General features: G+C 55.6%; 50 protein-coding genes, 5 tRNA genes, 1 pseudogene and 1 riboswitch (2 of these 57 running past the window's edge). Of the genes and pseudogenes, 35 read left to right on the forward strand and 21 right to left on the reverse strand.

Annotated elements, in window-relative coordinates; all coding sequences use genetic code 11:
• From xylA to ACMGGU_RS22345, 4 genes are all read left to right on the forward strand, one after another.
• Nucleotides 1-14: the end of a xylose isomerase gene (gene xylA / locus ACMGGU_RS22330; protein WP_086374966.1), read on the forward strand. The gene continues 1,309 nt to the left of window position 1, outside the view; 14 of the gene's 1,323 nt are visible here — the last part of the coding sequence; the start codon falls outside the window, past its left edge; the stop codon is at nt 12-14.
• 61 nt (nt 15-75) lie between these two features.
• The gene (gene xylB, locus ACMGGU_RS22335; RefSeq protein WP_420300938.1) at nt 76-1,530 is read left to right on the forward strand and encodes a xylulokinase; all 1,455 of its coding nucleotides are present in this window, start codon (nt 76-78) and stop codon (nt 1,528-1,530) included.
• 103 nt (nt 1,531-1,633) lie between these two features.
• On the forward strand, nt 1,634-2,173 hold the full coding sequence (locus ACMGGU_RS22340; RefSeq protein ID WP_196352836.1) for an isochorismatase family protein: 540 nt from the start codon (nt 1,634-1,636) through the stop codon (nt 2,171-2,173).
• Nucleotides 2,173-3,093 carry a GlxA family transcriptional regulator gene (locus ACMGGU_RS22345; protein WP_420300939.1) on the forward strand — a complete coding sequence of 307 codons (921 nt, stop codon included), beginning with the start codon at nt 2,173-2,175 and terminating at the stop codon, nt 3,091-3,093. Before ACMGGU_RS22340 ends, ACMGGU_RS22345 begins: the two co-directional genes overlap by 1 nt.
• Here the strand turns inward: ACMGGU_RS22345 and ACMGGU_RS22350 are convergent.
• The gene (locus ACMGGU_RS22350) at nt 3,086-4,081 is read right to left on the reverse strand and encodes an acyltransferase (protein WP_420300940.1); all 996 of its coding nucleotides are present in this window, start codon (nt 4,079-4,081) and stop codon (nt 3,086-3,088) included. The two genes, ACMGGU_RS22345 and ACMGGU_RS22350, sit on opposite strands and share 8 nt — an antisense overlap.
• Nucleotides 4,082-4,264: 183 nt before the next feature.
• On the opposite strand from ACMGGU_RS22350, the gene ACMGGU_RS22355 reads away from it, so the two are divergent.
• From ACMGGU_RS22355 to ACMGGU_RS22370, 4 genes are all read left to right on the forward strand, one after another.
• Complete coding sequence (locus ACMGGU_RS22355; RefSeq protein WP_045907868.1) at nt 4,265-4,570, forward strand: YsaB family lipoprotein; 306 nt, start codon at nt 4,265-4,267, stop codon at nt 4,568-4,570.
• Nucleotides 4,571-4,730: 160 nt separating this feature from the next.
• Entirely contained in the window at nt 4,731-5,642 is a 912-nt protein-coding gene (gene glyQ / locus ACMGGU_RS22360) for a glycine--tRNA ligase subunit alpha (protein WP_003860141.1), read from the forward strand.
• Between the two features lie 9 nt (nt 5,643-5,651).
• A complete protein-coding gene (glyS, locus tag ACMGGU_RS22365; RefSeq protein WP_045907867.1) occupies nt 5,652-7,721 on the forward strand; it encodes a glycine--tRNA ligase subunit beta in 2,070 nt (689 codons plus the stop codon).
• A 228-nt stretch (nt 7,722-7,949) separates the two neighbouring features.
• Nucleotides 7,950-9,569, forward strand: a complete 1,620-nt coding sequence (locus ACMGGU_RS22370; RefSeq protein WP_334755368.1) for an ABC-F family ATP-binding cassette domain-containing protein — start codon at nt 7,950-7,952, stop codon at nt 9,567-9,569.
• 39 nt (nt 9,570-9,608) lie between these two features.
• Here ACMGGU_RS22370 and ACMGGU_RS22375 read toward each other — a convergent pair whose 3' ends face one another.
• A complete protein-coding gene (locus ACMGGU_RS22375; protein ID WP_008502755.1) occupies nt 9,609-9,896 on the reverse strand; it encodes an HTH-type transcriptional regulator in 288 nt (95 codons plus the stop codon).
• Between the two features lie 331 nt (nt 9,897-10,227).
• On the opposite strand from ACMGGU_RS22375, the gene ACMGGU_RS22380 reads away from it, so the two are divergent.
• Complete coding sequence (locus ACMGGU_RS22380; RefSeq protein ID WP_024909075.1) at nt 10,228-10,938, forward strand: DUF3053 domain-containing protein; 711 nt, start codon at nt 10,228-10,230, stop codon at nt 10,936-10,938.
• Between the two features lie 246 nt (nt 10,939-11,184).
• Entirely contained in the window at nt 11,185-11,397 is a 213-nt protein-coding gene (cspE, locus tag ACMGGU_RS22385; RefSeq protein ID WP_003860775.1) for an RNA chaperone/antiterminator CspA, read from the forward strand.
• Between the two features lie 58 nt (nt 11,398-11,455).
• On the opposite strand, the gene ghrB is transcribed toward cspE, so the two are convergent.
• From ghrB to ACMGGU_RS22415, 6 genes are all read right to left on the reverse strand, one after another.
• Complete coding sequence (ghrB, locus tag ACMGGU_RS22390; RefSeq protein WP_069720483.1) at nt 11,456-12,430, reverse strand: glyoxylate/hydroxypyruvate reductase GhrB; 975 nt, start codon at nt 12,428-12,430, stop codon at nt 11,456-11,458.
• 28 nt (nt 12,431-12,458) lie between these two features.
• Complete coding sequence (locus tag ACMGGU_RS22395; protein ID WP_045907864.1) at nt 12,459-13,739, reverse strand: MFS transporter; 1,281 nt, start codon at nt 13,737-13,739, stop codon at nt 12,459-12,461.
• Between the two features lie 116 nt (nt 13,740-13,855).
• Complete coding sequence (locus ACMGGU_RS22400) at nt 13,856-14,794, reverse strand: sugar kinase (protein ID WP_126534947.1); 939 nt, start codon at nt 14,792-14,794, stop codon at nt 13,856-13,858.
• Between the two features lie 3 nt (nt 14,795-14,797).
• Entirely contained in the window at nt 14,798-15,547 is a 750-nt protein-coding gene (locus ACMGGU_RS22405) for a sugar phosphate isomerase/epimerase family protein (protein ID WP_420300941.1), read from the reverse strand.
• A 103-nt stretch (nt 15,548-15,650) separates the two neighbouring features.
• Nucleotides 15,651-16,667 (reverse strand): LacI family DNA-binding transcriptional regulator, encoded by a 1,017-nt coding sequence (locus ACMGGU_RS22410; protein WP_126534945.1) that lies wholly within the window; start codon nt 16,665-16,667, stop codon nt 15,651-15,653.
• 179 nt (nt 16,668-16,846) lie between these two features.
• Nucleotides 16,847-17,509, reverse strand: coding sequence for an OmpA family lipoprotein (locus ACMGGU_RS22415; RefSeq protein ID WP_024909080.1), 663 nt, complete (start codon nt 17,507-17,509; stop codon nt 16,847-16,849).
• 211 nt (nt 17,510-17,720) lie between these two features.
• Between ACMGGU_RS22415 and ACMGGU_RS22420 the strand changes: the two genes are divergently transcribed.
• Nucleotides 17,721-20,000, forward strand: coding sequence for a molybdopterin guanine dinucleotide-containing S/N-oxide reductase (locus ACMGGU_RS22420; protein WP_420300989.1), 2,280 nt, complete (start codon nt 17,721-17,723; stop codon nt 19,998-20,000).
• Here the strand turns inward: ACMGGU_RS22420 and ACMGGU_RS22425 are convergent.
• Nucleotides 19,963-20,409, reverse strand: coding sequence for an N-acetyltransferase (locus ACMGGU_RS22425; RefSeq protein WP_063622838.1), 447 nt, complete (start codon nt 20,407-20,409; stop codon nt 19,963-19,965). The genes ACMGGU_RS22420 and ACMGGU_RS22425 overlap by 38 nt on opposite strands.
• A complete protein-coding gene (gene tag / locus ACMGGU_RS22430) occupies nt 20,387-20,968 on the reverse strand; it encodes a DNA-3-methyladenine glycosylase I (protein ID WP_111967681.1) in 582 nt (193 codons plus the stop codon). Before tag ends, ACMGGU_RS22425 begins: the two co-directional genes overlap by 23 nt.
• Nucleotides 20,969-21,121: 153 nt before the next feature.
• Here tag and ACMGGU_RS22435 point away from each other — a divergent pair.
• The 9 genes and pseudogenes from ACMGGU_RS22435 to dppF all read left to right on the forward strand — a co-directional run bounded on the left by ACMGGU_RS22435 (nt 21,122) and on the right by dppF (nt 31,717).
• Nucleotides 21,122-21,819 (forward strand): annotated as a pseudogene (locus ACMGGU_RS22435) (autotransporter domain-containing protein).
• 238 nt (nt 21,820-22,057) lie between these two features.
• Nucleotides 22,058-23,260 carry an MFS transporter gene (locus ACMGGU_RS22440; RefSeq protein ID WP_420300942.1) on the forward strand — a complete coding sequence of 401 codons (1,203 nt, stop codon included), beginning with the start codon at nt 22,058-22,060 and terminating at the stop codon, nt 23,258-23,260.
• A gap of 256 nt (nt 23,261-23,516) precedes the next feature.
• A complete protein-coding gene (gene eptB, locus ACMGGU_RS22445) occupies nt 23,517-25,208 on the forward strand; it encodes a kdo(2)-lipid A phosphoethanolamine 7''-transferase (RefSeq protein ID WP_048226604.1) in 1,692 nt (563 codons plus the stop codon).
• A 91-nt stretch (nt 25,209-25,299) separates the two neighbouring features.
• A tRNA-Pro gene (locus tag ACMGGU_RS22450) sits at nt 25,300-25,376 on the forward strand.
• A 620-nt stretch (nt 25,377-25,996) separates the two neighbouring features.
• Nucleotides 25,997-27,604 (forward strand): dipeptide ABC transporter periplasmic-binding protein DppA, encoded by a 1,608-nt coding sequence (gene dppA / locus ACMGGU_RS22455; RefSeq protein ID WP_045907856.1) that lies wholly within the window; start codon nt 25,997-25,999, stop codon nt 27,602-27,604.
• Nucleotides 27,605-27,781: 177 nt separating this feature from the next.
• Nucleotides 27,782-28,801, forward strand: coding sequence for a dipeptide ABC transporter permease DppB (gene dppB, locus ACMGGU_RS22460; protein WP_008502770.1), 1,020 nt, complete (start codon nt 27,782-27,784; stop codon nt 28,799-28,801).
• 9 nt (nt 28,802-28,810) lie between these two features.
• Complete coding sequence (gene dppC, locus ACMGGU_RS22465; protein ID WP_048028029.1) at nt 28,811-29,713, forward strand: dipeptide ABC transporter permease DppC; 903 nt, start codon at nt 28,811-28,813, stop codon at nt 29,711-29,713.
• A gap of 10 nt (nt 29,714-29,723) precedes the next feature.
• Complete coding sequence (gene dppD, locus ACMGGU_RS22470) at nt 29,724-30,707, forward strand: dipeptide ABC transporter ATP-binding protein (RefSeq protein ID WP_047746334.1); 984 nt, start codon at nt 29,724-29,726, stop codon at nt 30,705-30,707.
• On the forward strand, nt 30,704-31,717 hold the full coding sequence (gene dppF, locus ACMGGU_RS22475; RefSeq protein WP_032644494.1) for a dipeptide ABC transporter ATP-binding subunit DppF: 1,014 nt from the start codon (nt 30,704-30,706) through the stop codon (nt 31,715-31,717). The genes dppD and dppF overlap by 4 nt, the downstream gene beginning before the upstream one ends.
• Nucleotides 31,718-31,760: 43 nt before the next feature.
• On the opposite strand, the gene coaA is transcribed toward dppF, so the two are convergent.
• Entirely contained in the window at nt 31,761-32,711 is a 951-nt protein-coding gene (gene coaA, locus ACMGGU_RS22480; RefSeq protein WP_021242480.1) for a type I pantothenate kinase, read from the reverse strand.
• Nucleotides 32,712-33,028: 317 nt separating this feature from the next.
• Between coaA and ACMGGU_RS22485 the strand changes: the two genes are divergently transcribed.
• From ACMGGU_RS22485 to rpoC, 13 genes are all read left to right on the forward strand, one after another.
• A tRNA-Thr gene (locus ACMGGU_RS22485) sits at nt 33,029-33,104 on the forward strand.
• An 8-nt stretch (nt 33,105-33,112) separates the two neighbouring features.
• A tRNA-Tyr gene (locus ACMGGU_RS22490) sits at nt 33,113-33,197 on the forward strand.
• 117 nt (nt 33,198-33,314) lie between these two features.
• A tRNA-Gly gene (locus tag ACMGGU_RS22495) sits at nt 33,315-33,389 on the forward strand.
• 6 nt (nt 33,390-33,395) lie between these two features.
• Nucleotides 33,396-33,471: transfer RNA gene (locus tag ACMGGU_RS22500), tRNA-Thr, on the forward strand.
• A gap of 118 nt (nt 33,472-33,589) precedes the next feature.
• On the forward strand, nt 33,590-34,774 hold the full coding sequence (gene tuf, locus ACMGGU_RS22505; protein ID WP_014830236.1) for an elongation factor Tu: 1,185 nt from the start codon (nt 33,590-33,592) through the stop codon (nt 34,772-34,774).
• Between the two features lie 229 nt (nt 34,775-35,003).
• The gene (secE, locus tag ACMGGU_RS22510; protein ID WP_003862342.1) at nt 35,004-35,387 is read left to right on the forward strand and encodes a preprotein translocase subunit SecE; all 384 of its coding nucleotides are present in this window, start codon (nt 35,004-35,006) and stop codon (nt 35,385-35,387) included.
• A 1-nt stretch (nt 35,388) separates the two neighbouring features.
• A complete protein-coding gene (nusG, locus tag ACMGGU_RS22515) occupies nt 35,389-35,934 on the forward strand; it encodes a transcription termination/antitermination protein NusG (protein WP_003862341.1) in 546 nt (181 codons plus the stop codon).
• Nucleotides 35,935-36,089: 155 nt separating this feature from the next.
• The gene (rplK, locus tag ACMGGU_RS22520) at nt 36,090-36,518 is read left to right on the forward strand and encodes a 50S ribosomal protein L11 (protein ID WP_008503452.1); all 429 of its coding nucleotides are present in this window, start codon (nt 36,090-36,092) and stop codon (nt 36,516-36,518) included.
• 3 nt (nt 36,519-36,521) lie between these two features.
• The gene (gene rplA, locus ACMGGU_RS22525) at nt 36,522-37,226 is read left to right on the forward strand and encodes a 50S ribosomal protein L1 (RefSeq protein WP_006810530.1); all 705 of its coding nucleotides are present in this window, start codon (nt 36,522-36,524) and stop codon (nt 37,224-37,226) included.
• A gap of 291 nt (nt 37,227-37,517) precedes the next feature.
• Entirely contained in the window at nt 37,518-38,015 is a 498-nt protein-coding gene (gene rplJ, locus ACMGGU_RS22530; protein WP_003862338.1) for a 50S ribosomal protein L10, read from the forward strand.
• 66 nt (nt 38,016-38,081) lie between these two features.
• Entirely contained in the window at nt 38,082-38,447 is a 366-nt protein-coding gene (rplL, locus tag ACMGGU_RS22535) for a 50S ribosomal protein L7/L12 (protein ID WP_002445276.1), read from the forward strand.
• 319 nt (nt 38,448-38,766) lie between these two features.
• Nucleotides 38,767-42,795, forward strand: coding sequence for a DNA-directed RNA polymerase subunit beta (gene rpoB, locus ACMGGU_RS22540; RefSeq protein WP_045909524.1), 4,029 nt, complete (start codon nt 38,767-38,769; stop codon nt 42,793-42,795).
• 76 nt (nt 42,796-42,871) lie between these two features.
• On the forward strand, nt 42,872-47,095 hold the full coding sequence (rpoC, locus tag ACMGGU_RS22545) for a DNA-directed RNA polymerase subunit beta' (protein ID WP_045909523.1): 4,224 nt from the start codon (nt 42,872-42,874) through the stop codon (nt 47,093-47,095).
• A gap of 57 nt (nt 47,096-47,152) precedes the next feature.
• Here the strand turns inward: rpoC and ACMGGU_RS22550 are convergent, their stop codons facing one another.
• From ACMGGU_RS22550 to ACMGGU_RS22595, 10 genes are all read right to left on the reverse strand, one after another.
• Nucleotides 47,153-47,470 (reverse strand): PTS lactose/cellobiose transporter subunit IIA, encoded by a 318-nt coding sequence (locus ACMGGU_RS22550; protein ID WP_008503455.1) that lies wholly within the window; start codon nt 47,468-47,470, stop codon nt 47,153-47,155.
• Entirely contained in the window at nt 47,470-47,778 is a 309-nt protein-coding gene (locus ACMGGU_RS22555) for a PTS sugar transporter subunit IIB (RefSeq protein ID WP_008503456.1), read from the reverse strand. Before ACMGGU_RS22555 ends, ACMGGU_RS22550 begins: the two co-directional genes overlap by 1 nt.
• 180 nt (nt 47,779-47,958) lie before the next feature.
• Entirely contained in the window at nt 47,959-49,500 is a 1,542-nt protein-coding gene (locus ACMGGU_RS22560) for a sensor domain-containing diguanylate cyclase (RefSeq protein WP_048030764.1), read from the reverse strand.
• A gap of 336 nt (nt 49,501-49,836) precedes the next feature.
• Nucleotides 49,837-50,964 (reverse strand): 2-iminoacetate synthase ThiH, encoded by a 1,128-nt coding sequence (gene thiH / locus ACMGGU_RS22565; protein ID WP_395299718.1) that lies wholly within the window; start codon nt 50,962-50,964, stop codon nt 49,837-49,839.
• Nucleotides 50,961-51,731 (reverse strand): thiazole synthase, encoded by a 771-nt coding sequence (thiG, locus tag ACMGGU_RS22570; protein WP_048226928.1) that lies wholly within the window; start codon nt 51,729-51,731, stop codon nt 50,961-50,963. Before thiG ends, thiH begins: the two co-directional genes overlap by 4 nt.
• 1 nt (nt 51,732) lies before the next feature.
• On the reverse strand, nt 51,733-51,933 hold the full coding sequence (thiS, locus tag ACMGGU_RS22575) for a sulfur carrier protein ThiS (protein ID WP_032644502.1): 201 nt from the start codon (nt 51,931-51,933) through the stop codon (nt 51,733-51,735).
• Nucleotides 51,917-52,672: a HesA/MoeB/ThiF family protein gene (locus ACMGGU_RS22580; protein ID WP_420300943.1), complete on the reverse strand. Its 756-nt coding sequence runs from the start codon at nt 52,670-52,672 to the stop codon at nt 51,917-51,919. Before ACMGGU_RS22580 ends, thiS begins: the two co-directional genes overlap by 17 nt.
• A complete protein-coding gene (gene thiE / locus ACMGGU_RS22585; RefSeq protein WP_395299719.1) occupies nt 52,665-53,300 on the reverse strand; it encodes a thiamine phosphate synthase in 636 nt (211 codons plus the stop codon). Before thiE ends, ACMGGU_RS22580 begins: the two co-directional genes overlap by 8 nt.
• Nucleotides 53,300-55,195: a phosphomethylpyrimidine synthase ThiC gene (gene thiC / locus ACMGGU_RS22590; RefSeq protein WP_420300944.1), complete on the reverse strand. Its 1,896-nt coding sequence runs from the start codon at nt 55,193-55,195 to the stop codon at nt 53,300-53,302. Before thiC ends, thiE begins: the two co-directional genes overlap by 1 nt.
• A gap of 80 nt (nt 55,196-55,275) precedes the next feature.
• Nucleotides 55,276-55,384: riboswitch (TPP riboswitch) on the reverse strand.
• A 54-nt stretch (nt 55,385-55,438) separates the two neighbouring features.
• Entirely contained in the window at nt 55,439-55,924 is a 486-nt protein-coding gene (locus ACMGGU_RS22595; protein WP_045909516.1) for an Rsd/AlgQ family anti-sigma factor, read from the reverse strand.
• Nucleotides 55,925-56,019: 95 nt separating this feature from the next.
• Here ACMGGU_RS22595 and nudC point away from each other — a divergent pair, with 95 nt between their 5' ends.
• A complete protein-coding gene (nudC, locus tag ACMGGU_RS22600) occupies nt 56,020-56,793 on the forward strand; it encodes an NAD(+) diphosphatase (protein ID WP_048226934.1) in 774 nt (257 codons plus the stop codon).
• A 38-nt stretch (nt 56,794-56,831) separates the two neighbouring features.
• A protein-coding gene (hemE, locus tag ACMGGU_RS22605; RefSeq protein ID WP_395299720.1) for a uroporphyrinogen decarboxylase crosses the window boundary here: on the forward strand, nt 56,832-57,068 show its 5' portion. The gene runs 828 nt beyond the window's last position; the window shows 237 of its 1,065 coding nt (coding positions 1-237); it begins with the start codon at nt 56,832-56,834; its stop codon lies beyond the right edge, outside the window.

A 57,068-nucleotide genomic window follows, 5' to 3' on the forward strand; every position in this document is an offset into this window, starting at 1 on the left:
TGTTCGATAAATAACAGCACGTAGGCCCGGTAAGCGTTAGCGCCACCGGGCATTTCTGTTAAAGGAGTCACCGTAATGTATATCGGGATCGATCTTGGCACATCGGGTGTGAAAGCCATCCTGTTAAGCGAACAGGGCGAGGTGTTAGCAACGCAGACGGAAAAGCTGCAGGTTTCACGTCCGCATCCGCTGTGGTCGGAACAGGATCCGGAGCAGTGGTGGCAGGCAACGGATCGTGCAATCAAGGCGTTAGGTGAACAGCATTCTCTGCGTGACGTGAAAGCGCTGGGGATTGCCGGGCAAATGCACGGTGCAACCTTGCTGGACAGCGAACATCGCGTGTTGCGTCCTGCGATCCTCTGGAATGACGGCCGTTGTGCGGAAGAGTGCGCGCTTCTTGAGGCGCGTGTACCCACGTCTCGTGAGATTACCGGCAACCTGATGATGCCCGGCTTTACCGCGCCCAAGCTGCTGTGGGTGCAGCGACACGAGCCGGAGATTTTCCGGCAGGTGGCGAAAGTCCTGCTACCGAAAGACTATCTGCGCTTTCGTATGACGGGCGATTTTGCTTCCGACATGTCCGATGCCGCCGGCACGATGTGGCTCGACGTGGCGAAACGTGACTGGAGCGAGGCGATGCTGGATGCCTGCCACCTGACCCGTGAACATATGCCCGCGCTGTTCGAAGGCAGCGAGGTAACAGGCACATTGCTGCCGGACGTTGCGGAACGCTGGAATATGCCTGCCGTACCGGCGGTTGCCGGGGGCGGTGACAACGCTGCGGGTGCCGTGGGCGTCGGCATGGTTGAGGCAGGGCAGGCGATGCTGTCTCTGGGAACGTCTGGCGTCTATTTTGCCGTCAGCGACGGCTATCGCAGTAATCCCGAAAGCGCGGTGCACAGTTTCTGTCATGCACTTCCGGGAAAATGGCATTTGATGTCGGTGATGCTGAGCGCGGCGTCCTGCCTGGACTGGGCGGCGAAACTCACCGGCATGACCGACGTGCCTGCGCTCATTGCGGCAGCACAGCAGGCAGATGACGCTGCGGGTGCCGTCTGGTTTTTACCGTATCTTTCTGGAGAACGTACGCCGCACAACAACCCGGAAGCGAAAGGGGTATTCTTTGGCTTAACCCATCAGCATGGCCCGGCAGAACTGGCGCGTGCGGTTCTGGAAGGGGTGGGGTATGCGCTGGCCGACGGGATGGACGTGGTCCATGACTGCGGCCTGAAACCCGCAAGCGTCACCCTGATTGGCGGCGGTGCGCGAAGCCCTTACTGGCGACAAATGCTGTCGGATATCAGCGGGTTGCAGCTGGATTTCCGTACGGGAGGGGATGTTGGCCCCGCGCTCGGCGCCGCGCGTCTGGCGCAGATAGCCATTCATCCGGAACAACCGCTTTCGCAACTGCTGCCGCAGCTTACCCTTGAGCAGGCGCATTTCCCTGACGCGGCAAACCATGCGCGGTACGCGGAAAGGCGCGCGGTATTCCGTAAAATCTATCAGCAGCTGCTGCCGCTGATGTCGTAAACACGCTTGTCCGACCGCGGCACGAGGATGTCCTTTTTTGGTCTGTGCGTGCCTTAATTTCCTTGCCAGTATGGTGTCACACCCACTGGCGAGGAGATCCACCATGTCACGCATTGCACTCATCAATATTGATACTCAGCAGTCGTTCCATCATCGCAATTACTGGCAGGAGGACGACATTCCTGCCTTTCAGCAGGCGATGCTGGGGCTGATTGAAGGCTGCCAGGCGCGCGGTATTCCGGTCGTTGATATTTTCCATGTGGATGAAGACGGCCCATTTACGCTGGAAAGCGGCTATGTCAAACCGATGGCCTTTTTGCGTCATCAGCCGGATGTGGTTTTCCAGAAACACGTCCATAATGCCTTTACGGATACCGGGCTCGATCGCTGGCTGCGTGAACGTGATATCAACCAGTTGATTATCTGCGGCATTCGCACTGAGCAATGCTGCGAAACCACCGCCCGGGTGGCATCCGATCTGGGTTATGCTGTGACCTTTGTTAGCGAGGCCACGCTGACGTTCCCCATGACGTACAGGGGCATTACCCTGAGTGCAGCGGAAATTCGCCACCGTACCGAAACGGTACTGTCCGGGCGTTTTGCCGACATTAAAACGGTAGCGGAGACGCTGGAGTCACTGTAATGCCCATCGACGTCTGGTTCGTCATGTTGCCCGGGGTGCTGTCATTAGATATGACGGGCCCGGCAGAGACCTTTGTGCTGGCTGGCGACGCGTTTCGTCTGCATTACATTGGGCCGCAACCGGACGTTCCGACGTCGATAGGCCTGACAATGAGCGGCATCCAGCCGCTACCGGAAAGGCTTCCTGAGGGGAGCCTGCTGGTATTACCCGGCGTGAGCGACTCCCGCGCTCAGTTTTCGACACCACAGGCGTTACGGATACAGCACTGGCTGATGCGCCTGCAGCCGATTATTCAGCGCCGGGATATCACGGTGATGTGCGTCTGTTCTGGCGCGCTGCTGGCGGCGAAATCGGGCCTGCTGAACAACCGGCAGTGTACAACCCACCATGACGTTATCAGTCGTTTACGCACCGCAGCCCCCACAGCGACGATTAAAGAAAACCGCATCTTTGTGCAGGATGAGAACATCTGGACCAGCGCGGGGATCACGTCTGGCATCGATCTGGCGCTGCATATGATTAACCGCCTGTGCGGTCCCGAAAAGGCGCTGGCCGTGGCGCGCGAGATGGTGGTCTGGTTCCGCCGTTCCGGTGACGATCCCCAGCTCTCTCCGTGGCTGCGCTACCGCAATCATCTTCATCCGGCGATTCATCGGGCGCAGGATGCGCTCACCGCCGAGCCACAAAAAAAGTGGAGCTTGCCTGATATCGCCGCGCTGGCGCACGTCAGCCCGCGCCATCTCACCCGGCTTTTTCAGTCACATTTAGGGATTAACGTTCGCGATTATCTGGAGCAGCTGCGTCTGGCGGTGGCGGAGCAGTGGCTATTGCAGGGGCGCGGCGTGGAGCAGGCTTCACTGGCGGCAGGGTTTTCCTCCCCGCGCCAGTATCATCGCGCCCGGCAGCGAAGCATTAGCTGACGAAGCGGCGAGTGTCGATTTTTTGCAGCAGCATCGACAGCAGCAGGCTGATCGCCAGGGTCGCGGCAAAAATCCAGACGATATCCAGCACCGGCCAGCTTTTAAGCTCAACGCCTCTTGTCCGAAGCGCGTGGATCACCAGCGCGTGAAAACCGTAAATCCCGAGAGAGTGTCGTGAAATGACGCTCAGTACAGGAAGGGGACGCGTATTCAGGGTATTTTTAACGAGCATGAACAGCGATACGGCACAGATAAAGACCATCGGCCCGCAGTACAGGTACCAGGTATCGGCAAAATTGCCGCGCCACTGCAGTTCATGCAGCGTCCCGCGTGAAATCACCGCCACGCCAGCGATAAACAGTGCCCCGCAGAGCCAGTTCAGACCACGTTTTTGCGTGTCCATCATCCCGATGGCGCGCCCCAGCATGCCGTAAAGCACGTAATAGAAGGTATCGCCGTTGATATAGAGGTTCACTGGCAGCCACTCAAATCCGTCGATTTTCTGCGAGACCGTATTTGGGTTGGCGACAATGCCAATCACCACCATCAGGGCCAGAAGCATTTTTCCGCTGACGTTTTTCACCTGAATGAGGGGGGAGACCAGATAGATCACGATAATCGCGAAGAAGAACCACAGGTGGTAGAACACCGGCTTTTGCAGCACGTATTTTAGCGATAGTCCGGCGTTTATTGAGGTGAACAGCGTGATATAGAGCAAGGCAACGGCGCTGTAGAACCCCAGGCAGGCTGCGATGCGGATGAAGTGCCTTGGCTGCGCGCTGCGCTCGCCAAAAAAGAGAAAGCCGGAAATCATAAAGAACAGCGGCACGCTGACGCGCGACGCAGAGTTGAGAATATTGGCGATATCCCAGTTAACGGGGCTGATGCTGTGCGCATTCGTGACGTACCAGGTCGTCGTGTGGATCATGACCACCATCAGACAGGCTATTCCTCGCAGGTTATCAATCCAGTTAATTTTTGACTGCATCAGTTCCTCGTATTCCCTGTAAATTGAGTGTGACTCCCATTGTCCAAATGTCTTCGTTTGGAAAATTCTGAGTTTTATTCCGCAGGCTTGTCGGGAGGCCACGAGATTCGCAGAATGCCGGACCATAATCTATAAAAGCGTTGATACTAAAAATAACAGCCACTGACCAGGGCGGTAATAAAAATGATGATGAAGCGTGTGGCGTCACTCTTTCTGCTGTTCATACTGGCGGGATGCAGTGCGCCACAGGAAGCACCTGTGCAAAAAGCGCAGCAGGGTAAAATGAGCCCGGAACGTTCACTGAATATGGAAGCGCTCTGTAAAGATCGGGCCGCTCGCCGCTATAACTCGGACGTGCAGAAAATTGACGTTACCGGTTTTGAACGTTTTCAGGGCAGCTATGAGCTGCGGGGCCATACGTCGCGTAAAGAGGGCTTTGTCTGCTCGTTTGATGCGGACGGTCAGTTTTTACACCTCTCCATGCGCTAGCCTGCTCGGATAATCAACAGCCAGACGCCGTCAGCGTTCTGGCCGGAAGGCTTATTTCCCAATTTTCCCTAAACAACCCCGTTTCGTACTGTATATCTTGCAGCCAGCGGGTATACTGGTCCCTTCCATTTAAAACCACACGTATCCAGCACGAAATACTATGCAAAAGTTTGATACCAAGACCTTCCAGGGCCTGATCCTGACCTTACAGGATTACTGGGCTCGTCAGGGCTGTACCATTGTTCAACCTTTGGACATGGAAGTCGGCGCCGGCACTTCACACCCGATGACCAGCCTGCGCGCGTTGGGGCCAGAGCCAATGGCGACCGCGTATGTGCAGCCTTCCCGTCGTCCGACCGATGGTCGTTACGGTGAAAACCCGAACCGTCTGCAGCATTACTATCAGTTCCAGGTGGTGATTAAGCCATCACCCGACAATATTCAGGAACTGTACCTCGGGTCGCTGAAAGAGCTGGGTATGGATCCAACCATCCACGACATCCGTTTCGTGGAAGATAACTGGGAAAACCCAACGCTGGGTGCCTGGGGGCTGGGTTGGGAAGTGTGGCTGAACGGCATGGAAGTGACCCAGTTCACCTACTTCCAGCAGGTGGGCGGTCTGGAATGTAAGCCGATCACCGGTGAGATCACCTACGGTCTGGAACGTCTGGCCATGTACATTCAGGGCGTAGACAGCGTTTACGACCTGGTCTGGAGCGACGGCCCGCTGGGTAAAACCACCTACGGCGACGTGTTCCATCAGAACGAAGTGGAGCAATCCACCTATAACTTCGAATACGCGGACGTGGACTTCCTGTTCACCTGCTTCGAGCAGTATGAGAAAGAAGCGCAGCAGCTGCTGGCGCTGGAGACTCCGCTGCCGCTGCCTGCCTACGAGCGTATTCTGAAGGCCGCCCACAGCTTCAACCTGCTGGACGCCCGCAAAGCCATCTCCGTGACTGAACGTCAGCGCTACATTCTGCGTATTCGTACCCTGACCAAAGCCGTTGCAGAAGCTTACTACGCGTCCCGTGAAGCCCTTGGCTTCCCGATGTGCAACCGAAACAAATAAGAGGCGGCCATGTCTGAGAAAACTTTCCTGGTGGAAATCGGCACCGAAGAGCTGCCACCAAAAGCCCTGCGCAGCCTGGCTGAATCTTTTGCTGCGAACGTGACTGCCGAGCTGGATAACGCTGGCCTGGCACACGGTAAAATTGAGTGGTTTGCCGCGCCGCGCCGTCTGGCGCTGAAAGTGGCAAATCTGGCGGCGTCCCAGCCAGATCGCGAAGTCGAAAAACGTGGTCCGGCGATTGCCCAGGCCTTTGACGCGGAAGGCAAGCCGAGCAAAGCGGCGGAAGGCTGGGCGCGCGGCTGCGGCATCACCGTCGATCAGGCCGAGCGTCTGACCACGGATAAAGGCGAGTGGCTGCTGTACCGTGCGCACGTGAAGGGCGAAAGCGCGGAAGCGCTGCTGCCGGACATGATTGCCACGTCTCTGGCGAAGCTGCCTATTCCGAAGCTGATGCGCTGGGGCGCGTCTGACGTGCACTTTGTGCGTCCGGTTCACACCGTGACCCTGCTGCTGGGCGACACCGTTATTCCGGCCACCATTCTGGGCGTGGCGTCCGATCGCGTGATCCGCGGCCACCGCTTTATGGGCGAGCCAGAGTTCACCATCGACAATGCCGACCAGTATCCGCAGATCCTGCTGGAGCGCGGCAAGGTCATTGCTGACTACGAACAGCGTAAAGCCAAAATCAAAGCGGACGCGGAAGACGCGGCGCGCAAGATTGGCGGTAAAGCCGATCTGAGCGACAGCCTGCTGGAAGAAGTGACCTCGCTGGTGGAATGGCCAGTTGTGCTGACCGCGAAGTTTGAAGAGAAATTCCTGGCCGTTCCGGCTGAAGCGCTGGTTTACACCATGAAGGGTGACCAGAAGTACTTCCCGGTCTATGCCAACGACGGCAAACTGCTGCCAAACTTCATCTTCGTGGCGAACATCGAATCGAAAGATCCGATCCAGATTATCTCTGGTAACGAGAAGGTCGTTCGTCCGCGTCTGGCGGATGCCGAGTTCTTCTTCAATACCGACCGTAAAAAGCGTCTAGAAGATCATCTTCCACGCCTGCAGACCGTGTTGTTCCAGCAGCAACTGGGTACGCTGCGCGACAAGACCGACCGTATCGCGGAGCTGTCCGGCTGGATTGCCCGTGAAATCGGTGCAGACGTTAATCACGCAACGCGTGCTGGCCTGCTGTCTAAATGCGACCTGATGACCAACATGGTGTTCGAATTTACCGACACCCAGGGCGTGATGGGTATGCATTACGCGCGTCACGATGGCGAAGCGGAAGACGTGGCCGTGGCCCTGAACGAGCAGTATCAGCCGCGCTTTGCGGGTGACGAACTGCCGTCTAACCCGGTTGCGTGCGCGGTGGCGATTGCCGATAAGATGGACACCCTGGCGGGTATCTTCGGTATCGGTCAGCATCCGAAAGGCGACAAAGACCCGTTTGCGCTGCGTCGTGCTGCGCTCGGCGTGCTGCGTATCATCGTTGAGAAGAACCTGAACCTGGATCTGCAGACCCTGACCGAAGAAGCGGTGCGTCTGTACGGCGACAAGCTGACCAACGCGAACGTGGTGGATGACGTGATCGACTTTATGCTCGGTCGTTTCCGCGCCTGGTATCAGGATGAAGGTTACACCGTCGACACCATTCAGGCGGTGCTGGCGCGTCGTCCGACCCGTCCGGCTGATTTCGATGCGCGTATGAAGGCGGTTTCCCACTTCCGTACGCTGGAAGCGGCCTCTGCTCTGGCGGCGGCCAACAAGCGTGTCTCCAACATTCTGGCGAAATCCGACGAGACGCTGAACGAGCGTGTGAACGCCGCGACGCTGAAAGAACCGGAAGAGATCGCCCTGGCGATGCAGGTTGTGGTGCTGCGCGACAAGCTCGAGCCGGTCTTCGCGGAAGGTCGCTACCAGGAAGCGCTGGTGGAGCTGGCTGAGCTGCGTGACGTTATCGACGCCTTCTTCGAGAAAGTGATGGTGAACGTAGAAGATAAAGAGCTGCGTATTAACCGTCTCTCTATGCTCGAGAAACTGCGTGAGCTGTTCCTGCGCGTGGCGGATATTTCGCTGCTGCAGTAATGTGCCCGTTGTGACGAATGCTAAAAACCCGCTTCGGCGGGTTTTTTTATAGTGTGTTGCTGAAAATTTAACCTTGAAACCGTCAACACATTACCGCTATCCTTATCGCGTTAACTTACTCGCGCTGGAGCACCCCCCAAAAATGAACAAACACGACTGATGAATTTCGATCCTTGCTAAACGCCACCGCGTCGGCAGGGGATGTTTTGATTTCATTCAGGAGTGCTTATGGCTCATTTTGCGCAGTCCCCTTCTTTTATTTTGCATCAGGTCACCTGTCAGTTTCCGACGGGCGATACCCTTTTTGGTCCGCTGAATCTCACGCTGGAACCTTCCCTGTGCGCGCTGGTTGGCCGCAACGGCAGCGGAAAAACGCGTCTGCTGCGCTTGCTGGCGGGGCTGGACGAACCGGCTACCGGTCATATCGAACGCTTTGGCTCGCATGCCTGGGTGGCGCAGCAGCACGTCATTTCTTCGCAGACGACGCTGGCTGAACTTCTCGGATATGACGCGATTTTTGCGGCGCGTAAGCGCATCGACAGCGGCGATTACCAGCCCGACGATCTGGCGTTGCTCGACGGTTACTGGGATATAGCCGAACGTCTGAGCGAAGCGTTTATCAATGCGAAGCTTCCGCCGTTTGATCCGGATAAACCTGCCGGTGAACTCAGCGGCGGCGAGCGCATTCGTGCCCTGCTGTGCGGGGCGTTTACGGCTGAAGCGGATTTCATGCTGCTGGACGAGCCTACAAACCATCTGGATCGACAAGGCCGGGCGTGGTTCTACGACCAGTTGAGTCGGTATCAGGGCGGCGTACTGGTGGCCTCCCATGACCGTGAGTTACTGGCTCAGGTACCCCGTATCCTTGAGCTGAGCGCCTCGGGTCTGCGCAGCTACGGCGGGAATTATGCGGATTATCAAACCCAGCGCGATGCCGAACAGCAGGCGGCCCGTGCGGCGCTGGAACATGCGGCAACCGAGCGCAAACGCACCCGCGCACGCATGCAAAAAGAGCATGATGACAGCCAGCGGCGGTCGGCAAAGACGTTACGCACCGTCGATACCCTGAATATCGCGTCGTTTGAGCGGGTCAAATATAAAGGCGCGGCAAAGGAACGTATCGGCTCCTGGAAAAAACAGCACAGCGAGCAAAATGAAGCGCTGAACGCTGCGGTTAACAAGGCGCGTGAGCGGGTTGAAGACGATAACCCGGTGATGTTCACTCTGCCGGGGAGTCAGGTCCCGGAGGGCAAACAGGTACTGGTGCTGGAGGATCTGGTGCTGCCGCATGTGCCTGTTCCACCGCTTACCTGGCGTATGGACGGACCGATGCGCGTGGCGTTAAAGGGACCGAACGGCTGCGGAAAATCGACGCTGTTAAAAACTATCCTCGGCGAGATGACTCCCCGTTCGGGTACCTGTAAGGTCTCCGTTAGCTGTGCTTATCTCGACCAGCATCTCTCCCGGCTCGATCTCTCGCAGTCGGTCATGACGCATCTCAATTTGAGTCATACCCCTCTGGAAGAGGGGGTATTGCGAACCCGTCTGGCGCAGCTTCAACTGGGAGCTGACAAAGTGATGCTCCCATTGGCGGCGCTCAGCGGCGGTGAGCGTCTTAAGGCTGCCCTGGCCTGCGTGCTGTGGCGCGCGGAGGCCACGCAGCTTCTGCTGCTGGATGAACCGACCAACCATCTGGATCTGGCTTCAGTCCAGGCCATTGAAGCGGCGCTGGCCGGTTTCCCTGGGGCACTGCTGGTGGTATCACACGATGAGGCGTTTTTAAGCGGCTTAACGTTAACGCATGCGCTGGTGTGGGAAGAGGCGGGTTGGCGTTGTGATAGCCTGTAAAACACAAGCCCCCGCAAAGGCGGGGGCATTCAATCTTCACTACGCTATCTGTTTGCTGAGTGCAGGGTTGGCCTGAATCAGGCGCATCAGCCTTAACTCGGTTGGGGTGGGTTTCTCACGTTTTGACTCCCACTCCTGCACCATAGCCACGCTGACACCCATCGCTCTGGCGAATTCTTCGGTTTTCAGTCCTGTCCCTTTGCGCAATTGCTCATATTCTGTAAAGGGATTGGATTTTTGTTGCAGGGTAATCGTCTGCGGTACATCTTTAAAAATGATCTGTTCCAGACTGCTCAGCAGTTCAAACTCAGGATCTTTATATTCCATTGAGGACTCCTCTTAAATCTCACATCGTGATCAAGAACATCAGAGAGCCAATTAAGAATAGTCCCTAATACCAACCCAGGATCGTCACGGGTGTGATTAATCGTGCGGTAACGATCGCTGTATCCGATTCAGCAATATGGAGAGTTATGCTAATTCCCTGATTAGTCATATGTCGGCTTCGCCAGGTATTTTTTTGTAAATGATAAGAAATAAATCGGCAATAGCCGTTTTGCATGAAAAGAGTATCTTGCAAGGCTGACCTGGACTATCCTTGTCAGCGTCGGGCACGCGTGTGCCGGTGTGCGCTTTTTTGGGTGAAAGGAGTAATAAAATGGCGACAGGAAAGTCCTGCTCTCGCTGGTTTGCGCCTATTGCGGCGTTGTTGATGGTTGTTAGCCTGAGTGGGTGTTTTGATAAAGAAGGCGATCAGCGCAAAGCGTTTATCGATTTTCTGCAGAATACAGTGATGCGCAGCGGCGAGCGGTTGCCGACGCTGACTGCGGATCAGAAAAAACAGTTTGGCCCCTTCGTGTCCGATTACGCCATTCTTTATGGTTATTCACAGCAGGTGAGCCAGGCGATGGATTCCGGTATCCGCCCGGTAGTGGATAGCGTGAACGCCATCCGCGTTCCACAGGATTACATGACGCAGCGTGAACCGCTGCGCCAGTCCAACGGTGCGCTTGGCGTGCTGAGCCAGCAGTTGCAAAATGCGAAAATGCAGGCTGACGCGTCACGTTCTGCGCTGAAGCAGGGCGACGATCTCAAACCGGTCTTCGACAAAGTGTATGAGAAAGTGGTGACCAAACCGTCTGAAGCACTGCAGCCGTTGATTCCAGCCGCGCAAATCTTCACGCAGCAGCTGGTCCAGGTGGGTGACTTTATCGCCCAGCAGAATACGCAGGTGAGCTTTGTTGCCAACGGTATTCAGTTCCCGACCTCGCAGCAGGCAAGCCAGTACAATACGCTGATTGGGCCGCTGGCCTCCCAGCATCAGGCCTTTAGCCAGGCCTGGAGTGCGGCAGTCACTGCCACAGAATAAGACGAAAAACCCCGCTTCTGGCGGGGTTTTTTTATGCATACAGAAAATAACGCTTGTCATTCCTCTACCACATCGGTATAACTGTTCCCGTCGGTTTGTTACACAGACCTAAAGCAGTTTAGTAAAGCAGTCCAGATTGTTATCCATAGATACCCTTCGTAGTGACCCTTCCTTCATCGCTTAAAAATCTGTAACGCAATCCATCAAGCCGGAAGGCACAATATATTTGTTAATAAGGTAATTTCTATGTCTGCTAAAATGACTGGTCTGGTAAAATGGTTCAACGCTGATAAAGGTTTCGGCTTCATCACTCCTGACGATGGCTCTAAAGACGTGTTCGTACACTTCTCTGCTATCCAGAACGATGGCTACAAATCTCTGGACGAAGGTCAGAAAGTGTCCTTCACCATCGAAAGCGGCGCTAAAGGCCCAGCAGCTGGTAACGTTGTAAGCCTGTAAGCTTCCAACCCAGTAGCAAAGAATTTAAAAACCCGCCTTCTGGCGGGTTTTTTCGTTTCTACCGTTGCACCTGCGGGTTCACGCAGTTTATCTCCACCTTTCCACCTAATGCGGCAATCAGATTATCAACCGCGGTGGCCGCCATATTGTAGCGCGTCTCATGGGTGGCTGAGCCGATGTGGGGCAGAGCAACCACGTTAGGCAGCGAAAGCAGTGGCGAATCTACCGGCAGCGGTTCCTGCTCAAACACGTCCAGACCTGCGGCATGGATCTCACCGTTTTGCAGGGCCTCAATCAGCGCCTTCTCATCCACCACCGGGCCACGACCCGCGTTGATGAAAATGGCGGACGTCTTCATTTTTTCAAACGCCTCTTTGCCGATCAGATGACGGGTTTCGTTCGTCAGCGGCAGAACCAGGCAGACAAAATCGGCTTCCTGCAGCAGGGTATCCAGCTCGCAGTAACGGGCGTTGAAGCGTTCTTCGGCTTCACTGTGATGGCGACGCGCGTTATACAGAATCGGCATGTTAAAACCAAAATGCGCGCGCTGCGCGAGCGCCAGCCCGATACGCCCCATACCGACAATGCCCAGCGTTTTGCCGTGAACATCCACACCGAACCAGTCCGGACCAATGCTCTTTGTCCATTCGCCCGCTTTGACGCGCTCAGCCACTTCCACCACGCGACGGGCCGTGGTGAGCATGAGCGCCATCAGCGTATCGGCCACGGTTTCCGTCAGGGCATGCGGCGTATGCATCAGCAGGATCTTGCGGGCGTTTAGGGCATCCACGTCGAAGTTGTCGTAACCCACGGAAACGGTTGAGGTAGCACGAAGCTTCGGCATTTTCTCCAGCAGGGCGACATCCACTTTTTCGCTTGAACCCAGCAGGCCCTCGGCGCTGGCGAACGCGTCGGCGTGCTGTGCCACGGTTTCCGGGCGCAGGTTCTTCACCTGCGTGACGGTGAAGTGCTCTTCAAGACGTTTCTGCAGATCTTCCGGCAGGGCTTTATACAAAATGACGGACGGCTTCATGCTAATCTCCGTTGATTTTTTTAAGGATTCAGGCGTGGCGAGCGCCGACAGGGTGTTGTTGATTATTAGCAGGCTTAACAATCAGAGTAAGCCACACCGAGGCGAAAAGCGCCACCCCCATAAAGATGTACGATGCGGACGGACTGCCGGTGGCACCGTTCAGGTAACCCACGAACCAGGAGCCGCAGAACGAACCCAGTGCACCCATACTGTTAATCAGCGCCATCGCGCCACCCGCAACGTTACGTGGCAGCATCTCGGGGATGATGGCGAAGAACGGTCCGTACGGGGCGTACATGGCGGCACCGGCAATCACCAGCAGCGTATAAGAGACCCAGAAGTGGTTTGCGCCCACGGCCCAGGAGCCAATAAAGGCGAAGGCAGCAATCAGCAGCAGCGGCCAGACAAACAGCTTGCGGTTCTGCAGCTTGTCCGACGCCCAGGAGACGATGATCATCGCGATGGTTGCCGCCAGATACGGTACGGATGACAGCCAGCCTACTTCGACCATGCCGAGGTTTTCACCGCCGCTGCGGATAATGGACGGCAGCCACAGCACAAAGCCGTACACGCCAATGCTCCAGGTAAAATACTGTGCGCAGAGCAGGATCACGTTACGCGAGCGGAAGGCTTCACCATAGTTACGTACCGCCTTCAGACCTTGCTGTTCTTTATCCAGTTGCGCCTGCAGCGCTGCTTTTTCATCTTCGGAAAGCCACTTCGCCTGGGCAGGTTTATCTTTCACCAGCACCCACCAGCAGAAGGCCCAGATAATCGCCGGCACCCCTTCAATGATAAACATCTCGCGCCAGCCGAAGGACTGGATTAGGTAGCCCGACACCACCGACATCCACAGTACCGTGACCGGGTTACCGAGGATCAGGAAGGTATTCGCGCGCGAGCGCTCAGATTTGGTAAACCAGTTGCTGATGTAGATCAGCATCGCGGGCATAACCGCCGCCTCAACGACGCCGAGGATAAAGCGAATGGCGGCCAGGGCAGGAATATTGTTCACCATGCCGGTCAGTGACGCGCAGGCGCCCCACAGGATCAGACAGATGAAGATCAGCTTACGCACGCTGCGGCGTTCCGCATAAATCGCGCCGGGGATCTGGAAGAAGAAGTAGCCCAGGAAGAAAAGGGCACCCAGCAGGGAGGAGATACCTTTGGTGATCCCGAGGTCCTCGGTGATCCCTGCTGCGGACGCGAAGCTGAAGTTGGCACGGTCAAGGTACGCCAGGCTGTACGTGATAAACACGATTGGCATGATGTACCACCAGCGTTTTACTGCATTGGTCGAACTGTTCATAGGCTTGCCTCTGTTGTTGAGGTTGTTACCGCCGTTGTCTGTAGGGTACACGGTGGCTTAATTATTTGGTGCGGCTTGCTGCCTCACCCTGGCCCTCTCCCACAGGGAGAAGGAATTTAAACGCCGAGCTGTGCTCGCGTTGGTAATCCTTCGCTGTCGCCCTGCACCTGAATGGCCAGCGAGCCAATCTTGTTGCCTCGCGCGACGGCCTGCGGCAGCGTTTTGCCTTCCAGCAGGGCGCTAATCACGCCCACGGCAAAGCCGTCGCCCGCGCCGACGGTGTCGACCACGTTCTCGACCTTCACTGCCGCGACCGCACCCTGTTCACCGTTGGCCGTTTTAAACCATGCGCCATCGGCACCGGTCTTCAGCACCACCGCTTTTACCCCTTTATTCAGGTAGAAGTCAGCAATGCCTTCCGGCGTGCTTTCGCCGGTCAGGATCATCCCTTCTTTCAGGCCTGGCAGAACCCAGTCCGCCCTGAACGCCAGACGGTTCAGTTTCTCCACCATTTCCGCTTCGCTTTTCCACAGCACCGGGCGCAAATTCGGATCGAACGAGATCGTTTTGCCCTGGGCTTTCAGGGTAGCTGCCGCATGATCCAGCAGTTCATACGAGCTGGCAGACAGCGCGGCTGCCACGCCGCTCAGATGAAGATGGCGCGCGGAGGCAAAGTAATCGGCGTGGTAATCCGCGACAGAGAGGTGGCTTGCGGCCGAGCCTTTACGGAAATACTCTACGATGGGATCGGTTCCATTTTCGACCTTGGATTTAAGCTGAAAGCCGGTAGGGAAGCGTCCGTCAAGGGTGACGCCAGCGGCATCAATCCCCTCTTTTTTCAGCGAATCGAGAACGAAATGGCCAAAGCTGTCATCCCCCACGCGGCTGACCCAGCCCACGTTCAGGCCGAGACGCGCCAGGCCGGTCGCGACGTTCAGCTCTGCGCCTGCGACGCGTTTGATAAAGTGCTCCACCGCACTCAGCTCGCCCGTTTCGGTGGCGACAAACATGGCCATGGCTTCACCAATCGTGATGACATCCAGCGTCTTGTGCATGGTTTACTCCTCGCGCAGCAGGTTGACGTAATGGCGGGTAACGGCGGTTAAATCCGACCCTTCCAGCGGGAATTCGATACCGCGCGGGGCATCGGCAGGCAGCTGGCCGAGCAGATCCAGCCAGCGTGCATCGGCGCGGTCCGGTGCGACGGCGCGGAAGTTATCTTTATGCGGCACGGCGGCTTTCACGTGGATATAGCTCACCGCAGGGGCCAGATGACGCGCGGCCTCTTCCGGTGAGTCGCCCACCCACAGCCAGTTGCCCATGTCGAAGGTCAGCGTGACGGGGAGCGCCATTTCCCGACAGGTGGCCTGGAAGCGCTGCATGGGCGCGAGCTGTCCGCAGTCGGTCTGATCGTTCTCCACGACCAGCGCCATGCCGCTGGTAATCAGCAGCGTACGCAGGGCGTCGAGCGGTTGCGTGTCGCTGAAATGGCCGAGGGAAACCTTTAGCCACAGGGCGTTCAGGGTGTTGGCTTCAGAGAGATAGTGTGGCAGGTCCGGGTTGAGGGTGCCGTCGGGCATAAACAGGGCGGCGGGTGCGGAGTAGCACGCCAGCAGGCCCAGCAGCTCAATGGATTCGCCCAGCGCAGGCAGCGCCAGCAGCTCTTCGCTGTTGAACAGTTCCCGGCGGATCTCCACGCCGTCTGCCCCCGCGCCAGCAATAACGGGAAGTATTGCCCGTTGACCGCCCGCCTGCCGCACCTGTTCCGCACCGTACGCGGCGGTGACCACCATAATTTTCCTGCCCATCTTCGGACTCCATCGCAACATATCAATACTATTACGCTAGATGGAACCGGTTCCAAAGAAAAGGTCAGGATGTTGAATTTATGATCGCTATCACAAGGGAAATTTAACGCGCGGTAGAGCCACGAACGATCAGTTCACCGGAGAAGACCTGCTCGCGAACAGCATCGCTGGTGCCTTCAATGCGACGAACCACTTGTTCAACAGCAGCATAGCCAATCTGCCAGGTGGGCTGTTTGAGGGTGGTAATGCCTACGCCAGCCAGTTCCGCCCACTCCAGTTCATCGAATCCCAGCAGACCAATGTCGCTGCCCCAGTGCAGGCCAATGCGCTTGAGCGAGCGGGCAACCTGCAGGGTCAACGCCCCGTTGGCGGAGATAACGGCTTTTCGCATCCCACGATGGCGCATGTGGAACTGACGCAGGATGTTGTCGAGCTGCGCGGCTTCGTGTAGCGGCGTTTCGGCATTTTCGGCGATCACGCCGGGATAACGCTCCAGCGTGGCGCGAAATGCGCTCAGGCGTTCACGACGGGTGTTGACCATTCCCAGCGGTTCACTCAGAAACAGAATGGCCTCGAAGCCCTGTTCAATCAGATGTTCGGTGGCGGTCGTCGCGGCCTGGGTGTTGTCCAGCCCGACCACGTCGCAGGCAAATTCCGGGATTTTACGGTCGATGAGGACCATGGGCAGGGAGGATTGCTGCAGGCGATTTAATCCTTCTTCACGCATGCCTACCGCGTTGACCACAATCCCTTCCACCTGATAGCTGCGCAGCAGGTCGAGATAATGCAGTTCCTGGTCGACTTCGTTGTTGGTATTACAGACCAGCGGCGTAAAGCCTTTCTCGCGACAGGCGGCTTCGATACCGCTGAGCACGTTCACGGAGTAGGGGTTGGTGATATCGGCGATGATCAGCCCGATAAGGCGGGTGCGGCCGCGTTTGAGCCCGCGCGCCATGAGGCTGGGACGGTAGTCGAGATCGGCAATGGCCTGTTCAATACGCGCCAGCAACGCATCGGACAGCAGGTGTTTCTCGCCGTTAAGATAGCGCGAAATGCTGGTTTTACCGGTTTTGGCGGCTTTCGCCACGTCGCTGATGGTGGCCCGGGCTGGTTTGCTCATCACTGATTTCCCTGAATTTAGTGAGAATACCTTAGCGGGAAAATCGGACGAATCAAGTAATTTGCCCGGTGGTGCTGCGCTTACCGGAGGTTGCGGTCTGATGCCCTCACCCCAACCCTCTCCCACGGGAGAGGGCGCAAACACTAAAAACGGCAACGGGGTTGCCGTTTTGCTTTTACCTACTGAATTGGGCTTAACGTAATCTCTACGCGGCGGTTCTGCGCTTTGCCTTCCGCCGTGCTGTTGCTGGCGATAGGGTTGGCAGGGCCCATGCCGCTGGTGCGGATGCGGTTTGCTTCAACGCCCTGGGTGATGAGTGAGCTGGCCACGGCATCGGCGCGCTGCTGGGACAGACGCATGTTCAGATCCTGGCTGCCGGTGCTGTCGGTGTAGCCCATCACGTTCACCGCGGTCTTATTGTACTCTTTCAGCACCATCGCCACGCCGGTCAGGGTATTCGCGCCAGCCGGTTTCAGCGTTGCGCTGCTGCTGTCGAAGGTCACGTTGTTCGGCATGTTCAGGATGATGTTATCGCCGCTGCGCGTCACGCTCACGCCGGTTCCCTTCATTTTGTCGCGCAGTTTTGCTTCCTGCACGTCCATGTAATAGCCAACGCCGCCGCCCAGCGCTGCGCCCGCTGCTGCGCCAATCAGCGCGCCTTTGCCGCGGTCTTTCTTGGAGGAGGAGAGCGCCCCAACGCCTGCGCCGACCAGCGAGCCGATACCCGCGCCAATGCCGGATTTACCCGCTTCGCGTTCACCGGTGTAAGGGTTGGTTGTGCAGCCAGAAACAGCCAGGGCACCGCTCACCAGAGCGGCAATAACGAGTACGCGTTTTTTCATCTTCTTTCCTTAATCCTTTTTATTCTTTGCCACGGCGAGCGTGGCAGTTGATTATGACGTCCAGATACGGAGAAAATTCCGGGTATAACTCTGAAATTTGTGACAAACCATAAACGGCCTCAACAAGAAGGCCGTAAACCTGCACGCAACCAGGAGCGCACGCTTGAGCACCTCAACGAAAACCATTCTGACCGCCGCCCACTGGGGGCCGATGCTGGTCGAAACCGATGGCGAAAATGTTCTGTCGTCTCGCGGAGCATTGCCAACACAACATCCCAACTCTTTACAGACCGTCGTTCGCGATCAGGTGCATAGCAAAACGCGCGTGCGCTGGCCGATGGTGCGTAAAGGTTTTCTGGCCTCGCCGGACAAGCCGCAGGGTATTCGTGGGCAGGATGAGTTTGTTCGCGTGAGCTGGGATGACGCGCTGGCGCTGATCCACACCCAGCACAAGCGCATTCGCGACAGTTACGGTCCGTCGTCGATTTTCGCCGGGTCCTACGGCTGGCGCTCTAACGGGGTGCTGCATAAGGCGTCGACGCTGCTGCAGCGCTATATGAGCCTGGCGGGAGGCTATACCGGTCATCTGGGGGATTACTCCACCGGTGCGGCGCAGGCGATCATGCCGTACGTCGTGGGCGGGAACGAAGTGTATCAGCAGCAGACCAGCTGGCCGCTGGTGCTGGCGCATACCGATGTGGTGGTGCTGTGGAGCGCTAACCCTCTTAACACGTTGAAAATTGCCTGGAATGCCAGCGACGAGCAGGGCATTGGCTATTTCGACGCGCTGCGCAAAAGCGGCAAGCGCATCATCTGCATTGACCCGATGCGCTCTGAAACCCTGGATTTCTTCGGCGACAGCGCCGAGTGGATTGCCCCGCATATGGGCACCGACGTGGCAATGATGCTGGGTATCGCCCATACGCTGGTGGAAAACGGCTGGCACGATGTCGAATTCCTGACGCGCTGTACCACCGGCTTCGATAAGTTCGCCGACTACCTGACGGGCCAGTCCGATGGCGTGGCGAAAACGGCAGAGTGGGCAGCAGAGATTTGCGGTGTTCCTGCGGATAAACTCCGCGAACTGGCGGCGTTATTTCATAAAAATGCCACGATGTTAATGTCCGGCTGGGGGATGCAGCGCCAGCAGTATGGCGAGCAGAAACACTGGATGCTGGTGACCCTTGCCGCGATGCTTGGGCAGATCGGTACGCCGGGCGGCGGTTTTGGTCTCTCCTATCATTTTGCCAATGGTGGTAACCCCACGCGTAAAGCGGCGGTGCTGGCGTCTTTGCAGGGCTCAGTGCAGGGCGGCGTGGATGCGGTGGATAAAATCCCGGTGGCGCGTATTGTTGAAGCCCTGGAAAATCCGGGCGGTTTCTATCAGCACAATGGTCTGGACCGCCACTTCCCGGATATTAAATTTGTCTGGTGGGCGGGCGGGTCAAACTTCACGCACCATCAGGATACCAATCGCCTGATCCGCGCCTGGCAGAAGCCGGAGCTGGTGGTCATTTCAGAGTGCTTCTGGACCGCTTCGGCGAAACACGCCGATATCGTCCTCCCGGCGACCACCTCGTTTGAGCGTAACGATCTCACCATGACCGGCGACTACAGCAATCAGCATATGGTCCCGATGAAGCGCGTGGTGGCCCCGCGTGATGAAGCGCGTGACGATTTTGACGTGTTTGCTGAACTGAGCGAACTGTGGGAAGCGGGCGGTCGCGCGCGTTTTACTGAAGGGAAAAGCGATCTGCAATGGCTGGAGACCTTCTACCAGATTGCCGGGCAGCGCGGCGCGGCGCAGGGCGTGACGCTTCCGCCATTTGCTGAGTTCTGGGAGGCGAACCAGATTATTGAAATGCCGGAGAGCGAACAGAACGCGCAGTTTGTTCGTTTCGCTGATTTTCGACGCGATCCGGAGAACCATCCGCTGAAAACCGAGAGCGGAAAGATTGTGATCTATAGCGAGCGTATCGCCAGCTTTGGCTATGCTGACTGCCCGCCGCATCCTACGTGGCTCGAGCCGGACGAATGGCACGGCAACGCCCGGCCGGATCAGCTGCAGGTGTTGTCTGCCCATCCTGCGCACCGTCTGCACAGTCAGCTTAACTATACCTCCCTGCGCGAGCAGTATGCGGTCGCCGGGCGAGAGCCGATCACGCTGAATACCCTCGACGCGAAAGCGCGCGGGATTGCGGACGGCGACGTGGTGCGCGTCTGGAACTCACGCGGGCAGGTGCTGGCAGGGGCGGTGGTGAGCGACGGGATTAAGCCGGGCGTGATCTGCATTCATCAGGGCGCATGGCCTGACCTTGAGCTCGCCGAAGGCGGTATCTGTAAAAACGGGGCGGTTAATGTGCTGACCAAAGATCTCCCCAGCTCGAAGCTGGGGAATGGCTGCGCAGGAAACACGGCGCTGGCCTGGGTCGAGAAATATACGGGTCCCGAGCTTACCTTAACGGCGTTTGATCCGCCTGCCAGCTCATGATCCACGTCGGGTGCTGGGTGTCATCCTGCCAGGCGCTGTCTTCAATGCGAAAGCCCTGCGCATGGTAGAAGTTCACCGCCCGGACATTTTTCTGATACACCTCCAGGGTTAAGTGCGGAAAGCGCTGTTGAACATGGTTCAGCAGCGCGCGCCCGATCCCTTTCCCGATGCATGACGGCGCCACAAACAGGGCGCCGACAAACTGAGACTGCATCACGCTGATAAATCCGTATGGCTCGCCATCCTGTTCCCAGACCCAGGTTTCAGCGGACGGCAGGTAAACATCCCGCACCATGGCCTCATTCTCTTTCCAGTAATTCGGCGCGATAAACGGATGCGCTTCTGTGGTGCTTTCAAGCCACAGGCTCAGAAGCGGCGCGGTATTTTCACTTTGCCATTTGCGGATCATGATGGCCTCCCGGATGACAGAAGCAGCCGGTAACGTGGTCGTTGACCAGGCCACAGGCCTGCATAAAGGCGTAGCAGATGGTGGAGCCGACAAACTTAAAGCCGCGTTTTTTCAGGGCCTTCGAGAGCGCATCCGAGGCTGGGGTGGAGGCCGGGATGTCCGCGAGCGTGGCGGCGTGCGTGACTTGCGGAGTGTTGTTCACAAACGTCCAGACAAAATCTGAAAATGATTCGCCGTTTTGCTCCATCGCCAGATAAGCCCGTGCGTTACCGATGATGGCCTGGATCTTACCGCGATGGCGGATGATGCCGGCATCCTGCACCAGTCGTTCCACGTCCTCATCGGTCATCGCGGCGACGGCGACGGGATCGAACTGATGGAAGGCGTTGCGGTAATTTTCGCGTTTCTTCAGTACCGTAATCCATGACAACCCCGCCTGCTGGCCCTCAAGGCAGATCATCTCAAAGAGCTTTTTACCATCCGTTTCCGGCACGCCCCATTCCCGATCGTGATAGTCGATATAAAGCTGATCCTGGCTTACCCAACCGCAACGTTCCATCCGTCATCTCCCTTATTGATACTGATTTTGCAAAAAATTCGTTCTGACCGGCTTGACGTGTTTACTATAAAGACAATAGTTAATACAGGGCTATAAGCTCTTCCTGAATAACGACAAATATCGCCGAATTCGGCTCTCTCTGGGGTCGCGTTGATGATGATAAAAAAAATCAGTGGTCGCCATGCTGTGTCTGGCCTGGTGGGAATTTCAGCCTGCCTGTTTTTTTGTAATACAGCGTCTGCCTGGCAACAGGAATATATCGTTTCAGACGCCCAAAATAATACGGCGGAACGCTATACATGGGACGCGGATCACCAACCGCGCTATGAGGATATTCTCGCTGAGCGTATTCAGTCTTCGCAAAACGCCCGGGTCTTACCCTGAATATACCGTCTGGCAGTACGGCAGAGGGGGCGATGAGCGTGGGCTGGAATTTTCCCGTTTCAGCGCGCATCACCACTGGCCCGGTGGTGGCGTGGCGTTATGACGGCACGGCTCCCATGATGATCAACGAGTTTGGGGATAGCGCGTCGACACAGTCAGTCACGGACCCGCTCTGGCATGCCAGCATCAGCACGCTGGGGTGGCGCGTGAATACCCAGTACGGCGACCTCCGACCCTGGGCGCAGATCAGCTATAACCAGCAGTTTGGTGAAAACCAGTGGAAATCGCAGTTTGGTATGCCACAAACGCCCGCCCCTGCTCAAAACGGTAGCTGGATGGATGTCACCGTAGGAACGGATATTCCCTTTAATACCCACATGGCGGCCTATGCGTCGTTGGCTCAGGGGGAGCATACCACTACCGGTGAGGAGTTTTTATACACCCTCGGCGTCAGCGCGAATTTCTAGAGTTGTTACTTTTTTAAACGTTACGATAACATCTCGAATACAACAACCACAGGGTTTACAGCGATAGCAGGTACTAACACGCTATCGCTTTATTCCCGTGCCAGGTCATTCATTCCCGATTCCAGGCATTTCATTCCGTTCCGCCTGCATTTCATGCCGTTTTACCCCAGGCATATTAAGGTTTTGTTTATCGTTGACCTCAGCGAACTTCCTTAATTTCTCTTGCAGGACAACTGCCATGAACACATCAACCTATAACCGCACGCGCTGGCTCACGCTCTTTGGTACCATCGTCACTCAGTTTGCGCTGGGGTCGGTCTATACCTGGAGCCTGTTTAACAGCGCGCTTTCCGACAAACTCGGCGCTCCGGTCAGTCAGGTCGCGTTCTCCTTTGGTTTGCTGAGTCTGGGTCTGGCGATTTCATCTTCCGTCGCGGGTAAGCTGCAGGAGCGTTTTGGCGTGAAGCGCGTGACAATGGCGTCCGGCATCCTGCTGGGGCTGGGCTTTTTCCTGACCGCGCATTCCAGCAACCTGATGATGTTGTGGCTAAGCGCTGGCGTGCTGGTGGGGCTGGCGGACGGTGCGGGGTATCTGCTGACGCTGTCAAACTGCGTGAAGTGGTTCCCGGAACGTAAAGGCTTAATCTCGGCGTTTGCCATTGGTTCTTACGGTTTGGGCAGCCTCGGGTTCAAATTTATCGACGCCCATCTGCTGGCGTCCGTCGGTCTCGAAAAAACCTTCATGATCTGGGGCGCTATCGTGCTGGTGATGATTCTGTTCGGCGCCACGCTGATGAAAGATGCGCCGCAGCAGGAAGTGAAATCTGTAAACGGCGTGGTGGAGAACGACTTCACCCTCGCGCAGTCCATACGTAAGCCACAGTACTGGATGCTGGCGGTGATGTTCCTGACGGCCTGCATGAGCGGTCTGTATGTCATCGGCGTGGCGAAAGATATCGCGCAGGGGATGGTGAAACTGGATGCAGCCACGGCGGCCAACGCGGTGACCGTGATTTCCATTGCTAACCTCTCAGGTCGTCTGGTCCTCGGTATTCTGTCTGACAAAATTGCCCGCATCCGCGTGATTACGATTGGGCAGGTGGTTTCGCTGGTCGGTATGGCGGCGCTGCTGTTCGCTCCGCTGAATGAAGTCACCTTCTTCGCGGCGATTGCCTGCGTGGCCTTTAACTTCGGCGGCACCATTACCGTCTTCCCGTCACTGGTGAGCGAGTTCTTTGGCCTGAACAATCTGGCGAAAAACTATGGGGTTATCTATCTGGGCTTCGGGATTGGCAGTATCTGCGGCTCGCTGATTGCCTCCCTGTTCGGCGGGTTCTACGTGACCTTCTGCGTGATCTTTGCCTTGCTGATTATCTCGCTGGCGCTGTCCACGACGATTCGTCAGCCGCAGCGTGAAGTCTTCAAAGAGGTGCACGCCTGAGACGTTAAATAAGGCCGGTTATCCGGCCTGTTTCTTATGTGAAAACCGAGGCTTTGCTGGCGTTGTCAAATTCCTGAAGTGTTTTTTGTAAATAACTGTACCGATCACACACTCTGCTGCCACTTTTCCCTTCCTCTGTGGTCTACTTACCACGCCTGTCGTCGTTTCACTGAACGATCCCCTGTGCGTATATGTAATCTGCCCACGTAATAATCAGCGTGGGCGGTGGTACTGTCCCTTGTTCCGGGTAGCTTGCATGAAATACATTAAATCGATGGCGCAACAAAAGCTCTGCTTTTTGCTGGCGTTGTACATCGGCCTGTTTATGAATGGCGCAGTTTTTTTTCGTCGGTTTGACGGTTATGCGCATGATTTTACCGTCTGGAAAGGAATTGCAGCGGTTGTCGAATTGGTCGCTGCGGTACTGGTCACCTTCTTTTTATTCCGTATTCTTACCCTGTTTGGCCGTCGCGTGTGGCGAGTGCTGGCAACGTTTATCGTGCTGTGCTCGGCGGGTGCCAGCTATTACATGACCTTTATGAACGTGGTGATTGGCTACGGCATTATTGCCTCGGTGATGACCACGGATATCGACCTCTCTAAAGAGGTTGTAGGGCTCCACTTTATTCTCTGGCTGGTGGCCGTCAGCGCCTTGCCGCTGCTGCTCATCTGGAGCAACCGCTGCCGCTACACGCTGGTTCACCAGATCCGCACGCCCGGAAAGCGATTCAGAAGCGTCGCCGTGGTGTTGCTGGCGGGCCTGATGGTCTGGGGGCCGATTCGCCTGCTGGAAGTGAAGCAGAAGAATGATGAACGTACCTCCGGCGTGGATCTGCCAAGCTATGGCGGTGTGGTCGCCAACTCGTATTTGCCGTCTAACTGGATCTCCGCGCTGGGGCTGTATGCGTGGGCGCAGGTGGATGAATCCTCGGATAATAAGTCGCTGATAAACCCGGCGAAGAAATTTACCTATGTTGCGCCAAAGGATATCGACGATACCTACGTCGTCTTTATTATCGGAGAGACCACGCGCTGGGATCATATGGGCATTCTCGGCTATAACCGAGATACCACGCCGAAACTGGCGCAGGAAAAGAACCTGATTGCCTATCGTGGCTATTCCTGTGATACCGCCACCAAGCTCTCCCTGCGCTGCATGTTTGTGCGCGAAGGCGGGGCGAGTGACAACCCGCAGCGTACGCTAAAAGAGCAAAACGTCTTCTCGGTGCTGCATCAGCTTGGATTTACGTCTGACCTCTATGCGATGCAGAGTGAGATGTGGTTCTACAGCAACACCATGGCGCAAAACATTTCCTACCGCGAGCAGATTGGCGCAGAGGCGCGCAACCGTGGAAAACCTGTCGATGACATGCTGCTGATAGATGAGATGAAACTCTCCCTCAACGGTAAGCCTGATGGCAAGCACATGATCATCCTGCATACCAAAGGGTCGCACTTTAATTACACCCAACGCTATCCGCGTAGCTTTGCCAAATGGACGCCGGAATGTGTCGGGGTGGATAAAGACTGCACCAAGGCTCAGCTGATTAACTCCTACGACAACTCCGTGATGTATGTGGATCACTTTATTGATACGGTGATTGACCAGGTTCGTGATAAGAAAGCGATCGTCTTCTATGCGGCAGACCACGGTGAATCCATCAATGAATACGAGCATCTCCACGGTACGCCACGCAAGATGGCGCCGCCGGAGCAGTTCCGCGTGCCAATGATGGTGTGGATGTCCGACAAGTATCTGGAAGACCCGCAGAAAGCGAAGATGTTTGCTCAGCTGAAGAAAGAGGCGGAGATGAAGGTGCCGCGTCGTCACGTTGAGCTGTATGACACCATCATGGGTTGTCTCGGCTATACCTCACCGGATGGTGGAATTAACGAAAACAACAACTGGTGTAAACTCCCCGATAACAGCGCAAAAGCCGCGCAGTAGCTGCTCTGGCGAGAATATCGCCAGTTGAATGGCTTTTTGAAAATAAGGGATTGACGGGGGCGCACCTCAGCAGTAAGATGCGCTCCGCATTCGGCGAGTAGCGCAGCTTGGTAGCGCAACTGGTTTGGGACCAGTGGGTCGGAGGTTCGAATCCTCTCTCGCCGACCACATTCTGAAAAGGGCTAACCGCAAGGTTAGCCCTTTTTGCATTATGACCTTACCCCACCAGAGTATCCAAAATGCCTGTTAGACCGGCTTCTCCCTGTCTGTTAACGATTTTGTGACATAATCCATTGTATTTTTTTATATATAGATTGATCTTTTTTCGCGTTGCTTATGGATAACCTCAGCATTTTTCGCTGTGCGTTTTAACGTTCGCGGTATTTAGTGCTCAGATAATCACCATTCTGCAAGAAAATTTACCCATTCTGAATAAAAGTTAATCACTGATTGTGGCGAAATAGGGAGAGAGTTGTGCTGCAACATGGCGAGTAGCATAAATTTCCCTGCTGAAAACTGGCGCTCATGGTTTTTTTAATCTTTGTTTGCGGTTTCTCACACTCAGCGTAAATCCCCGTCACCTGTATTGACGTTTTCACATTCTGTTGACAGATTGTAGGGCATGAGGGGCATTTCAGGGACGATCTGCGCTGCAACTCAAACGCTCTTCTGAAAGGATTCTCCATCCCTTTAACGCCTTCGGGCACCTCCGACCGGACCGGGTAAAAAATAAATAAAGGTCTGGCGGCGTAACACAACAAAGCAAAACATCACATTGGAGCAGAATAATGAGTATTTCCTTGAAGAAGTCAGGGATGCTGAAGCTTGGTCTGAGCCTGGTGGCTATGACCGTGGCAGCAAGCGTACAGGCAAAAACCCTGGTTTACTGTTCTGAAGGCTCGCCGGAAGGCTTTAACCCACAGCTCTTTACCTCTGGTACGACGTACGACGCAAGCTCTGTACCGATCTATAACCGTCTGGTTGAATTCAAAACCGGTACCACGGAAGTGATTCCGGGTCTGGCTGAGAAGTGGGACGTCAGCGAAGACGGTAAAACCTATACCTTCCACCTGCGCCAGGGCGTGAAGTGGCAGGACAGCAAAGATTTCAAACCAACGCGCGACTTTAATGCCGACGACGTTGTGTTCTCCTTCGACCGTCAGAAAAACGCCCAGAACCCGTACCACAAAGTCTCTGGCGGCAGCTATGAATACTTCGAAGGGATGGGCCTGCCGGATCTGATCTCTGAAGTGAAAAAAGTGGACGATAATACCGTTCAGTTCGTGCTGACGCGTCCTGAAGCGCCGTTCCTGGCTGACCTGGCCATGGACTTCGCCTCTATTCTGTCCAAAGAGTACGCAGATAACATGCTGAAAGCCGGTACGCCGGAGAAAGTCGACCTGAACCCAATCGGTACCGGTCCATTCCAGCTGCTGCAGTACCAGAAAGACTCCCGTATTCTGTATAAAGCATTCGAAGGCTACTGGGGCACCAAGCCGAAGATTGACCGTCTGGTCTTCTCCATCACGCCTGATGCGTCCGTACGTTATGCAAAACTGCAGAAAAACGAATGCCAGGTGATGCCATACCCGAACCCGGCAGACATCGCCCGCATGAAGCAGGACAAGAACATCAACCTGCTGGAGCAGGCTGGCCTGAACGTGGGCTATCTCTCCTTCAACACCGAGAAGAAACCGTTTGATGACGTGAAAGTGCGTCAGGCGCTGACCTACGCGGTGAACAAAGAAGCGATTATCAAGGCGGTTTACCAGGGCGCTGGCGTTGCAGCCAAAAACCTGATCCCACCAACCATGTGGGGCTATAACGACGACGTTAAAGATTACTCCTACGATCCTGAGAAAGCGAAAGCGCTGCTGAAAGAAGCGGGCCAGGATAAAGGCTTCACCGTTGAGCTGTGGGCGATGCCGGTACAGCGTCCGTACAACCCGAACGCACGCCGTATGGCAGAAATGGTTCAGGCTGACTGGGCTAAGATTGGCGTTCAGGCCAAGATTGTGACCTACGAGTGGGGCGAGTACCTGAAGCGCGCCAAAGCGGGTGAGCACCAGGCAGTCATGATGGGCTGGACCGGTGATAACGGGGATCCGGACAACTTCTTCGCCACCCTGTTCAGCTGCGCGGCGGCAAAAGACGGTTCTAACTACTCTCGCTGGTGCTACAAGCCGTTTGAAGACCTGATCCAGCCGGCGCGTGCGACCGACGATCACAACAAACGTATTGAACTGTACAAGCAGGCACAGGTTGTTATGCACGATCAGGCTCCGGCGCTGATTGTTGCTCACTCCACCGTGTACGAGCCAGTGCGTAAAGAAGTGAAAGGCTACGTGGTTGATCCACTGGGCAAACACCACTTCGAAAACGTATCGGTTGAATAATTAAAAGCAACGCCAGGCGGCGCTGCGCTTGCACTGGCCTACGGTCTGTAGGTCGGGTAAGCGTAGCGCCACCCGGCAGCAGTGCTTAATTCTCTCTCTGAAAGGAGAGGGGATAAGATTTGTGAGCAATACAGACGTCACGCCACTGGTCGTGCGTCATCAGAGAGAATCCGGGTTATGTTGCAGTTCATCCTCCGACGTCTGGGACTTGTTATCCCCACGTTTATCGGTATCACCCTTCTCACTTTTGCCTTCGTCCATATGATCCCCGGCGACCCGGTAATGATTATGGCGGGCGAGCGTGGTATTTCCCCTGAGCGCCATGCACAGCTGCTGGCTGAACTCGGTCTCGATAAGCCGATGTGGCAGCAGTATCTCCACTATATCTGGGGCGTGCTGCACGGTGATTTAGGGATTTCGTTGAAAAGCCGTCTTCCGGTGTGGGACGAGTTCGTGCCGCGTTTTAAAGCGACACTGGAGCTTGGCGTCTGCGCCATGATTTTCGCCACCGCGGTGGGTATCCCTGTTGGGGTACTGGCTGCCGTCAAGCGTGGCTCTATTTTTGACCATACCGCCGTGGGCCTCGCGCTGACCGGCTACTCCATGCCTATCTTCTGGTGGGGTATGATGCTGATCATGCTGGTCTCGGTGCAGCTTAACCTGACACCAGTTTCCGGGCGCGTCAGCGATATGGTCTTCCTGGACGACTCCAACCCGCTCACCGGCTTTATGCTGATTGATACGGCTATCTGGGGTGAAGAGGGCAACTTCATGGATGCCGTCGCGCATATGATCCTGCCTGCCATGGTGCTGGGCACCATTCCTCTGGCGGTGATCGTCCGTATGACTCGTTCATCGATGCTGGAAGTGCTGGGTGAGGATTACATCCGCACCGCCCGCGCCAAGGGCCTGACGCGTATGCGCGTCATCATCGTCCATGCGCTGCGTAACGCCATGCTGCCGGTAGTGACCGTTATCGGTCTCCAGGTGGGGACGTTGCTGGCGGGGGCGATCCTGACCGAAACCATCTTCTCCTGGCCGGGCCTGGGCCGCTGGCTGATTGACGCGCTGCAGCGCCGTGACTATCCGGTTGTGCAGGGCGGTGTATTGCTGGTCGCGACGATGATTATCCTCGTCAACCTGCTGGTCGATTTGCTGTACGGCGTGGTGAACCCGCGTATTCGTCATAAGAAGTAAGGGGCCATCATGTCACAGGTTTCTGAAAACAAAGTTGTTGCTGCACCGGTTCCGATGACGCCGATGCAGGAGTTCTGGCACTACTTCAAGCGCAACAAAGGCGCGGTGGTGGGGCTGGTGTATGTCGCTATCATGATCCTGATTGCGGTATTTGCGAACGTGCTTGCGCCGTACAACCCGGCGGACCAGTTCCGCGATGCGTTGCTCTCCCCTCCTGCCTGGCAGGACGGCGGTAGCCTGGCGCACCTGCTGGGGACCGATGATGTGGGCCGCGATGTGCTGTCGCGTCTGATGTACGGTGCGCGCCTGTCGCTGCTGGTCGGCTGTCTGGTGGTGGTGTTATCCCTGATTATGGGGATCGTACTGGGTCTGGTTGCCGGTTACTTCGGCGGCATTGTTGATAACATCATCATGCGTATCGTCGACATCATGCTGGCGCTGCCAAGCCTGCTGCTGGCGCTGGTGCTGGTGGCGATCTTCGGTCCGTCGATCGGCAACGCCGCCCTGGCGCTGACGTTCGTGGCGCTTCCTCACTACGTGCGTTTAACCCGCGCGGCGGTGCTGGTGGAAGTGAACCGCGACTACGTCACGGCGTCTCGCGTAGCGGGGGCCGGTGCGATGCGCCAGATGTTTGTCAATATCTTCCCGAACTGCCTTGCGCCGCTGATTGTTCAGGCGTCGCTCGGTTTCTCTAACGCCATTCTTGATATGGCCGCTCTTGGCTTCCTGGGCATGGGTGCGCAGCCGCCAACACCGGAGTGGGGCACCATGCTCTCCGACGTGTTGCAGTTCGCACAAAGCGCCTGGTGGGTTGTCACCTTCCCGGGTCTGGCAATCCTGCTGACGGTGCTGGCATTTAACCTGATGGGTGATGGCCTGCGTGATGCGCTTGATCCCAAACTGAAGCAGTAAGAGGCACGAGATGGCGTTATTAAATGTAGATAAATTATCGGTGCACTTCGGCGATGAAGGCACCCCGTTTCGCGCCGTGGACCGCATCAGCTACAGCGTAAATCAGGGCGAAGTGGTGGGTATCGTTGGAGAGTCCGGTTCCGGTAAGTCCGTCAGCTCGCTGGCGATCATGGGGCTGATTGATTACCCGGGCCGCGTGATGGCGGAAAACCTGCAGTTCAACGGTCAGGACCTGAAGCGCATTTCTGAAAAACAGCGCCGCCAGCTGGTGGGCGCGGAAGTGGCGATGATTTTCCAGGATCCGATGACCAGCCTGAACCCATGCTACACCGTCGGTTTCCAGATTATGGAAGCGATTAAGGTGCACCAGGGCGGGAATAAGAAAACCCGTCGTCAGCGGGCGATCGATCTCCTGAACCAGGTGGGTATTCCTGACCCGGCTTCGCGTCTGGACGTTTACCCGCACCAGCTTTCCGGCGGGATGAGCCAGCGCGTGATGATCGCCATGGCAATTGCCTGTCGGCCAAAGCTGCTGATTGCGGATGAACCGACGACGGCGCTGGATGTGACCATTCAGGCACAAATCATCGAGCTGCTGCTGGAGCTGCAGCAGAAAGAGAACATGGCGCTGGTGCTGATTACGCACGATCTGGCGCTGGTGGCCGAAGCCGCGCACAAAATCATCGTGATGTATGCCGGCCAGGTGGTCGAGACCGGAAATTCACACGATATCTTCCGCGCGCCGCGTCACCCGTATACCCAGGCGCTTTTACGCGCGCTGCCGGAGTTTGCTCAGGATAAAGCGCGTCTGGCATCGCTGCCGGGTGTGGTGCCGGGTAAATATGACCGTCCGCAGGGCTGTCTGCTCAATCCGCGCTGTCCGTATGCGACGGACAAATGCCGGACGGAAGAGCCAGAGCTGAACCAGCTGGCTGACGGTCGTCAGTCGAAATGCCACTACCCACTCGATGATGCCGGGAGGCCAACACTATGAGTACGCAACAGGCCACCACGCAACAGCCGCTGTTGCAGGCCATCGACCTGAAAAAATATTACCCAGTGAAGAAGGGACTGTTTGCCCCTGAACGCCTGGTGAAAGCGCTGGACGGCGTCTCCTTTAACCTCGAACGCGGTAAAACGCTGGCGGTGGTGGGAGAGTCAGGCTGCGGGAAATCGACGCTGGGCCGTCTGCTGACGATGATTGAAGTGCCGACCGGCGGTGAACTTTATTATCAGGGCCAGGATCTGCTCAAGCACGATCCGCAGGCGCAGAAGCTGCGTCGCCAGAAAATCCAGATTGTGTTCCAGAACCCGTATGGTTCTTTGAACCCGCGTAAAAAAGTGGGGCAGATTCTGGAAGAACCGCTGCTGATTAACAGCAATCTGAGCAAAGAGCAGCGCCGTGAAAAAGCGCTGGCGATGATGGCGAAGGTCGGCCTCAAAACCGAGCATTACGACCGCTATCCGCATATGTTCTCCGGCGGCCAGCGTCAGCGTATCGCCATCGCACGCGGTCTGATGCTTGACCCGGACGTAGTGATTGCCGACGAGCCGGTGTCGGCGCTCGATGTCTCCGTGCGTGCGCAGGTGCTGAACCTGATGATGGATCTGCAGCAGGAGCTGGGACTCTCTTACGTGTTCATCTCCCACGACCTGTCGGTGGTAGAGCATATTGCCGATGAAGTGATGGTGATGTATCTGGGGCGCTGCGTGGAGAAGGGGACCAAAGACCAGATCTTTAATAACCCTCGCCACCCGTACACCCAGGCGCTGCTGTCCGCGACGCCGCGTCTGAACCCGGACGATCGTCGTGAGCGTATTAAGCTGACGGGAGAGCTGCCAAGCCCGCTGAATCCGCCGCCGGGATGTGCATTCAATGCCCGCTGCAGCCGCCGCTTTGGCCCCTGCACCCAGCTACAGCCGCAACTGAAGGATTATGGCGGCCAGCTGGTGGCCTGCTTTGCGGTCGATCAGGATGAAAATGGCGAGAAGCCGCATGCATAACGAAAAAAACCGGCGCTAAGCCGGTTTTTTTATGCCTGCTTTATTATTTCCGCAGGCGAATCTGGTCGACGGCGTGCTTCTCGCTCTTGGTGAGGATCAGGCTCGCACGCTCGCGCGTCGGCAGGATGTTCTCTTTGAGGTTCACGTAGTTGATCTCATTCCACAGTCCCGTGGCCACATTGATCGCTTCTTCTTCAGACAGCTGAGCATAGTGGTGGAAATAGGAGTCCGGATCGGTGAAGGCCCCTTCGCGGAACTTCAGGAAGCGGTTGATGTACCAGTTCTGCAGCAGGTCTTCCGGCGCATCGACATAAATAGAGAAATCGACGAAATCCGAGACAAAGACGTGATGCGGGTCGTGAGGATAGTCCATGCCGCTTTGCAGCACGTTCAGACCTTCCAGAATGAGAATATCCGGCTGGACCACCGTTTTATCCCCACCCGGGATGCGATCGTAGATCAGGTGCGAATAGACCGGCGCTGTTACGTGAGGCACGCCGGATTTCAGGTCGGAGACAAATTTCACCAGACGGTGCATATCATAAGAGAGCGGGAAGCCTTTCTTCTTCATCAGCCCGCGTTCTTTTAAGACTTCGTTTGGATGCAGGAAGCCGTCGGTCGTGATCAGCTCCACGCTGCGGTGTTCCGGCCAGCGGCTCAACAGCGCCTGCAGAACGCGTGCGGTGGTACTTTTACCCACGGCCACGCTGCCTGCGATACTGATGATATAAGGAATTCGTTGACCGTTCGTCCCGAGAAACTGCTCCAGCACCGCCTGACGACGCAGGTTCGAGCTGATATAGAAGTTAAGCAAGCGAGAGAGGGGGAGATAAATTTCTGCCACCTCTTCAAGGGACAGATCTTCGTTTATCCCTTTTAACCGTGCGATTTCACCTTCCGTCAGCGTCATAGGGACGGAATCACGCAGGGCAGCCCACTGGCTGCGGTTAAAGTGAAGATAAGGCGTCATTAACGTTTGCTCTTTTTTGCTCATAAGCATGCTTCAGTGAGCCAGCGCTACACTGCCGGATCGTGGCTCATCACACAGTTAATTTTGGACAATGGGCAGGAGGTTAACACCAGATGGCAGGAATAATAAGAAAAAAGATGGATAGCGCTGCGTTACGCGGAAGCCGTCACGCTATGGTGTATATAGTGTAAATCACGCGTGCATGTTGATTATTTGACCCGCAATGACTACTTTTACAGCGCTTAGCGCTTCGTTCGCATAAAATGTGAGCGAAAGAACGTTTTATGCAAATTTTTAGTTGCATGACCGCGCAGGTATCCATAGAATGCGCGCTACTTGATGCCGACTTAGCTCAGTAGGTAGAGCAACTGACTTGTAATCAGTAGGTCACCAGTTCGATTCCGGTAGTCGGCACCATCAAGTCCGGTGGGGTTCCCGAGCGGCCAAAGGGAGCAGACTGTAAATCTGCCGTCACAGACTTCGAAGGTTCGAATCCTTCCCCCACCACCACTTTCTGGCAGCGTAAATGCCGCCGGAGCTGGTTGGAAAAATTAGCCAGCTCAAACTGAAAAAGAGAGAAATCTCTTTTTTTGTTACAGAAAGAACTGGGTAGCCGAGTTTCAGGATGCGGGCATCGTATAATGGCTATTACCTCAGCCTTCCAAGCTGATGATGCGGGTTCGATTCCCGCTGCCCGCTCCAATACGTGCTGATATGGCTCAGTTGGTAGAGCGCACCCTTGGTAAGGGTGAGGTCCCCAGTTCGACTCTGGGTATCAGCACCACTTCACTTCTCCTTCCCGTTTCTCTCTGTTTCAATTTTACTGTATTCAACAATTCAGGCATTTCGCCTGGTTGATGTGGTGATATCACCGATTTATCCGTGTCTTAGAGGGACAATCGATGTCTAAAGAAAAGTTTGAACGTACAAAACCGCACGTTAACGTCGGTACTATCGGCCACGTTGACCATGGTAAAACAACGCTGACCGCTGCAATCACTACCGTTCTGGCAAAAACCTACGGTGGTTCTGCTCGTGCATTCGACCAGATCGATAACGCACCAGAAGAAAAAGCTCGTGGTATCACCATCAACACCTCTCACGTTGAGTACGACACCCCGACTCGCCACTACGCACACGTAGACTGCCCAGGCCACGCCGACTATGTTAAAAACATGATCACCGGTGCTGCGCAGATGGACGGCGCGATCCTGGTTGTTGCTGCGACTGACGGCCCAATGCCTCAGACTCGTGAGCACATCCTGCTGGGTCGTCAGGTAGGCGTTCCTTACATCATCGTGTTCCTGAACAAGTGCGACATGGTTGATGACGAAGAGCTGCTGGAACTGGTAGAGATGGAAGTTCGTGAACTGCTGTCTCAGTACGATTTCCCAGGCGATGATACCCCAATCGTTCGTGGTTCTGCTCTGAAAGCGCTGGAAGGCGACGCAGAGTGGGAAGCGAAAATCATCGAACTGGCTGGCTTCCTGGATTCTTACATCCCAGAACCAGAGCGTGCGATTGACAAGCCATTCCTGCTGCCAATCGAAGACGTATTCTCCATCTCCGGTCGTGGTACCGTTGTTACCGGTCGTGTAGAGCGCGGTATCATCAAAGTTGGTGAAGAAGTTGAAATCGTTGGTATCAAAGAGACTGCGAAGTCTACCTGTACTGGCGTTGAAATGTTCCGCAAACTGCTGGACGAAGGCCGTGCTGGTGAGAACGTTGGTGTTCTGCTGCGTGGTATCAAACGTGAAGAAATCGAACGTGGTCAGGTTCTGGCTAAGCCAGGCTCAATCAAGCCGCACACCAAGTTCGAATCTGAAGTGTACATCCTGTCCAAAGACGAAGGCGGCCGTCATACTCCGTTCTTCAAAGGCTACCGTCCACAGTTCTACTTCCGTACTACTGACGTGACCGGTACCATCGAACTGCCAGAAGGCGTTGAGATGGTAATGCCAGGCGACAACATCAAGATGGTTGTGACGCTGATCCACCCAATCGCGATGGACGACGGTCTGCGTTTCGCAATCCGTGAAGGTGGCCGTACCGTTGGCGCGGGCGTGGTTGCTAAAGTTCTCGGCTAATTGCTGATAACATTTGACGCAATGCGCAATAAAAGGGCATCATTTGATGCCCTTTTTGCACGCTTTCACGTCAGAACCTGGCTCATCAGTGATTATTTTTGTCATAATCATTGCTGAGACAGGCTCTGCAGAGAGCGTATAATTCGAAAAGCGAATTAGCATTTCGATTTGGTTTGCCTCGCAATCGCGGGGTGAAAATGTTTGTAGAATACTTCTGACAGGTTGGTTTATGAGTGCGAATACCGAAGCTCAAGGGAGCGGGCGCGGCCTGGAAGCGATGAAATGGGTAGTAGTAGCCGTTCTGCTGATCGTAGCGATTGTCGGCAACTACCTTTATCGTGACATGATGCTGCCGCTACGCGCGCTTGCAGTGGTAATTCTGATTGCTGCAGCGGGTGGTGTCGCGCTGTTGACGACGAAAGGCAAAGCGACTGTCGCTTTTGCTCGCGAAGCGCGTACCGAAGTCCGTAAGGTAATTTGGCCGACTCGCCAGGAAACATTGCACACCACGCTGATCGTAGCGGCGGTTACCGCTGTAATGTCACTGATCCTGTGGGGACTGGATGGTATTCTGGTTCGCCTGGTATCCTTTATCACTGGCCTGAGGTTCTGAGATGTCTGAAGCCCCTAAAAAGCGCTGGTACGTCGTTCAGGCGTTTTCCGGTTTTGAAGGCCGCGTAGCAACGTCGCTGCGTGAGCATATCAAATTACACAACATGGAAGAGTTATTTGGCGAAGTTATGGTTCCGACCGAAGAAGTGGTCGAGATCCGTGGCGGCCAGCGTCGCAAAAGCGAACGCAAATTCTTCCCGGGTTACGTGCTGGTTCAGATGGTGATGAACGACGCGAGCTGGCACCTGGTGCGCAGCGTACCGCGCGTGATGGGCTTTATCGGCGGCACGTCTGACCGTCCGGCGCCAATCAGCGACAAAGAAGTGGATGCGATTATGAACCGCCTGCAGCAGGTTGGTGATAAGCCGCGTCCGAAAACGCTGTTTGAACCGGGTGAAATGGTGCGTGTTAATGACGGTCCGTTTGCTGACTTTAACGGCGTCGTTGAAGAAGTGGACTACGAGAAGTCCCGCCTGAAAGTTTCTGTATCTATCTTCGGTCGTGCGACCCCGGTAGAACTGGACTTTGCTCAGGTCGAAAAAGCCTAAGCAGCGATCAAAAAAGCGACGATTTAATCGTTGCACAGGGCGCGAGATTGGAATACAATTTCGCGCCTTTTGTTTTTATGGGCCCGGCCCGTAAAACGAATTTTATTCACGGGGAGCCTCACTGAGGCGCTATTACCCAATCAGAGGATTTTAGAATGGCTAAGAAAGTACAAGCCTACGTCAAGCTGCAGGTTGCAGCTGGTATGGCGAACCCAAGTCCACCAGTTGGTCCAGCTCTGGGTCAGCAGGGTGTGAACATCATGGAATTCTGTAAAGCGTTCAACGCAAAAACTGAATCCCTGGAAAAAGGTCTGCCAATCCCAGTCGTAATCACTGTTTACGCTGACCGTTCTTTCACTTTCGTTACCAAAACCCCTCCAGCAGCAGTTCTGCTGAAGAAAGCGGCTGGTATCAAGTCTGGTTCCGGTAAACCGAACAAAGACAAAGTGGGTAAAATTTCCCGCGCTCAGCTGCAGGAAATCGCGCAGACCAAAGCTGCCGACATGACTGGTGCCGACATTGAAGCGATGACTCGCTCAATCGAAGGTACTGCACGTTCCATGGGCCTGGTAGTGGAGGACTAAGAAATGGCTAAACTGACCAAGCGCATGTCCGTGATCCGTGACAAAGTTGATGCGACCAAACAGTACGACATCAACGAAGCTATCGCTCTGCTGAAAGAACTGGCAACTGCTAAGTTCGTTGAAAGCGTTGACGTTGCCGTTAACCTGGGCATCGACGCGCGTAAATCTGATCAGAACGTTCGTGGCGCAACTGTACTGCCACACGGTACTGGCCGTTCCGTACGTGTAGCTGTATTTGCTCAGGGTGCAAACGCTGAAGCTGCTAAAGCTGCCGGCGCTGAACTGGTAGGTATGGAAGATCTGGCTGATCAGATCAAGAAAGGCGAAATGAACTTTGACGTTGTTATTGCTTCTCCAGATGCAATGCGCGTTGTTGGCCAGCTGGGCCAGGTTCTGGGTCCACGCGGCCTGATGCCAAACCCGAAAGTGGGTACTGTAACGCCTAACGTTGCTGAAGCGGTTAAGAACGCTAAAGCAGGTCAGGTTCGTTATCGTAACGACAAAAACGGCATCATCCACACCACCATCGGTAAAGTGGACTTTGACGCTGACAAACTGAAAGAAAACCTGGAAGCTCTGCTGGTTGCGCTGAAAAAAGCAAAACCAACTCAGGCGAAAGGCGTGTACATCAAGAAAGTTAGCATCTCCACCACCATGGGTGCAGGTGTTGCAGTTGACCAGGCTGGCCTGAGCGCTGCTGCAAACTAATGCCTTTACGTGGGCGGTGATTTTGTCTACAATCTTACCCCCACGTTTGCTAACAAAAGTTAGCGGCTAAAAGATTTGTTCGTTGGAGCCTGGCCTAATCCAGGCCTCCGTCGAAGACCGCAGGTGTTTCGCAAGAGACTTAATCCCCTGCGTAGACGGTGACAGAACGCTAAGATTATTTTTGGATACTCTGGCTTGTTTCTGCTCACCGTATTAAGACGCTCTTTCCGTTGGGAAGAGTGAAGTGAGTTCCGGAACATGAGTTCCGGCAAACATCCAGGAGCAAAGCTAATGGCTTTAAATCTTCAAGACAAACAAGCGATTGTTGCTGAAGTCAGCGAAGTAGCCAAAGGCGCGCTGTCTGCAGTAGTTGCGGATTCCCGTGGCGTTACTGTAGACAAAATGACTGAACTGCGTAAAGCAGGTCGTGAAGCTGGCGTATACATGCGTGTTGTTCGTAACACCCTGCTGCGCCGCGTAGTTGAAGGTACTCAGTTCGAGTGCCTGAAAGACACGTTTGTTGGTCCGACCCTGATTGCATACTCTATGGAACACCCGGGCGCTGCTGCTCGTCTGTTCAAAGAGTTCGCGAAAGCGAATGCAAAATTTGAGGTCAAAGCTGCAGCCTTTGAAGGTGAGTTGATCCCGGCATCGCAAATCGATCGCCTGGCAACCCTGCCGACCTACGAAGAAGCAATTGCACGCCTGATGGCAACCATGAAAGAAGCTGCGGCTGGCAAACTGGTTCGCACTCTGGCTGCTGTACGCGATGCGAAAGAAGCTGCTTAATCGCAGTTATCTTTATAAAGCATTTGCTTACGTATAAACTTATTCTGATTTTCAGGAACAATTTAAATGTCTATCACTAAAGATCAAATCATTGAAGCAGTAGCAGCTATGTCCGTAATGGACGTTGTAGAGCTGGTTTCTGCAATGGAAGAAAAATTCGGTGTTTCTGCTGCTGCTGCTGTAGCTGTAGCTGCGGGCCCGGCTGAAGCTGCTGAAGAAAAAACTGAATTCGACGTAATTCTGAAAGCTGCTGGCGCGAACAAAGTTGCTGTTATCAAAGCAGTACGTGGCGCAACTGGCCTGGGTCTGAAAGAAGCTAAAGACCTGGTAGAATCTGCTCCAGCTGCGCTGAAAGAAGGCGTGAGCAAAGACGACGCAGAAGCACTGAAAAAATCTCTGGAAGAAGCTGGCGCTGAAGTTGAAGTTAAATAAGCCAACTTTTCTGGTTGCAGCCTAAGTCATTAGGCTGATGGCTGGTGACTTTTTAGTCACCAGCCTTTTTGCGCTGTAAGGCATCAGTAGCATTTCACACTGTTTGACTGCTGATTGTCCTGACAATGCATGTTTCTATCGACGACTTAATATATTGCGACAGGGTGCTCGCTCTGTGTAAATCGCGACGAAATGATTTAAGCGTGATAGCAACAGGTATTGCGGAAAGTATTCAATTTTCCGGTCCACAAAATGGTGTTGCACAAACTGTCCCTTCGTCGGACAGATGGGTCGACTTGTCAGCGAGCTGAGGAACCCTATGGTTTACTCCTATACCGAGAAAAAACGTATTCGTAAGGATTTTGGTAAACGTCCACAAGTTCTGGACATTCCATATCTCCTTTCTATCCAGCTTGACTCGTTCCAGAAGTTTATCGAGCAAGATCCTGAAGGGCAGTACGGTCTGGAAGCAGCCTTCCGCTCCGTGTTCCCGATTCAGAGCTACAGCGGTAACTCCGAGCTGCAGTACGTCAGCTACCGCCTTGGCGAACCGGTGTTTGACGTTCAGGAATGTCAGATCCGTGGCGTGACCTATTCCGCACCGCTGCGCGTAAAACTGCGTCTGGTGATCTACGAGCGCGAAGCGCCGGAAGGCACCGTAAAAGACATTAAAGAACAAGAAGTCTACATGGGTGAAATTCCACTCATGACAGACAACGGTACTTTCGTTATCAACGGTACTGAGCGTGTTATCGTTTCCCAGCTGCATCGTAGCCCGGGCGTCTTCTTCGACAGCGATAAAGGTAAAACACACTCTTCCGGTAAAGTACTGTATAACGCACGCATCATTCCTTACCGTGGTTCCTGGCTGGACTTCGAGTTCGATCCAAAAGACAACCTGTTTGTCCGTATCGACCGTCGTCGTAAACTGCCTGCAACCATCATTCTGCGTGCACTGAACTATACCACTGAGCAGATCCTGGACCTGTTCTTTGAGAAAGTGATCTTTGAAATCCGCGACAACAAGCTGCAGATGGAGCTGGTGCCGGAACGTCTGCGTGGTGAGACCGCGTCGTTCGACATCGAAGCCGACGGCAAAGTGTATGTGGAAAAAGGTCGCCGTATCACCGCGCGCCACATCCGCCAGCTGGAAAAAGATGATATCAAACACATCGAAGTTCCGGTTGAATACATTGCAGGAAAAGTAGCCGCGAAAGATTACGTTGATGAATCAACTGGCGAGCTGATCTGCCCGGCGAACATGGAGCTGAGCCTGGATCTGCTGGCTAAGCTGAGTCAGGCTGGCCACAAACGTATCGAAACGCTGTTCACCAACGATCTGGACCACGGTCCGTACATCTCTGAGACGGTACGCGTCGACCCAACGACCGATCGTCTGAGTGCGCTGGTTGAAATCTACCGCATGATGCGTCCTGGTGAGCCACCAACTCGCGAAGCGGCGGAAAGCCTGTTCGAGAATCTGTTCTTCTCCGAAGACCGCTACGATCTGTCTGCGGTTGGTCGTATGAAGTTCAACCGTTCTCTGCTGCGCGACGAAATTGAAGGTTCCGGTATCCTGAGCAAAGACGACATCATCGAAGTGATGAAGAAGCTCATCGATATCCGTAACGGTAAAGGCGAAGTGGACGATATCGACCACCTCGGCAACCGTCGTATCCGTTCCGTCGGCGAAATGGCGGAAAACCAGTTCCGCGTTGGCCTGGTGCGTGTAGAGCGTGCGGTGAAAGAGCGTCTGTCTCTGGGCGATCTGGATACCCTGATGCCTCAGGATATGATCAACGCCAAGCCGATTTCTGCAGCAGTGAAAGAGTTCTTTGGTTCCAGCCAGCTGTCTCAGTTCATGGACCAGAACAACCCGCTGTCTGAGATTACGCACAAACGTCGTATCTCTGCACTCGGCCCAGGCGGTCTGACCCGTGAACGTGCAGGCTTTGAAGTTCGAGACGTACACCCGACGCACTACGGTCGCGTATGTCCAATCGAAACGCCTGAAGGTCCAAACATCGGTCTGATCAACTCCCTGTCCGTGTACGCACAGACGAACGAATACGGTTTCCTTGAGACGCCGTACCGTAAAGTGACTGACGGTGTTGTAACCGACGAAATTCACTACCTGTCTGCTATCGAAGAAGGCAACTACGTTATCGCTCAGGCGAACTCCAACCTGGATGACGAAGGCCACTTTGTAGAAGATCTGGTGACCTGCCGTAGCAAAGGCGAATCCAGCTTGTTCAGCCGCGACCAGGTTGACTACATGGACGTATCCACCCAGCAGGTGGTATCCGTCGGTGCGTCCCTGATCCCGTTCCTGGAACACGATGACGCCAACCGTGCATTGATGGGTGCGAACATGCAACGTCAGGCCGTTCCAACTCTGCGCGCTGATAAGCCGCTGGTTGGTACCGGTATGGAACGTGCTGTTGCCGTTGACTCCGGTGTTACTGCAGTTGCTAAGCGTGGCGGTACCGTTCAGTACGTCGACGCATCCCGTATCGTTATCAAAGTTAACGAAGACGAGATGTATCCGGGCGAAGCAGGTATCGACATTTATAACCTGACCAAATACACCCGTTCTAACCAGAACACCTGTATCAACCAGATGCCTTGCGTATCTCTGGGTGAGCCAGTTGAGCGCGGCGACGTGCTGGCAGACGGTCCGTCCACCGACCTCGGTGAACTGGCGCTCGGTCAGAACATGCGCGTAGCGTTCATGCCGTGGAACGGTTACAACTTCGAAGACTCCATCCTCGTCTCCGAGCGTGTGGTTCAGGAAGATCGTTTCACCACCATCCACATTCAGGAACTGGCATGTGTGTCCCGTGACACCAAGCTGGGGCCAGAAGAGATCACCGCTGACATCCCTAACGTGGGTGAAGCTGCGCTCTCCAAACTGGATGAATCCGGTATCGTTTACATCGGTGCGGAAGTGACCGGCGGCGACATTCTGGTAGGTAAGGTTACGCCTAAAGGTGAAACCCAGCTGACGCCAGAAGAGAAACTGCTGCGTGCCATCTTCGGTGAGAAAGCGTCTGACGTTAAAGACTCTTCTCTGCGCGTACCAAACGGTGTTTCCGGTACGGTTATCGACGTTCAGGTCTTCACTCGTGACGGCGTTGAGAAAGATAAGCGTGCGCTGGAAATCGAAGAGATGCAGCTCAAACAGGCTAAGAAAGACCTGTCTGAAGAACTGCAGATCCTCGAAGCGGGTCTGTTCAGCCGTATCTATGCGGTGCTGGTTGCCGGTGGCGTTGAAGCTGAGAAGCTCGACAAACTGCCACGCGATCGCTGGCTGGAACTGGGCCTGACCGACGAAGAGAAACAAAATCAGCTGGAACAGCTGGCTGAGCAGTATGACGAACTGAAACACGAGTTCGAGAAAAAACTCGAAGCGAAACGCCGCAAAATCACTCAGGGCGACGATCTGGCACCAGGCGTGCTGAAGATTGTTAAGGTGTATCTGGCTGTTAAACGTCAGATCCAGCCTGGTGATAAGATGGCAGGTCGTCACGGTAACAAGGGTGTTATCTCTAAGATCAACCCGATCGAAGATATGCCGCACGATGCTAACGGTACGCCGGTAGATATCGTACTGAACCCACTGGGCGTACCGTCTCGTATGAACATTGGTCAGATCCTGGAAACTCACCTGGGTATGGCTGCGAAAGGCATCGGCGACAAGATTAACGCCATGCTGAAACAGCAGCAGGAAGTCGCGAAACTGCGCGAATTCATCCAGCGTGCCTACGATCTGGGTACCGACGTGCGTCAGAAAGTCGACCTGAACACCTTCAGCGATGAAGAAGTGCTGCGTCTGGCAGAGAACCTGCGCAAAGGTATGCCAATTGCAACGCCGGTATTCGACGGTGCAAAAGAAGCTGAAATTAAAGAGCTGCTGCAACTGGGTGGTCTGCCAACGTCTGGTCAGATTACGCTGTTTGACGGCCGTACCGGTGAACAGTTCGAACGTCCGGTAACCGTAGGTTACATGTACATGCTGAAACTGAACCACCTGGTCGACGACAAGATGCACGCTCGTTCTACCGGTTCTTACAGCCTGGTTACTCAGCAGCCGCTGGGTGGTAAGGCACAGTTCGGTGGTCAGCGCTTCGGGGAGATGGAAGTGTGGGCGCTGGAAGCATACGGCGCGGCATACACCCTGCAGGAAATGCTCACCGTTAAGTCTGATGACGTGAACGGTCGTACCAAGATGTATAAAAACATCGTGGACGGCAACCATCAGATGGAACCGGGCATGCCAGAATCCTTCAACGTTCTGTTGAAAGAGATTCGTTCGCTGGGTATCAACATCGAACTGGAAGACGAGTAATTCTCGCTCAAACAGGTCACTGGTGCCGGGTTAATCCCCGGCACCGGATTGTGCTAACTCCGACGGGAGCAAATCCGTGAAAGATTTATTAAAGTTTCTGAAAGCGCAGACTAAAACCGAAGAGTTTGATGCGATCAAAATTGCTCTGGCTTCGCCAGACATGATCCGTTCATGGTCTTTCGGTGAAGTTAAAAAGCCGGAAACCATCAACTACCGTACGTTCAAACCTGAGCGTGACGGCCTTTTCTGTGCGCGTATTTTCGGGCCAGTAAAAGATTACGAGTGCCTGTGCGGTAAGTACAAGCGCCTGAAACACCGTGGTGTGATCTGTGAGAAGTGCGGCGTTGAAGTGACCCAGACCAAAGTACGCCGTGAGCGTATGGGCCACATCGAGCTGGCGTCTCCGACTGCTCACATCTGGTTCCTGAAATCCCTGCCGTCCCGTATCGGTCTGCTGCTGGATATGCCGCTGCGTGATATCGAACGTGTTCTGTACTTCGAATCTTATGTGGTTATCGAAGGCGGGATGACGAACCTGGAACGTCATCAGATCCTGACTGAAGAGCAGTATCTGGACGCGCTGGAAGAGTTCGGTGACGAATTCGACGCGAAGATGGGTGCGGAAGCTATTCAGGCCCTGCTGAAGAGCATGGATCTGGAGCAAGAGTGCGAGCAGCTGCGTGAAGAGCTGAACGAAACCAACTCCGAAACCAAGCGTAAAAAGCTGACCAAGCGTATCAAACTGCTGGAAGCGTTCGTTCAGTCTGGTAACAAGCCAGAGTGGATGATCCTGACCGTTCTGCCGGTTCTGCCGCCAGATCTGCGTCCACTGGTTCCGCTGGATGGTGGTCGTTTCGCAACGTCCGATCTGAACGATCTGTATCGTCGCGTGATCAACCGTAACAACCGTCTGAAACGTCTGCTGGATCTGGCTGCCCCGGACATCATCGTACGCAACGAAAAACGTATGCTGCAGGAAGCGGTAGATGCCCTGCTGGATAACGGTCGTCGTGGTCGTGCGATCACCGGTTCTAACAAACGTCCTCTGAAATCTTTGGCCGACATGATCAAAGGTAAACAGGGTCGTTTCCGTCAGAACCTGCTCGGTAAGCGTGTTGACTACTCCGGTCGTTCTGTAATCACCGTAGGTCCATACCTGCGTCTGCATCAGTGCGGTCTGCCGAAGAAAATGGCACTGGAGCTGTTCAAACCGTTCATCTACGGCAAGCTGGAACTGCGTGGCCTGGCCACCACCATCAAAGCCGCGAAGAAAATGGTTGAGCGTGAAGAAGCTGTCGTTTGGGATATCCTGGACGAAGTGATCCGCGAACACCCGGTACTGCTGAACCGTGCACCAACCCTGCACCGTCTGGGTATCCAGGCATTTGAGCCGGTCCTGATCGAAGGTAAAGCTATTCAGCTGCACCCGCTGGTTTGTGCGGCATATAACGCCGACTTCGATGGTGACCAGATGGCTGTTCACGTACCGCTGACGCTGGAAGCCCAGCTCGAAGCGCGTGCGCTGATGATGTCTACCAACAACATCCTGTCTCCAGCGAACGGTGAGCCAATCATTGTTCCTTCTCAGGACGTTGTACTGGGTCTGTACTACATGACCCGTGACTGTGTTAACGCCAAAGGCGAAGGCATGGTGCTGACTGGCCCGAAAGAAGCTGAGCGTATTTATCGCGCTGGCCTGGCCTCTCTGCATGCGCGCGTTAAAGTGCGTATCACCGAATACGAAAAAGATGCAAACGGCGAATTCGTTGCGAAAACCAGCCTGAAAGACACGACCGTTGGCCGTGCCATTCTGTGGATGATCGTACCGAAAGGTCTGCCTTTCTCCATCGTCAACCAGGCGCTGGGCAAGAAAGCGATCTCCAAAATGCTGAACACCTGTTACCGCATTCTGGGTCTGAAGCCGACCGTTATCTTCGCTGACCAGACAATGTACACCGGCTTTGCGTATGCAGCGCGTTCAGGTGCATCTGTTGGTATCGATGACATGGTCATCCCAGAGAAGAAACACGAGATCATCTCTGAAGCGGAAGCCGAAGTTGCTGAGATCCAGGAGCAGTTCCAGTCTGGTCTGGTTACCGCGGGCGAACGCTATAACAAAGTTATCGATATCTGGGCCGCGGCGAACGATCGTGTATCCAAAGCGATGATGGATAACCTGCAGACCGAAACCGTGATTAACCGTGACGGCGTAGAAGAACAGCAGGTTTCCTTCAACAGCATTTACATGATGGCCGACTCCGGTGCGCGTGGTTCTGCAGCACAGATTCGTCAGCTGGCAGGTATGCGTGGTCTGATGGCGAAGCCAGATGGCTCCATCATCGAAACGCCAATCACCGCGAACTTCCGTGAAGGTCTGAACGTACTCCAGTACTTCATCTCCACGCACGGTGCGCGTAAAGGTCTGGCGGATACCGCACTGAAAACAGCGAACTCCGGTTATCTGACGCGTCGTCTGGTTGACGTTGCGCAGGACCTGGTTGTGACCGAAGACGATTGTGGCACCCTCGAAGGTATCACCATGACCCCGGTTATCGAGGGTGGTGATGTTAAAGAGCCACTGCGCGATCGCGTTCTGGGTCGTGTAACCGCGGAAGACATTCTGAAGCCGGGTACGGCAGACATTCTGGTTCCACGCAACACGCTGCTGCACGAGCACTGGTGTGACCTGCTGGAAGCGAACTCTGTTGACTCCGTGAAAGTCCGTTCCGTTGTATCCTGTGACACCGACTTTGGTGTATGTGCACACTGCTACGGTCGTGACCTGGCGCGTGGCCACATCATCAACAAAGGTGAAGCCATCGGCGTTATCGCGGCACAGTCCATCGGTGAGCCGGGTACACAGCTGACGATGCGTACGTTCCACATCGGTGGTGCGGCATCTCGTGCGGCTGCTGAATCCAGCATCCAGGTGAAAAACAAAGGTAGCATCAAGCTCAGCAACGCGAAGTCGGTTGTGAACTCCAGCGGTAAACTGGTCATCACTTCCCGTAACACCGAGCTGAAGCTGATCGACGAATTCGGTCGTACCAAAGAGAGCTATAAAGTGCCTTACGGTGCGGTTATGGCGAAAGGTGATGGCGAGCAGGTTGCCGGCGGTGAAACCGTTGCAAACTGGGATCCACACACCATGCCGGTTATCACCGAAGTAAGTGGTTTCATCCGCTTCACTGACATGATTGACGGCCAGACCATTACTCGTCAGACCGACGAGCTGACCGGTCTGTCTTCTCTGGTGGTTCTGGATTCTGCTGAACGTACTACCGGTGGTAAAGATCTGCGTCCTGCACTGAAAATCGTTGATGCTCAGGGTAACGACGTTCTGATCCCAGGTACCGATATGCCTGCGCAGTACTTCCTGCCGGGTAAAGCGATTGTACAGCTGGAAGATGGCGTACAGATCAGCTCTGGTGACACCCTGGCGCGTATTCCTCAGGAATCCGGCGGTACCAAGGACATCACCGGTGGTCTGCCACGCGTTGCGGACCTGTTCGAAGCGCGTCGTCCGAAAGAGCCTGCAATCCTGGCTGAAATCAGCGGTATCATCTCCTTCGGTAAAGAGACCAAAGGTAAACGCCGTCTGGTTATCACACCAGTAGATGGCAGCGAACCGTACGAAGAGATGATTCCTAAGTGGCGTCAGCTCAACGTGTTCGAAGGTGAACGTGTAGAACGTGGTGACGTGGTTTCCGATGGTCCAGAAGCGCCGCACGACATTCTGCGTCTTCGTGGCGTACATGCGGTAACGCGTTACATCACCAACGAAGTACAGGACGTTTATCGTCTGCAGGGCGTTAAGATAAACGATAAGCACATTGAAGTTATCGTTCGTCAGATGCTGCGTAAAGCAACCATCGAAAACGCAGGCAGCTCCGAGTTCCTGGAAGGCGAGCAGGTTGAATACTCACGCGTCAAGATCGCTAACCGCGAACTGGAAGCGAACGGCAAAATCGGTGCGACCTTCTCGCGCGATCTGCTGGGTATCACCAAAGCGTCTCTGGCAACCGAGTCCTTCATCTCTGCAGCATCGTTCCAGGAAACGACTCGTGTCCTGACCGAAGCTGCTGTTGCAGGTAAACGTGATGAACTGCGCGGTCTGAAAGAGAACGTTATCGTGGGTCGTCTGATCCCGGCTGGTACCGGTTATGCGTACCATCAGGATCGTATGCGTCGTCGTGCTGCGGGCGAACTGCCAGCTGCACCGCAGGTGACTGCTGAAGATGCATCCGCGAGCCTGGCAGAACTGCTGAACGCAGGTCTGGGTGGTTCTGACAACGAGTAATCGTTGAGCCGCTAATAAAAAACCCGCCTCGGCGGGTTTTTTTACATCTGCATGTTTTCAATTCACTAACGGGATCCGGCGATAAAGCTCAATCATATCGCCTGCCAGGTCCTGAATGACCATGGCGTTCATCAGGTGATCCTGAGAGTGGACGGTGATCAGGTTAACCGGAAGTTTCCCGGTCCCCTCATCAAGACCAATAAGCTGCGTCTGTATGGTGTGCGCATGCTTCACATATTCACGCGACTCTTCCATCGCTTTTTCAGCTTCGTCAAACTCACCTTTACGCGCCATCTGCAACGCCGTCAGGGCCGCACTGCGCGCTGCACCTGCGTTAACAAGCAGTTCCATAATCGTGGTTTCTAAGTCTTCCATTATGACTCCAGAAGTTTGAGCGCTTTATCCAGTACGGCATCACCTTTCATCATGCCGTAATCCATCATGTCGATCACCGCGACCTTTTTACCTAACGGGTCGGCCTGTGCCTGTAATTTAGCCTGCTCGTATTTAACCTGTGGCCCCAGTAATACGATGTCGGCCGTCGCGATGTTGTCTTTAAACTCCGCAACCGGAACGGCTTTAATGGTGACTTCAACCCCTTTTTTCTGCGCGGCATCTTTCATACGTTGAACCAGCATGCTGGTTGACATTCCCGCTGCACAGCATAAAACGATGTTCTTCATAATCAGCCTCGATCTACATGTGTTTATTGATAATTATCCCGTGCAGACCGCTTCAACAACCGCTTTACCGCGATTGTGTGTCAGGCATCACAAAGAAACAGGCGATTTTCTGAAACCGGTTACAATTTTACACTGGCGGGTACCCGGCCCGTCGAAACGGGCAGGGTGAAGGAGAGAGGATTAGCTGATGGATGTGCGAATGATGCGGTTTTTTCCCTGCTGTTTGGCGCTGTAGAGGGCGTTATCAACGCTTCCGACGAATTGTTCCAGCGGCTCAAAATGCCACTCTCCAAGACCACCGCTGAACGTAACGCGCAGGTTTTCTTCCCGCCAGACGCGATTTTCAACGGCGGTACGCCACGCTTCCAGCAAGGAGAGCGCGGAAGACATCTGCTCCGCCTGGAAGATGACCGCGAACTCTTCTCCACCATAACGGTAAACCGAAACATGATGTGGCTGCATAATCTGGATCCCTTCCCGAGCCACGTTGCGCAGAACGATATCACCGGTCAGGTGACCCAGCGTGTCGTTAATTGACTTGAAGTTATCGATATCCACCAGCGCCATCGCGAAAGGCTGCTGGGTATTCAGCAGCTCTGCGACATCGCTGTCGAACGCGCGGCGGTTTTTACAGCCCGTCAGCGCATCGTGGGTGGCCTGGCGCACATACGCCATTTCGCGCTCTTTATTGGACTGAATCGTGTGGCTCAGCATCGCTTCCAGGCGCGGCGCCTCGCTGACATCGCCGGTTTTGATGGCATTGATAATGTGCATCAACACGCTACGCGAGGCGTGGCGGAGGTATAAGCCGAAGAGGATGATGATGATGGCCGCCAGCGCAAACCCCCAGCCAACGATTGTCGTTTCGTGGCGGGTAATATCGGTAAGCGTCGCACCGGATACCCGGTAGATGACAAACCAGTCCGGGTTGGTAAACGAATAGTAGTAATACCAGGCGTTGCTTTTCTTGTCGTAAAGATGACCTTCGCCGCTGGTCATTTTATCCATCAGCGCTTCGCTCACATACTGCTTGAAGAGCGCGCCGGTATCCGGATGCAGCACCACGGCACCATCGCGTTCGACGACGAAGAATTCCCCCTGAACGGGCGCCACCATCTGACGCAGGGTGAAGCCCATTGAGGTCAAATCGAGATGGAAAGCGAGCGTTCCCTTCAGCCTCCCTTCAGGCGATATCAAAGGCTTATAAAGCGTCACCGTCGGATGGCCGGTGAAGTAGTCCATGTAAGGACGGGTATAGTGGCTGAAGATGCTGGCTTCCGCCTGAGCGACAAACCACGGTCGCGTCCGGGGATCGAAGGTTTTACTCGTCTCCGTGGGGAGCACTTCCGGTGCGCGGAGATAATGCCCTTGCGTGTCCGCCAGCGAGATGGAGGAGACGGTCGGCATCAGGTTCTGCAGATGCATCATCATCTGCAGTCCCTGCGTCGGATTGACGTTGAGCGTCTCGTTTAGCCTGTCGTCGCGCGCAAAGTACATCGCGGAACGGCCCAGGATATAGTCGTTTTCACGCAGGATAGATTCGGTGTAGTTCACCGCCAGGTTATGCGTGAAGTTGCTATTGATCTTATGATAATCCTCAAGAAAATCCTTCCGTTGCGAAAGCGTCACCGCGATCGCGATCACCGCAAAACTGCAGAGGATCCCCGCGAAGCTGAGCATAATGGGCCGGGTAAAAGAGAGCTTTTTGCTGTGAAGTGCCATGAGCTGTACATCGTTCCTGATGGTGAATACTTTTCGTCTGCCGATATCCTCTCAGCATAGTCGCTGTCCTGCGGTTAGCGGTGAATTATACGGCACACGATTTCTGACGGGATGATTTATCTTAAGAACCATTAAGAAAATACTTATTAAACTGGCAGGGACCGTTTGTGTAATGCACCAGAGGCAGGGCGAAACGAGGAAGAAGCTTTTCGCCCTGGTCAGCATCCGTTGCTGACCGTGTGACAATAAAAAACCGGACGATCGCTGACAATCCTCCGGTTTTGCCTTTTCGTTGTGCCTCGATAATTTTTTAACGTGTTGCAGTGCGTTTCAACGTCACTGCGAGGCTCTTCCCAGCCAGCTGTCCCAGTCTTTCCAGACAGGCTGCAGACCCTGCGCTGTCAGGGCGGCAGCGACCGCTTCAGGACGTCGGCTATCATGCGGTACAAACTGTTCCAGCTCGGGACGATCGTCGGCGTAGCCGCCTGGCTGCGTTTTGGAAAATGCGCTGACGTTGTTAATCGCAAGCGGGATGACGCGATCGCGAAACGCCGGGGACTCGCGCGTTGAGAGCGATAATTCCACTTCCGGTGCGAGCAGGCGAAACGCGCAGATGGTCTGCACCAGCTGGCGTTCATCCATCAGAGAAGCCGGCTCAATTCCTCCCGCGCAGGGACGCAGGCGCGGGAAGGAGATGGAATAACGGCTCTGCCAGTAGCGCTGTTGAAGCCACAGCAGATGTTCCGCCACCATGTAACAATCCACCCGCCAGCTGTCGGAGAGCCCGATCAGCGCACCCAGACCGATTTTGTCGATGCCGGCGCGACCCAGCCTGTCCGGCGTTTCCAGGCGGAAAAAGAAATCCTGTTTCTTGCCTTTCAGGTGGTGCCGGGCGTACGTCGCCTCGTGGTAGGTTTCCTGATAGACCATAACGCCGTCCAGCCCGAGCGTTTTGAGCTCCGCGTACTCCTCCTGCGACAGAGGCTGCACTTCCATCTGCAACGACGCAAACTGACGACGAATGGCAGGAAGATGCCGACGGAAATAGTCCATTCCCACTTTCCCCTGATGTTCGCCCGTAACCAGCAGAAGATGTTCAAAGCCCATTTCACGGATGGCTGCACACTCACGGGCAATCTCACCCTCATCAAGGGTTTTTCGCCTGATGCGGTTGCTCATGGAGAAGCCGCAGTAGGTGCAGTCATTGGCGCACAGGTTGGAGAGATAGAGCGGTACGTAGAAGCTCACCGTGTTGCCAAAACGCTGGCGGGTGAGCCGCTGCGCTCGCTGAGCCATCGGTTCGAGGTACGCGCTGGCCGCCGGGGAGAGCAGGGCCATCAGATCCTCGCGGGTCAGCTGACGGGCATGCAGCGCGCGCTCCACGTCAGCCGCCGTTTTGCTGTTGATGCGCAGGGCAATGTCGTCCCAGCTAAGCTGTCGCCAGCGCTCGGTAAACGTGCTCATGAGATCGCCTCCAGAAAACCGGTCAGCGGGCTGGTGGCCTGCGCCTGGAAACTGCGCGAGCCGGGACCTGATCCCCTTGCCAGCAGGCCGGCCTCCACGGCCAGGCGGAATGCCCGCGCCATCATGACCGGATCGTCGGCAACCGCGATAGCCGTATTGACCAGCACCGCGTCAGCCCCCATTTCCAGCGCCTGCGCGGCATGGCTGGGCACGCCAATGCCCGCATCAACCACCACCGGCACGGTAGCCTGCTCAATAATGATTTCCAGCATCGCGCGGGTCTCCAGCCCCTGGTTGGAGCCAATGGGGGCCCCCAGCGGCATGACGGCGGCGCAGCCGACCTCTTCGAGACGTTTGCACAGCACCGGGTCGGCCCCGCAGTAAGGCAGGACGGTAAACCCTTGCTGAACCAGCTTTTCAGCCGCTTTCAGCGTTTCAATCGGGTCGGGCAGCAGCCAGCGGGCATCCGGATGGATTTCCAGCTTCAGCCAGCGGGTGCCGAGCGCTTCACGCGCCAGCTGTGCGGCGAAAATTGCCTCTTCGGCGGTTTTCGCTCCGGAGGTGTTGGGCAGCAGCGTCACGCCTGCTTCCAGCAACGGAGCAAGAATGGCATCGCTGTGATGGCGCAGATCCACGCGCTTGAGCGCCAGCGTCACCAGCTGGCTGCCGCTTTCACGAATGGCATCCACCATCAGCTGCGGCGAGGCGAATTTTCCGGTTCCGGTAAACAGATGCGAATCAAAAACCTTATCGGCAATACGTAACATCTCAGCCCCCTGCGATAACCTGAAACAGCAGGATCTGGTCGCCTTCATTGACCTGCTGATGTTCCCACTGCTCGCGCGGCAGGATCTGTTGATTGAGCGCCAGCGCCGTTCCCGGCTTGAGCTGACGCAGCTTGTCGAGCAGTGCGGCAACGGTAAGCCCGTCGTCGCATCTCATCGGCTCATCGTTAAACAGAATGCGCATCGCGGCCTCCGCATACCGGGCAGCGGCTGGCGCGGCGTAACGCCAGCTGGCGCCAGCCGCTGGAGCGGGCATCAAACAGCCGCAGCGTATTGCGTTCCGTCTCCATGCCGCTGAGCAGCTTGATAGCCTCCAGCGCCTGCATGGTGCCCATCACGCCGACCACCGGACCCAGAATACCCGCCGTACGGCAGTTGCGCGTCGGCTCGGCATCGTCCGGCCACAGGCAGCGATAGCAGCCCTGCGTCCACGGTGGCGTCAGAACCATCATTTGCCCGCCGAACCCCACCGCGCTGGCGGTGATAAGCGGCGTATGATTTGCCACGCAGGCGGCGTTGATCGCCTGGCGCGTCGCCATGTTGTCGGTACAGTCCAGCACCACGTCGGCAAGGGCGACTTCACGGTGCAGGCTTTCACCGCTAAGACGCTCCTGTAAGGCAATCAGCTCGATATCCGGGTTAAGCTGGTTCAGCCGCTGCCGGGTGATTTTCGCTTTCGGCTGGTTGATATCGTCGGTAGTAAAGATGATTTGCCGCTGCAGATTGCTGAGGTGGACCTCATCGTCGTCGGCCAGCACCAGCGTGCCGATGCCCGCACCTGTCAGATAGAGCGCGGCGGGTGCGCCTAATCCTCCCAGGCCAACAATCAGCACCCGGCTGGCGAGCAGTTTTTGCTGGCCGTCGATGGCGATATCCTCCAGCAGGATCTGACGGCTGTAGCGCATAAAGTCGCGATCATTCATCGCCTGCTCCTGCCAGCTGTAAAAGCTGTTCGGTGGCGGACCGCCAGTCTGCGGCCTGGGTGATGGCGCTGACGACGGCGATGCTGCCGACGTCGGTCTCCAGCACCGCCGGGGCACGTTCAAGGCTGATTCCGCCGATGGCGACGGTGGGGTAATCGGCAAGGCGTTTAACGTGACTCGCCAGCTGCATCAGACCCTGCGGTGCGGAGGGCATCTGCTTGGTTTGCGTCGGGAAGACGTGACCGAGTGCGATGTAAGAGGGACGGGCCGCCAGGGCCACGTCGATCTCCATGTCATCGTGCGTTGACACGCCAAGACGCAGCCCGGCTTCACGGATTGCGCTCAGATCCGTTGTTTCCAGGTCCTCCTGACCCAGATGCACGCCGTACGCCCGGTGCTTAACGGCCAGCCGCCAGTAGTCGTTGATAAACAGCCGGGCGTTATACCGACGCCCCAGCGCAATGGCGGCAACCACATCGGCTTCCACCTCGTCATCGCGCTTATCCTTGATGCGCAGCTGGAGGGTGCGAACGCCTGCCTCCAGCAGTCGCGCTAACCACGCCACGCTGTCCACCACCGGATAGAGCCCTAAACGGTAGGGGACGGGTGGGAAATCGGGCTGGTACATTACGCCTCCTCTTTTTTGAGGTAGATTTCGCCGCCTTTGGCGCGGAAGGTTTCAGACATGTCCGCCATACCCACTTCAATGGTTTGCGTGGCGGCGTAGTCGCGCACTTCCTGGCTGATTTTCATCGAGCAGAATTTTGGTCCGCACATGGAGCAGAAGTGCGCGACTTTGCCCGATTCCTGCGGCAGGGTTTCGTCGTGGTAGGCGCGGGCGGTGAACGGGTCCAGCGCCAGGTTGAACTGATCTTCCCAGCGGAATTCAAAGCGCGCCTTCGACATGGCGTTATCGCGGATTTGCGCGCTCGGGTGGCCTTTGGCCAGATCCGCCGCGTGGGCGGCAATTTTGTAGGTAATCAGCCCCTGCTTCACGTCCTCTTTGTTTGGCAGGCCGAGGTGCTCTTTCGGCGTCACGTAGCAGAGCATGGCGCAGCCGAACCAGCCGATCATCGCCGCGCCAATGCCTGACGTGAAGTGGTCGTAGCCCGGCGCAATATCGGTGGTCAACGGCCCCAGGGTATAGAACGGCGCTTCGTGGCAGTGCTCCAGCTCCTCGGTCATGTTGCGGCGGATCATCTGCATCGGCACGTGTCCCGGGCCTTCAATCATCACCTGCACGTCATACTCCCAGGCGATTTTGGTCAGTTCGCCCAGCGTGTGCAGCTCGGCAAACTGCGCTTCGTCGTTGGCGTCACGGATGGAGCCCGGGCGCAGGCCGTCGCCCAGCGACAGCGAGACGTCATAAGCGGCGCAGATTTCGCAGATCTCGCGGAAGTGTTCGTAGAGGAAGTTCTCCTGGTGATGGGAGAGGCACCACTTCGCCATGATCGAACCGCCGCGCGAGACGATACCGGTCAGACGCTTCGCGGTCATCGGCACGTAGCGCAGCAGCACGCCCGCGTGAATGGTGAAGTAGTCGACGCCCTGCTCGGCCTGCTCCAGCAACGTGTCGCGGAACGCTTCCCAGGTCAGATCTTCGGCAATGCCGTTGACCTTCTCCAGCGCCTGATAAATCGGGACGGTGCCAATCGGAACCGGGCTGTTACGCAGGATCCACTCGCGGGTTTCGTGAATATAGCGGCCGGTGGAGAGATCCATTACCGTGTCCGCGCCCCAGCGCGTTGACCAGACCAGCTTTTCCACCTCTTCTTCGATGGAGGAGGTGACGGCCGAGTTACCGATGTTAGCGTTAACCTTCACCAGGAAGTTGCGGCCAATAATCATAGGCTCGGATTCCGGGTGGTTAATGTTGGCGGGGATAATCGCGCGGCCGGCGGCCACTTCGTCACGCACAAATTCCGGCGTGATGTTCTCCGGCAGGCGCGCGCCAAAGCCCTCTCCCGGATGCTGGTAGCGCAGCACTTCGCTGCGGATACGCTCGCGGCCCATGTTCTCGCGGATGGCGATGAACTCCATCTCCGGCGTGACGATCCCCTGGCGGGCGTAGTGCAGCTGGGTCACGCATTTGCCCGCTTTGGCACGTTTTGGCGTCAGCAGGCCGGTAAAGCGCAGCGCGTCCAGACCGTCGTCGGCCAGGCGTTCTTTGGTGTACGCAGAACTGCGTACGCTGAGTTCTTCGCAGTCGTTACGCGCCTCTATCCACGGCTGGCGCAGCTTTGCCAGACCCTGCTGAACGTTGATCGTAACAGAGGGATCGCCGTACGGGCCGGAGGTGTCATACACCGGTACGGCTTCGTTGTCTTCATACTGCGGATTCTCTTTGCTGCCGCCGATAAGCGTCGGGCTGAGCTGGATTTCGCGCATCGGGACGCGGATATCGGCCTGCGAGCCGGAAATATAGATGCGTTTCGAGTTCGGGAAAGCGGTGCCTTCCAGGGTGTCGATGAAGTGCTGGGCCTGTGCGCGCTGTTCGCGGCGGGTCAGTTTTGCAGTAGACATAGCTCATTCCAAAAGTGAAGGACATGGCTTGTCAGACGACGGATGAAGCAAGAGAGGATCGCCCGGGGGGGCGATACAACAGCAGTGTGACTCTTGTTCCCTTCGCAGGTATTAACCTGATCAGGTTCCGCGGATCCCGAATTAACGGTCTCAGCCCGGCTTTCGCTCTGGGCACTCCGACAAGAAAAATCCCCCTCGTGAGAGGGGCGAATGGTTGTAAATTACTCGTTAACGATTAAGAACTCAAGCCGGGCGCGCGACGTTATCTTCGGGACTGGCATCCAGGACGAGGCTAATCAGTCTATCTTCCAGCGTGAATCGCTCCTCCAGCGCTTCACCGAGGTCGGATAATGCCCGCTGAAACTCAAGGTAGTTATCGTGATCGATGGCATTCTCGAGCGTGGAATCATAGTAATCCATGATCTGCTGGGTGTTGGCCTCCAGCAGCGGATAGAGTTTGCTGGCCGCTAAATACGGCGTTGTCCCTTCCATTTCGCGGATAATGCGTTCATAAATATTGAAATGGCCGTCAGACAGATAGTCGACCAGGCCCTGACAAAAATCATCCAGCGCTTTTTCGTTCAGCCGCATAAACGATTCTTTGCCAGGCTTAATGCCGACCAGATTGTAATAAGCCACGAGTAGATGCTTGCGCACATGAAGCCAGCGATCCACCAGTTTGTTACTTCCTCTAACGCGCTCAGTCAGGCTTTCTAGCTGGTTTAACATGGTCGACTCCGCAAAGTGTAGGATTGAATCTGCTTATCCAGAATGTAACCACAATGCTAACAACATGTCAGTGAAGCGAAGGTAGTGCAATAGATATGGATCGTATTATTGAAAAATCAGATCTGGGTTGGTGGATCGTCAGCCACGAACAAAAATTATGGTTGCCCGGTGGAGAACTGCCCTACGGTGCGGCGGAAACGTTCGATCTCGTGGGCCAGCCAGCGCTAAAGATCGGCGAGTGGCAGGGTGAGCCCGTGTGGTTGATCCAGCAAGCGCGTCGTCAGGATATGGGATCCGTTCGCCAGGTGTTGGATCTGGACGTGGGCCTGTTCCAGTTGGCGGGGCGCGGCGTGCAGCTGGCGGAGTTTTATCGCTCGCACAAATACTGCGGCTACTGCGGTCATACCATGCGTCCGAGCAAAACCGAATGGGCGATGCTCTGCAGCCACTGCCGCGAACGCTACTATCCGCAGATTGCGCCGTGCATTATCGTCGCTATCCGCCGGGAGGATTCCATCCTGCTGGCGCAACATACCCGCCATCGCAACGGCGTTCACACCGTGCTGGCCGGCTTCGTCGAGGTGGGCGAAACGCTGGAGCAGGCGGTGGCGCGCGAGGTGATGGAGGAGAGCGGGATCAAAGTGAAGAACCTGCGCTACGTCACCTCCCAGCCGTGGCCGTTCCCGCAGTCGCTGATGACGGCCTTTATGGCCGAATACGACAGCGGCGAGATCGTTATCGATCAGAAAGAGCTGCTGGACGCGAACTGGTATCGCTACGACGATTTACCGCTGTTACCACCGCCGGGCACCGTGGCGCGCCGGCTGATAGAAGATACCGTAGCGATGTGTCGGGCCGAGTATGAGTAGTGTTACACTGAGGCCATGACGCTTAAGGAACTGCAAAAATGACCGAACTGAAGAACGATCGTTATCTGCGTGCGCTGCTGCGACAGCCCGTTGATGTCACCCCGGTGTGGATGATGCGCCAGGCGGGACGCTATCTGCCAGAATACAAAGCCACGCGCGCGCAGGCGGGCGATTTTATGTCGCTGTGCAAAAACGCCGAGCTGGCCTGTGAAGTGACGCTCCAGCCGCTGCGCCGCTTCCCGCTGGATGCGGCGATCCTCTTCTCGGATATTCTG

Source organism: Enterobacter sp. BNK-8 (assembly GCF_048685095.1).
In the GTDB taxonomy this organism is placed as follows: Bacteria; Pseudomonadota; Gammaproteobacteria; order Enterobacterales; family Enterobacteriaceae; genus Enterobacter; species Enterobacter quasiroggenkampii.

Bases quoted from the DNA above. Each gene is read 5' to 3' on its own strand.
- thiC (WP_420300944.1), bottom strand. From the start codon at position 55,195: ATGTCTACTGCAAAACTGACCCGCCGCGAACAGCGCGCACAGGCCCAG.
- thiG (WP_048226928.1), bottom strand. From the start codon at position 51,731: ATGTTACGTATTGCCGATAAGGTTTTTGATTCGCATCTGTTTACCGGA.
- dppD (WP_047746334.1), top strand. From the start codon at position 29,724: ATGGCGTTATTAAATGTAGATAAATTATCGGTGCACTTCGGCGATGAA.
- thiS (WP_032644502.1), bottom strand. From the start codon at position 51,933: ATGCGCATTCTGTTTAACGATGAGCCGATGAGATGCGACGACGGGCTT.
- ACMGGU_RS22395 (WP_045907864.1), bottom strand. From the start codon at position 13,739: ATGAACAGTTCGACCAATGCAGTAAAACGCTGGTGGTACATCATGCCA.
- rplA (WP_006810530.1), top strand. From the start codon at position 36,522: ATGGCTAAACTGACCAAGCGCATGTCCGTGATCCGTGACAAAGTTGAT.
- ACMGGU_RS22560 (WP_048030764.1), bottom strand. From the start codon at position 49,500: ATGGCACTTCACAGCAAAAAGCTCTCTTTTACCCGGCCCATTATGCTC.
- ACMGGU_RS22405 (WP_420300941.1), bottom strand. From the start codon at position 15,547: ATGGGCAGGAAAATTATGGTGGTCACCGCCGCGTACGGTGCGGAACAG.
- tag (WP_111967681.1), bottom strand. From the start codon at position 20,968: ATGGAACGTTGCGGTTGGGTAAGCCAGGATCAGCTTTATATCGACTAT.
- ACMGGU_RS22400 (WP_126534947.1), bottom strand. From the start codon at position 14,794: ATGCACAAGACGCTGGATGTCATCACGATTGGTGAAGCCATGGCCATG.
- ghrB (WP_069720483.1), bottom strand. From the start codon at position 12,430: ATGAAGCCGTCCGTCATTTTGTATAAAGCCCTGCCGGAAGATCTGCAG.
- dppB (WP_008502770.1), top strand. From the start codon at position 27,782: ATGTTGCAGTTCATCCTCCGACGTCTGGGACTTGTTATCCCCACGTTT.
- ACMGGU_RS22420 (WP_420300989.1), top strand. From the start codon at position 17,721: ATGCTGGTCGAAACCGATGGCGAAAATGTTCTGTCGTCTCGCGGAGCA.
- dppF (WP_032644494.1), top strand. From the start codon at position 30,704: ATGAGTACGCAACAGGCCACCACGCAACAGCCGCTGTTGCAGGCCATC.
- nusG (WP_003862341.1), top strand. From the start codon at position 35,389: ATGTCTGAAGCCCCTAAAAAGCGCTGGTACGTCGTTCAGGCGTTTTCC.
- thiE (WP_395299719.1), bottom strand. From the start codon at position 53,300: ATGTACCAGCCCGATTTCCCACCCGTCCCCTACCGTTTAGGGCTCTAT.
- ACMGGU_RS22350 (WP_420300940.1), bottom strand. From the start codon at position 4,081: ATGCAGTCAAAAATTAACTGGATTGATAACCTGCGAGGAATAGCCTGT.
- ACMGGU_RS22340 (WP_196352836.1), top strand. From the start codon at position 1,634: ATGTCACGCATTGCACTCATCAATATTGATACTCAGCAGTCGTTCCAT.
- cspE (WP_003860775.1), top strand. From the start codon at position 11,185: ATGTCTGCTAAAATGACTGGTCTGGTAAAATGGTTCAACGCTGATAAA.
- eptB (WP_048226604.1), top strand. From the start codon at position 23,517: ATGAAATACATTAAATCGATGGCGCAACAAAAGCTCTGCTTTTTGCTG.
- ACMGGU_RS22370 (WP_334755368.1), top strand. From the start codon at position 7,950: ATGGCTCATTTTGCGCAGTCCCCTTCTTTTATTTTGCATCAGGTCACC.
- secE (WP_003862342.1), top strand. From the start codon at position 35,004: ATGAGTGCGAATACCGAAGCTCAAGGGAGCGGGCGCGGCCTGGAAGCG.
- glyS (WP_045907867.1), top strand. From the start codon at position 5,652: ATGTCTGAGAAAACTTTCCTGGTGGAAATCGGCACCGAAGAGCTGCCA.
- ACMGGU_RS22425 (WP_063622838.1), bottom strand. From the start codon at position 20,409: ATGATCCGCAAATGGCAAAGTGAAAATACCGCGCCGCTTCTGAGCCTG.
- ACMGGU_RS22345 (WP_420300939.1), top strand. From the start codon at position 2,173: ATGCCCATCGACGTCTGGTTCGTCATGTTGCCCGGGGTGCTGTCATTA.
- xylB (WP_420300938.1), top strand. From the start codon at position 76: ATGTATATCGGGATCGATCTTGGCACATCGGGTGTGAAAGCCATCCTG.
- ACMGGU_RS22550 (WP_008503455.1), bottom strand. From the start codon at position 47,470: ATGGAAGACTTAGAAACCACGATTATGGAACTGCTTGTTAACGCAGGT.
- rpoB (WP_045909524.1), top strand. From the start codon at position 38,767: ATGGTTTACTCCTATACCGAGAAAAAACGTATTCGTAAGGATTTTGGT.
- ACMGGU_RS22595 (WP_045909516.1), bottom strand. From the start codon at position 55,924: ATGTTAAACCAGCTAGAAAGCCTGACTGAGCGCGTTAGAGGAAGTAAC.
- rplJ (WP_003862338.1), top strand. From the start codon at position 37,518: ATGGCTTTAAATCTTCAAGACAAACAAGCGATTGTTGCTGAAGTCAGC.
- ACMGGU_RS22355 (WP_045907868.1), top strand. From the start codon at position 4,265: ATGATGATGAAGCGTGTGGCGTCACTCTTTCTGCTGTTCATACTGGCG.
- ACMGGU_RS22410 (WP_126534945.1), bottom strand. From the start codon at position 16,667: ATGAGCAAACCAGCCCGGGCCACCATCAGCGACGTGGCGAAAGCCGCC.
- thiH (WP_395299718.1), bottom strand. From the start codon at position 50,964: ATGAGCACGTTTACCGAGCGCTGGCGACAGCTTAGCTGGGACGACATT.
- ACMGGU_RS22555 (WP_008503456.1), bottom strand. From the start codon at position 47,778: ATGAAGAACATCGTTTTATGCTGTGCAGCGGGAATGTCAACCAGCATG.
- ACMGGU_RS22415 (WP_024909080.1), bottom strand. From the start codon at position 17,509: ATGAAAAAACGCGTACTCGTTATTGCCGCTCTGGTGAGCGGTGCCCTG.
- coaA (WP_021242480.1), bottom strand. From the start codon at position 32,711: ATGAGCAAAAAAGAGCAAACGTTAATGACGCCTTATCTTCACTTTAAC.
- ACMGGU_RS22380 (WP_024909075.1), top strand. From the start codon at position 10,228: ATGGCGACAGGAAAGTCCTGCTCTCGCTGGTTTGCGCCTATTGCGGCG.
- rplK (WP_008503452.1), top strand. From the start codon at position 36,090: ATGGCTAAGAAAGTACAAGCCTACGTCAAGCTGCAGGTTGCAGCTGGT.
- tuf (WP_014830236.1), top strand. From the start codon at position 33,590: ATGTCTAAAGAAAAGTTTGAACGTACAAAACCGCACGTTAACGTCGGT.
- glyQ (WP_003860141.1), top strand. From the start codon at position 4,731: ATGCAAAAGTTTGATACCAAGACCTTCCAGGGCCTGATCCTGACCTTA.
- dppC (WP_048028029.1), top strand. From the start codon at position 28,811: ATGTCACAGGTTTCTGAAAACAAAGTTGTTGCTGCACCGGTTCCGATG.
- dppA (WP_045907856.1), top strand. From the start codon at position 25,997: ATGAGTATTTCCTTGAAGAAGTCAGGGATGCTGAAGCTTGGTCTGAGC.
- ACMGGU_RS22580 (WP_420300943.1), bottom strand. From the start codon at position 52,672: ATGAATGATCGCGACTTTATGCGCTACAGCCGTCAGATCCTGCTGGAG.
- ACMGGU_RS22375 (WP_008502755.1), bottom strand. From the start codon at position 9,896: ATGGAATATAAAGATCCTGAGTTTGAACTGCTGAGCAGTCTGGAACAG.
- rplL (WP_002445276.1), top strand. From the start codon at position 38,082: ATGTCTATCACTAAAGATCAAATCATTGAAGCAGTAGCAGCTATGTCC.
- nudC (WP_048226934.1), top strand. From the start codon at position 56,020: ATGGATCGTATTATTGAAAAATCAGATCTGGGTTGGTGGATCGTCAGC.
- ACMGGU_RS22440 (WP_420300942.1), top strand. From the start codon at position 22,058: ATGAACACATCAACCTATAACCGCACGCGCTGGCTCACGCTCTTTGGT.